The following is a 56688-nucleotide window of genomic DNA, read 5'->3' as shown; positions in this document are numbered from 1 at the left end:
GCACGTGCAGACCCGCGTCGCCCGGCCGCGCGGGGCACAGTTCCGGGCGGCCGGGGCGGGCGGACGCGTAGCGCTCGACGAGGAACGCGGGTTCTCCCCGGTGGAGGCCGATGTACGCCTCGTGGCGGGGGTCGGCGGCGATGCGCAGCAGCTCGCGCTCGACGTCGGGGAGCGTCACGTCCTCCCTGAGCCAGTGGGCCGCCGCGGGGTGGGTGACCCAGCCGTGCACCAGCGCGGCGTCGGCGAACGGGTCCACCGGGCGCAGGGCGCACGCGCCGGGCGGGGCTTCGGCACCGGCGGGCGGGGCCGCGCTCACGCGGGAGGCGGTTTCCCTCCGCCGGCCGGCCGGCGGAGGCGGGACGTCGTGCGGGGGAGTGGGGGAGTCGGACACGGTGGCTCCTGTCCGTGCGCGGAAGGCGTGGGGTCGGCCGGGTTCCGGCGTCAGGCGGTCCACGGGCGGACGCGGGCCCGCGTCCGCCCGCCCGGTCGGCGCGCGCTCCCGCGCGGGGCGCCGGGGGAGACGCGCGCGGGAGCGCGGCCGGTGGCCGAGGCGTCCGCCAGGGTGGTGGAGGACGGGCCCGGGTGACCGTCGACGCCGGCCCTGCGGCGTGTGGAGGCCCACGCGCCGGGATGTGCGTCGGGCCCGGCGGTGGCCGCCGGGTCGGCGGAGTGCTCGTCGGGAGAGCAGTTCACGTGCACGATCGGGTCCTCCCTGGTCGACGCGGTGCCCGCTTCCCCCGCCGGGCCGGGGCGAGGGCCCGAGGTCCTGTCGGCACGGGCGGCGGCAGCGGCCGGGACGGATGCGGGTGACGTCGGGCACCGCGTGATTACTTAGGTTAGCCTAACCTAAGGAGATCGGGAAGGTGGTCGCGCCCGGCTCAGCGCCGCGCGAGCGTCAGCAGGCAGAGCAGCGTCACGGACAGCGAGAGGCCGGCCGCGCAGGCGGCGGTGGCCCGGCGGACCACGCGTCGGCGCAGCTTGGCGAACCGGGCGGTGTACTCGCCGCGCAGCGCGTGGCACCGAGCGGCCACGGTCTCCAGGTACTGCCGTGACAGCCGCAGGTGTTCGGCGGTGTACAGGCGGACGACCTCCTCGCGCTGGGCGGTCGTCAGCCACGGCATCCGCGCGGCGAACGCCTCGGCCCGCGTACGGGCGCGGCCGACCTCCGCCTGCCACAGCAGGTAGCCCTCCAACTCGCGCAGCCCCGCCTCGGCGTCGACGGCGTGGCGGTCGGCACCGGCGGGGCTCACCGGGCGCCCCGGCCGCCGCGCGGCGGCGTCGGCTCGGCTCCCCCCGCGACGGAGGCGTCCGCGGCCAGGTTGCTGGTGCGGTCGATCTGCGCGACGTCGGGGTGGTGCAGGTCGAAGGCCGGGGACTCGGAGCGGACGCGGGGGAGGGTCACGAAGTTGTGCCGGGGCGGAGGGCAGGAGGTGGCCCACTCCAGCGAGCGGCCGTACCCCCAGGGGTCGTCAACGGTCACCTTGGGCGCGTACTTCGCCGTCCGCCACACGTTGTAGAGGAAGGGCAGCGTGGACAGGCCGAGCAGGAAGGCGCCGATGGTCGAGACGGTGTTCAGCGCGGTGATGCCGTCGGCGGCCAGGTAGTCGGCGTAGCGGCGCGGCATGCCCTCGGCACCGAGCCAGTGCTGGACGAGGAAGGTCAGGTGGAAACCGGCGAACAGCGTCCAGAAGTGGATCTTGCCCAGGCGCTCGTCGAGCAGGGTGCCGGTGAACTTCGGCCACCAGAAGTGGAAGCCGGCGAACATCGCGAAGACGACGGTGCCGAACAGCACGTAGTGGAAGTGGGCGACCACGAAGTAGCTGTCGCTGGTGTGCCAGTCCAGCGGGGGCGAGGCCAGGATGACGCCGGTGAGGCCGCCGAAGAGGAAGGTGACCAGGAACCCGGTCACCCACAGCATCGGCGTCTCGAAGGACAGCGAGCCCTTCCACATGGTGCCGATCCAGTTGAAGAACTTCACGCCCGTCGGCACGGCGATGAGGAAGGACATGAAGGCGAAGAAGGGCAGCAGCACGGCCCCGGTGGCGAACATGTGGTGGGCCCAGACGGTGACCGACAGACCCGTGATGGCGATGGTCGCGCCGATGAGCCCGACGTAGCCGAAGATCGGCTTGCGGGCGAAGACCGGGATGACCTCGGTGATGATGCCGAAGAACGGCAGGGCGACGATGTAGACCTCGGGGTGGCCGAAGAACCAGAACAGGTGCTGCCACAGCAGCGCGCCGCCGTTGGCCGGGTCGAAGACGTGCGCGCCGAACAGCCGGTCGGCCTCCAGGGCGAACAGGGCGGCCGCCAGCACCGGGAACGCCAGGAGCACCAGCACGCTGGTGAGCAGCACGTTCCAGGTGAAGATCGGCATGCGGAACATCGTCATGCCGGGGGCGCGCATGCAGATGATCGTGGTGATGAAGTTGACCGCGCCGAGGATGGTGCCGAAGCCGGAGAGCGCCAACCCCATGATCCACAGGTCGCCGCCCACCCCTGGTGAGTACGGCTCCGTGGACAGCGGGGTGTAGGCGAACCAGCCGAAGGACGCGGCCCCGTTCGGGGTGAGGAAGGCGCTGACGGCGATCAGGGCGCCGAAGAGGAACAGCCAGTACGAGAGCATGTTGAGCCGGGGGAACGCCACGTCGGGCGAGCCGATCTGCAACGGCATGATGGCGTTGGCGAACCCGGCGAACATCGGGGTGGCGAACATCAGCATCATGATCGTGCCGTGCATGGTGAAGGCCTGGTTGTACTGCTCGTTGGAGAGAAGCTGGGTCCCGGGCCGGGCCAACTCGGCGCGCATCGCCATCGCCAGCGCCCCGGCGAACAGGAAGAAGCCGAACGCGCTGACCATGTACAGGGCGCCGATCTTCTTGTGGTCGGTGGTGGTCAGCCAGTCGACCACCACCGCTCCCGGGCGCCGCTTGCGGACGACCGGCTCCCGCTCCCGCTCGTGTTCCGTGGCGTACGTCATCGCCTCGCGCTCCCTCACACAGCCGGTCCGGCGCCGCTGGTGCAGTCCCGTGCGCGGCGTTCGGTCAACCCCACGTGTCTAGTGCGGGCCGGGCGGGGAGCGGCGCATTGGGCCGTCCGTGGGCGGGTGGGGGAACACCGCGACGCGGGCACGCCGACGGCGGCGGGCACCCCGGTGCGACGGCGGGACGGGAGCGGGCCGGCGGCGCGCGCGGGACGGTGTGCTGCGGCAGCGTGCTGCGGCGAGGAGCCGGCGGCGAGCCGGCGGGGCGTCAGGCGAGGTCGGCGGGATCGTCCAGGGTGCGCAGCACCAGGCCCGTGGCGGGCTTCGGGCCGAACGAGGTGGACTTGCGGGGCATCGTGACGCCCTGCTGCGCCAGCTCCAGCACCGTGGACTCCGCCGCGGCCCGCATCAGCACCGCGCTGCCGCCCGTGCGCGCGGCCTTGGCCACGGCCGCCTCCGCCGAGTGCAGGTAGCCGATGTCCGACGGCCGGTCGGGCACCTCCCAGACCGCGTTGAGCAGCGCGGCGTGCAGCACCGTCGCGTCCAGCGTCCGCCAGGTCTGCGGGCGGTCGTGGCGCACGGTGGAGGAGAGCAGGTCGGGGGAGGGCCGGTCCAGGAGGTGGAAGGAGTCCGGGCCGCCGGCGAGCAGGAAGGCGTTGCCCGGGGTCTCCTCCAGCGCGGCCAGGGCGTCGGGCAGCGGGGCGGCCAGGGGGCGGACGCGGAAGGCGTCGCCGAGCCGGGCCAGCGCGGCGGCCGGGGTCAGGTGCGGCAGGAAGCGGTGGATGGCGCTCACGCGCAGCGGGTAGCGCATGGTGTCCACCAGCAGCACCAGGCCGTGGTTCCAGGCCGGGCGCTCGGGGTGGGCGGCGCGCAGCCGCAGGTAGGTGGCCCAGCGGTGGTGTCCGTCGCCGATCAGCGCGCGGCGGGACGACAGGTCGGCGTCGACCTCGGCCAGTTCGCCCGGCTCGGTCACCGACCAGAGCCGGTGGGCGAATCCGTCGGTGGTGGTGGTCGACAGCAGGGGCGCCCGCTTGACGGCCCGCTCGATCACGCCGGTGGCGCCGGTCGCGGTGCCGTCGCCGCGGTAGGACAGCAGCAGCGGCTCCAGGTTCGCGCCGGTCTCCCGCATCAGCGCCAGCCGGTCCTCGACCACCTGGGGCATCACGTCCTCGTGCGGCAGGACGACGCCCTCCTCGGGCGGGGAGAGCCGCAGCGCGCCGATCAGGCCGCGCTGCACCAGCTCGCCCCGGCGCTGCTCGTAGACGTACAGCGCCGGTTCCGCGTCCCGCACCAGGACGCCCTCGGCCTCCCAGGCGCGCAGCGTCTCGGCGGCCTTGCGGTGCCGGGCGGCCGGGTCGGCGGTCTGCGGCAGGATGAGCCGGACGATGTTGTACGGGTCGGCGGTCTCCAACTGCTCCACCTGGTCGGGGCGCACCACGACGTCGTAGGGGGGCGAGGTGACGGCGGCGAGACTGCCGACCCGCTCCGGCGCGTAGCGCAGGCCGCGGAAGGGGACGAGGCGCAGACCGTCAGCATCCATCTCAGCATGCTAAACCGCCCGACGGTCCTTACCAGAGCCCGGGTGGAAGATGACCGAAACGCTTCAAACGACCAAAAACTTACGCTCGCGCCCGGACACCCGGCGCGGGCGGACAGGAGGAGGGACCGCCATGCTGCGATCCTGCGCGGAGCCGCTGCACGCGGCCTACGACACGGCCCTGCTGGACCTGGACGGCGTCGTCTACCGGGGCGGCGCGGCCGTGCCGCACGCCGTGCCCGCGCTGGACGCCGCCCGGGCGGCCGGGATGCGCCTGGCCTACGTCACCAACAACGCGGCGCGCACCCCGGACACGGTGGCCGAGCACCTGACCTCGCTCGGTGTCGCCGCGCGCCCGGCGGACGTCGTCACCTCGGCCCAGGCGGTGGCCCGGCTCATCGCCGAGCGGCACGAGCCGGGCGCCCGGGTGCTGTGCGTGGGAGGCGAGGGCCTGCGCGTGGCGCTGGCCGAACGGGGTCTGACGGTCGTGGAGTCGGCCGACGACGACCCGGTGGCGGTGGTGCAGGGGTACGGCGGCCCGGAGCTGGCGTGGGCCCGGCTGGCCGAGGCGGCGTTCGCGGTGGGGCGCGGGGCCGCCTGGTACGCCTCCAACGCCGACCTGACGATCCCCAGCGGCCGGGGCATCGCACCGGGCAACGGCGCGGCGGTGGAGGTGGTGCGCATCGCCACCCGGTGGATGCGGGAGGCGCCCGAGCCGCGGGTGGCCGGGAAGCCGCGCCCGCCGATGCACCGGGAGACGATCCTGCGCACCGGCGCGCGGCGTCCCCTGGTGGTCGGTGACCGGCTGGACACGGACATCGAGGGCGCGCACGCGGGCGGCGTCGACGCGCTGCTGGTGTTCACCGGCGTGACGGACGCCAGGGGCCTGCTGCGCGCGCCCCGGGCGCACCGGCCCGCCTACCTGGCGCCCGACCTGCGCGGCCTGGCCGTGCCGCACCCCGCCCCGGTGCGCTCGGGCGCCGGGTTCGCCTGCGGTGGCTGGTCCGCCGCGGTAGCGGGCGGCGCCCTGGTGCTCGACGGCGCCGGGGAGCCGCTGGACGGCCTGCGTGCGCTGTGCGCGGCGGCGTGGGAGGCGGCGGGGGCGGACGCCTTCACCGGTGGGGTGGACCAGCCCCTGGCGGCCCTGGGCCTGTGACGCACCGCCGGCGGCCGCGGGCGCGCGGCGGCGCACCCGTGCCGTACCGCCGCGCCCGCGGCCGTGCCGTGCCGTGCCGTCCGGGCCCGGGGCGGGGGCGGCGCGGGGCGCCGCCACGGAGCGCCCGGCACCGGGTGCGGGGCGCCGCCGGGTGCGGGGCGCGGCGGCGGACGGCGAGCACCGCGCGCCCGGCGCCGGCGCCACCGGCGGGGCGGCCTAACCGGTGAGGGCTTCCGCGCGCAGGTCCTCCTCGGAGGCGCCCTGCCGCCAGTAGCCGGTGAAGGTGACCGCGCGCCGGTCCCAGCCGCGCCCGCGGACCAGGTGGCGGCGCAGCGCCCGCACGCCCCGGGCCTCGCCCGCCAGCCACGCGTACCCGGGCTCCGGTGGGAGCGCGGCCGCGCGCACGGCGTCCAGCAGCGGCGCGTTGCGTACGCGCGTGCCCCGGACCAGCCAGCGCACCCGCGCGTCGGCGACCGAGGGCAGCGGCAGCCGGTCCGCCCCGGAGGGCACCTCGACGAACGCGTGCGCCCGGTGCCCGGCGGGCAGGTCGCGCAGGATACCGGCCAGGGCGGGCAGCGCCGTCTCGTCGGCGGTCAGCAGCGTCCACCGCGCGGCGGGCGGCAGCCGGAAGGCGACGCTCTTGTTCTCCGCGGTGGTCGGGCCCAGCAGCAGCGCCCGGTCGCCGGGGGTGCAGTGGGCCGCCCAGCGGGAGGCGGGCCCGGCCGGTTCGTGCAGGGCGAAGTCGACGTCCAGTTCCCGGACGGCGTGCCGCTGCTCGCGGACGGTGTAGGAGCGCAGCACCGCCCGCTCGGCCGGGTCCATGGCCCGCCACCGGGCGAACCAGTCCGGGCCGTCCGGGACCAGCGGCTCGGCCTGGCCCGGATGCGGCAGGAACAGCGAGAAGCTCTGGTCCCGCCCGCCGGAGGCGAACTCCGCCAGCCGCTCGCCGCCGAGGGTGACGCGCAGCAGGGCGGGGCTCAGCCGCACGCTGCGCAGCACGTGCGCGGGGAAGAGACCGAAGGGCTCGGCGGCCGCCACCGCCGGCTCAGCCCTTCAGCTTCCGGGACTCGCCCATGGCCGTCGCCAGGGACTCCAGCAGCGGCGCGCTGCCGGCCCAACTGAAGCGGGGCACGGTGTCCCAGGGGGTGACCTGGCCGGCCCGGACGGCGGGCAGGGCGCGCCAGGCGGGCTTGGACGCCAGCGCCTCGGGCTGCAGGGCCACCGTGCGGCTGTCCAACAGGATCAGGTCGGCGGGGTACTTGTCCGCGTTCTCCCAGCTCAGCGACTCGAAGTAGCCACCGGCGTCCAGGTTTTCGGGGTGGACGAGGTCGACGCCGAGCTCCTTGAAGTACATCAGGTCGGTGTTGTTGTCGGGGTTGGAGACGTAGAAGTAGTCGGCGGCCCCCGAGGCGGCCATCACCTTCAGCCCGCGGTGGGCCTTCGCCGCCCGCCGCAGCGACTCCGCGGCCGCCTCGAAGCGCTTCTTGGCGTCCGTCACCCGCGTGGCCCGCAGGTCCGCACCGAGCGACTCGGCCAACTCGGCGTACCGCTTGATCGGTTCGGGCAGCGGGACGCGGGCCACGGTGATCGCGACGCTGGGCGCCAGTTCGAGGATCTTGTCCTTGCTCTCCTCCGGGACGTACCACAGGGCCCCGGGGTCGTACATGTGGGTGACCAGCAGGTCCGGGCGGAGCGCGGCGTACCTCTCCAGGCCGAACTCGCCGTAGGCGTTGCCGACGATCTCCACCTTCGCGACGTCGAGCTCACCGGCCAGCGGGTCGGGGGAGCCGTCCTCGCGCCGGGTCTCGCCGAAGACACCCACCAGCGGCCGGTCCAGCCCGAAGTCGTGCAGGGCGGCCGCGGTACCGGTGAACGCGACGATCCGCCGCGGGCGGGCGTCGGCGGTGACCTTCTCGCCACGGTCGTCGGTGAACGACCACGCGCCCCCGTCCCCCGTGCCGCCCTGGCCCCCGCCGCCCGCGCCCGGTGAGGAGCCGCAGGCGGCCAGCAGCGCACCCGCGCCGAGTGCGCCGCCCGCGGAGAGCAGGCCGCGGCGGGTCAGGTGGGTGGTGCGGGCAGTGGGCATGGTGGTGTCTTCTCTCCGGACGTGTCGAGGAACGGGCCTGAGCCCCCGGCGCCCCGACGCGGGTACCGTCGGTCGGCGGGGACGTGGGGTGCGGGGCACCCCGGCATCTGCGTTAGGTTAACCTAACCTAAGTCTCTGTCCAGTGGCCGGTGCCCGTCACCGTCCCGGCCCGACCCGGAGCCCGTACGTGACGCTCACCCAGCCCTCCGAGACCCGCCGCGGGCCGGTCGCCCGCCCGCGGGGGCCGCGCCGGACGCGGGGCGGACGCGGCGCCGCGCGCGCCGCCGGGCTGCTCGCCGCGCTGCTGCTCCTCGCCGTCGTCGTGGTGCTCAGCATCGCGGTCGGCGCCAAGCAGCTACCGCTGGGCACGGTGTGGCCCGGGCTGACCGACCCCGCGTCCGCCCAGTACACCGTCGTCCACGAGATGCGGCTGCCGCGCACCCTGCTGGGGCTGACCGCCGGGCTCGCGCTCGGGCTCGCCGGCGGTGTGATGCAGGCCCTCACCCGCAACCCGCTGGCCGACCCCGGGCTGCTGGGCATCAACGCCGGCGCGTCGGCCGCCGTGGTCTCGGCCATCGCCTTCCTCGGCGTGGGCGCCTACTCCGGCTACGTGTGGTTCGCCTTCGCCGGTGCCGCCGCCGTCTCCGTGCTGCTCTACACCGTCGGCGGTGGGCGCGGCGCGACCCCGGCCCGGCTCGCGCTCGCGGGCGCCGCGCTGAACGCCGCGCTGCTCTCCTACGTCAACGCCGTGATGCTGATCGACGCCGCCTCCCTGGACCGCATGCGCTTTTGGACCGTCGGCTCGCTGGCCAGCGCCCGCCTCGACGTCGTCGCCCAGCTCGCGCCGTTCGTCGCCGCCGGCACCGCGCTGGCGCTCGCGCTCGCCCGGCCGCTGAACGCCATGGCGCTGGGCGACGACTCCGCCACGGCGCTGGGCGCCCGCCCCGGCCGGGCCCGCGCGGGCGCCGTCGTCGCCGTGACGCTCCTGGTCGGCGCGGCCACCGCCGCCTGCGGACCGATCGTCTTCGTCGGGCTCATCGTGCCGCACCTGGTGCGCTCCCTGACCGGGCCCGACCTGCGCTGGCTGCTGCCCTACTGCGCCGTGCTCGCGCCGGTGCTGCTGCTGGGCGCCGACGTGCTGGGCCGGGTGCTGGGGCGGCCCGGCGAGCTCCAGGTGGGCATCGTCACCGCCGTGCTGGGCGGGCCGCTGTTCCTGCACTTCGTGCGGCGTCGGAGGGTGGCCCGGGCATGAGCGTCCTCCGTGTGGTCCGGTGGGGCCGGACGTCCCTGCGCTACCGGCCCCGTGCCCTGGCCGTGGGCGCCGCCTGCGCGCTGCTGGCCCTCGCCCTGGGCGTCCTGGCCGTCGGCAGCGGAGAGTACCCGCTCGCCCCCGCCGACGTGCTGCGCACGCTCGCCGGGCAGGGGCACCCGGCCGACGCGTTCATCGTGCGCGACGTGCGGCTGCCGCGCGTGATCACCGCGCTCGCGGTGGGCGCGGCGCTGGCGCTGGCCGGCGCGCTGTTCCAGTCGCTGACCCGCAACCCCCTGGGCAGCCCCGACATCCTCGGCTTCACCGCGGGCGCGGCCACCGGCGCGCTCGTCGTCATCGTCCTGGTCGGCGGCAGCTCCCTGGCGCTGGCCGGCGGCGCGGTGGCCGGGGGCCTGCTCACCGGCGTGCTGATCTACGCGCTCGCCTGGCGGCACGGCCTCCACGGCTACCGGCTGGTGCTCACCGGCATCGGCGTCCTGGCCATCCTCACCGGCGTCAACGGCTACCTGCTCACCCGGGCGCAGATCACCGAGGCCGGCCGCGCCGTGCTCTGGCTCACCGGCAGCCTGGACGGGCGCGGCTGGGACAGCGCCGGGCCGCTCCTGGTCGCCCTGGCCGCTCTGCTGCCGCCGGTGGTCGCCTCCGCCCGGGCGCTGCACCTGCTGGAGCTGGGCGACGACGCGGCCGCCGCGCTCGGCGTCCCCGTCGAGCGGCTGCGGCTCGCGCTGCTGGCCGCCGCGGTGCTGCTGGCCTCCTTCGCCGCGGCCGCCGCCGGGCCCGTCGCCTTCGTCGCGCTCACCGCCCCGCAGCTCGCGCGCCGCATGACCCGGGCGCCGGGCCCGAACCTCCTGCCCTCCGCCTGCCTGGGCGCCGCGCTGCTGGTGGGCGCCGACCTGCTCGCCCAGCGCGCCTTCCCCGGCCACCTGCTGCCCGTCGGCGTCGTCACCGGGCTCGTGGGCGGCGGGTACCTGGTCTGGCTGCTGGCCACCGAGCGGCGGGCGGGCCGGATATGAGCCGGACGCCCGCCGCGGAGCACCCCCACGGAAAGAGGAACGACATGGGCCGCACGGCGCCGCCGAGCCGACTGCGCGGCGAAGGGCTCACCCTCGCCTACGACCAGCGCACCATCGCCGAGGACCTGACCGTCGCCATCCCCGACGACTCCTTCACCGTCATCGTCGGCCCCAACGCCTGCGGCAAGTCCACGCTGCTGCGGGCGCTGGCCCGGATGCTGCGCCCGCGGGCGGGCCGCGTCCTGCTGGACGGCGCCGAGCTGCACAGCCGGCCCGCCAGGCAGGTGGCGCGGACGCTCGGCCTGCTGCCGCAGTCCTCGACCGCCCCCGACGGCATCACCGTCGCCGACCTCGTCGCGCGCGGCCGCTACCCGCACCAGGGCCTGCTGCGGCAGTGGTCCCGCCTGGACGAGCGGGCCGTGCGCGCGTCGATGGAGGCCACCGGCGTCGCCGCGCTCGCCGACCGCTACGTGGACGAGCTCTCCGGCGGCCAGCGCCAGCGCGTGTGGATCGCCATGGCCATCGCCCAGCAGACACCGCTGCTGCTGCTGGACGAGCCCACCACCTACCTGGACATCCAGCACCAGATCGACGTGCTGGACCTGTGCGCCCAGCTCCACGAGGAACAGGGCCGCACCCTCGTCGCCGTGCTGCACGACCTCAACCACGCCGCCCGCTACGCCACGCACCTGATCGCCCTGCGCGACGGCCGGGTCGTCGCGCAGGGACCGCCGGGCGAGATCGTCACCGCGGACCTGGTGCACGAGGTCTTCGGGCTGCGCTGCCAGGTCATCCCCGACCCCGAGACCGGGACGCCGCTGGTGGTACCCGCCGCCCGGCGGCGGGCGGCCGTGTAGCGTCGGGGCCATGCATCGCATGGACGACGCCAGGCCCGGCCCGGCGCCGGAGCAGGACCCGCAGGCCCCGACCGCCGCCACCGGCGCGGCGGCCCCGGGCACCCCCCAGGACGCGGGCACCCCCCAGGACGCGCACGCGGGCCAGGACGCGCACGCGCGCGCGGAGGCGCCCCGGGACGCGGGCGACGCCGCGGGCGGGCCCGGCCTCGCCGACCTCGCGCCCGCCGCGCCGCGCCCGCTGGGCGTGGGCGTCCGGCCCACCGGGCACCCGGAGGTCGACGCGGCCCTGCGGCGGCTGGCGGAGGCCGACCGGCTGGAGCCCTCGGCCCACCTGGCGGTGTACGAGGAGGCGCACCGCGGCCTGCGCACCACGCTGACCGCGCTCGACCAGCACAACCCCGGGAGCTGAACCGCAGGTGGCCGCCACCCGTCCCCGCCGTGCCCGACTCGACGCGGAGCTGGTGCGCCGCAGGCTGGCCCGTTCCCGCGAGCACGCGAGCCAGCTCATCGCCGCCGGCCGCGTCACCGTGGGCGGCACCCCCGCCGCCAAGCCCGCCACCCAGGTCGAGACCGGCGCGGCCATCGTCGTGCGCGCCGACGGCTCCGACCCGGACTACGCCTCGCGCGGCGGCCACAAGCTCGCCGGCGCCCTGGCCGCCTTCACCCCGCTCGGCCTCGCCGTGCGCGGCCGCACCGCCCTGGACGCGGGCGCCTCCACCGGCGGCTTCACCGACGTCCTCCTGCGCGCCGGAGCCGCCCGGGTGTTCGCCGTGGACGTCGGCTACGGGCAACTCGCGTGGAGCCTGCGCAGCGACGCGCGCGTCGTGGTCAAGGACCGCACCAACGTACGGGAGCTGACGCCGGCGGCGCTCGACGGGCAGCGCGTCGACCTGGTCGTCGGCGACCTGTCCTTCATCCCGCTCGGCCTGGTCCTGCCCGCGCTGGTCGGCTGCTCGGCCCCCGACGCCGACCTGGTGCTGATGGTCAAGCCGCAGTTCGAGGTGGGCCGCGAGCGGCTGGGCAGCGGCGGCGTCGTGCGCGAGGGCGCCCTGCGCGCCGAGGCCGTGCGCACGGTCGCCCTGCGCGCCGCCGAACTCGGCCTGGGTGTGCGCGGCGTCACCGCCAGCCCCCTCCCCGGGCCGTCCGGCAATGTCGAATACTTCTTGTGGCTGCGTGCCGGGGCGCCCGACCTCGACCCGGCCGACGTCGACCGAGCCGTGGCGGAGGGGCCCCAGTGACCAGTGACAGCGACCAGCGCACCGTCTTCCTGCTCGCCCACACCGGCCGTCCGGCCGCCGTGCGCAGCGCCGAACTGGTCGTCCAGGGCCTGCTGCGGCACGGCCTGGGCGTGCGGGTGCTGGAGGACGAGGCGCGCGACCTCCCGCTGCCCGGCGCGGTGGAGGTCGTGGACGCCGGCGCCGACCTGATGGCGGGGTGCGAACTGCTGGTCGTGCTCGGCGGGGACGGGACGCTGCTGCGCGGCGCCGAGTTCGCCCGCGCCTCCGGCGTGCCGATGCTCGGCGTCAACCTCGGCCGGGTCGGCTTTCTCGCCGAGGCCGAACGCGACGACCTCGAACGGGTGGTCAACCGCGTGGTGGCCCGGGACTACGAGGTCGAGGAGCGCATGACGATCGACGTCCTGGTGCGCAACGGCGGCACCGACGGCGACCCCGTGCACACCGACTGGGCGCTGAACGAGGCGTCGGTGGAGAAGGCCGCCCGCGAGCGCATCCTGGAGGTCGTCACCGAGGTCGACGGCCGCCCGGTGTCCCGCTTCGGCGGCGACGGCGTGGTCTGCGCGACGCCGACCGGCTCCACCGCCTACGCCTTCTCGGCCGGCGGCCCGGTGGTCTGGCCGGAGGTCGAGGCGCTGCTGATGGTCCCGATCAGCGCCCACGCGCTGTTCGCCAAGCCGCTGGTCACCTCGCCCGCGTCCGTCCTGGCCGTCGAGGTGCAGGCGCACACCCCCAACGGCGTCCTGTGGTGCGACGGCCGGCGCACCGTGGAGCTGCCGGCCGGCGCGCGGGTGGAGGTGCGCCGCGGCGCCGTCCCCGTCCGCCTCGCCCGCCTCCACCACGCCTCCTTCACCGACCGGCTCGTCGCCAAGTTCGCCCTCCCCGTGGCCGGCTGGCGCGGCCGCTGACGCCGGCCCGGCGACCCGGGCGCCCCACCGCGACCGCCGGGTGCGGCCGAGCGGCTATGGTCGTAGCCGTGTTGGAGGAGATGCGCATTCAGGCCCTGGGCGTGATCGACGACGCCGCGTTCGAACTGTCCCCCGGCTTCACCGCGGTGACCGGCGAGACGGGCGCGGGCAAGACGATGGTCGTCACCAGCCTCGGGCTGCTGCTCGGCGGCCGCGCGGACGCCGGGCTGGTGCGCACGGGCGCCAAGGCCGCCGTCGTCGAGGGCCGCGTGACGGTCCCCGCCGACGCCCCCGTCACCCGCCGGGCCGTGGAGGCCGGGGCGGAGCTGGACGAGGACGCGCTCATCATCACCCGCACCCTCTCCGCCGAGGGCCGCTCCCGGGCCCACGTCGGCGGCCGCTCCGTGCCCGTCGGCCTGCTCACCGAGCTGAGCGACGACCTGGTGGCCGTGCACGGCCAGACCGACCAGCAGGGGCTGCTGCGCCCGGCTCGCCAGCGGCAGGCGCTCGACCGCTACGCCGGCGAGGCCGTCGCCGGGCCGCTGGCCCAGTGGACGCGGGCGTACCGGCGGCTGCGCGCCGTCACGGGCGAGCTCGACGAGCTGACCACCCGGGCCCGCGAACGCGCCCAGGAGGCCGACCTGCTGCGGTTCGGCCTGGAGGAAGTGGCCGCCGCCGAGCCCCGCCCCGGCGAGGACGCGGAACTGGCCGCCGAGGCCGCCCGGCTGGGCCACGCCGAGGCGCTGGCGTCGGCCGCGGCCACCGCCCACGGGGCGCTGGCCGGGGACCCGGCCGACCCCGAGTCGGTGGACGCCGGAGCCCTCGTCTCCGGGGCCCACCGCGCGCTGGACGCCGTCCGCGCCCACGACCCCGCGCTCGCCCACCTCGCCGACCGGCTCGGGGAGGTGCAGATCGTCCTCGCCGACATCGCCGGGGAGCTCGCCGGCTACCCCGACGCCCTGGACGCCGACCCGCGGCGCCTGGCCGCCGTCGAGGAGCGCCGCGCCGCCCTCACCCAGCTCACCCGCAAGTACGGCGCCGACATCGCCGCCGTGCTGGCCTGGGCCGAGGAGGGCACCGCCCGCCTCGCGGAGCTGGAGGGCGACGACGACCGCATCGGCGAGCTGGCCGCCGAACGCGACGCCCTGCGCGCCGAACTGGCCGGGCTGGCGGCCTCCCTCACCGACGCCCGGACCGCGGCCGCCCGGCGCCTGGCCGACGCCGTCACCGCGGAGCTGGCCGAACTGGCCATGCCGCACGCCCGCGTCTCCTTCGCGCTGCGGCGCTCGGAGGACCCCGACGGGCTGGACGTCGGCGGGCGCACCGTCGCCTTCGGCCCGCACGGCACCGACGAGGTGGAGCTGCTGCTCGCTCCCCACCCCGGCGCGCCGCCCCGCCCCATCGCCAAGGGCGCCTCCGGCGGCGAGCTCTCCCGGGTCATGCTCGCCGTCGAGGTGGTCTTCGCCGGGGCCGACCCGGTGCCCACCTACCTGTTCGACGAGGTCGACGCGGGCGTGGGCGGCAAGGCCGCCGTGGAGGTCGGACGCCGCCTGGCCCGGCTGGCCCGCAGCGCGCAGGTCGTCGTCGTCACCCATCTCCCGCAGGTCGCCGCGTTCGCCGACCGGCACCTGGCCGTGCGCAAGACCAGCGACGGCACGGTCACCCGCAGCGGCGTGCAGGCGCTGGACGGCGAGGAGCGCGTCCGGGAGCTCTCCCGCATGCTGGCGGGCCAGGAGGACTCCGAACTCGCCCGCGCCCACGCCGAGGAACTGCTCGCCGCCGCCCGCGCCGACCGCTGACGGGCCGGCCGCCGAACGAAAGCCGGTAGCCACCGTGCCCCCTCCGCCGACGCCCCCCGCCCCGCCCCCCGCCGGCGCGCGGGAGCGGCCGCTGCACGTCGTGCAGGTGCTCAGCGACGCCGGCGCCGAACCCGGCGGCCACGTGCGCTCGCTGGCCGCCGGACTCGTCGCGCGCGGGGTCCGCGTCACCGTGTGCGCGCCGCCCGCCGCGGGCCCCGCGCGGGAGTTCGCGGGCGCCGGGGCCCACTTCGCCTCCCTGCCGGTCCGGCGCCGGGCCCGCGCGCTGGCGGTGCTGCGCTCGGTCAGCGCCCCGGCGGACGTGATGCACGCGCACGGGCTGGGCGCCGGACTGCTCGCCGCGCTCGCCCTGCGCGGCCGGGACGGGGTGGCGCTCGTCGTCACCTGGCACGCCCGCGCCCGGCTGGTCGGCGTCCCGGCTCCGGCCGTGCGGCTGCTGGAGCGCCGTGTCGTGCGGGCCGCGCGGGTGGTGCTCGGCGCCACCTCGGAACTGGTGGACCGGGCCCGCCGCCACGGTGCCCGGGACGCCCGGCTGGCGCCCGTCGCCCTCCCCGCGGCCGGAGACGGTCCCGTGGGCGCCCCGGGCGACGGCGAGGCCGCCACCGTCGCCCACGTGCTGAGCGTCTACGACGAACTGCGCGCGCCCTGACCGCGGCGGCCGGGGGCCGAAGCTCAGGCCGACGCGCGCACCACGAGCCGGGCCGGGGTGACGACCGGGGCCAGCGGGGCCTGAGCGCCGCCCTCCCCGGCGGCGCGCCCGTCCGGCTCCGTGCGTTCGTTCGGCTCCGTGCGTCCGTCCGCGTCGGCGGGCCGGCCGTCGTCCGCGTCGCCACCGCCGTCGTGGGCGGCCCCCGCCACACCGAGCCGGCGCAGCAGCAGCCGGGCCATGATCGACCCCATCTCCTCGACGTCCTGGCGCACCGTCGTCAGCGCGGGCTCCGCCCACGCCCCCGGCGGCAGGTCGTCGTACCCGACCACGGCGACGTCCTCGGGCACCCGTCGGCCGCGCTCCCGCAGCGTGCGCAGCGCGCCGGAGGCCATCAGGTCGCTGCCCGCGAAGACGGCGTCCAGGTCGGGGGAGCGGTCCAGCAGTTCGGCCATGGCCCGCTCGCCGCCCTCGGCGGTGAAGTCCCCGTTCGCGACGAGCGCCGGGTCGGCCTCGGCCACGCCCAGCGCGTCCCGGTACCCGGCGAGCCGGTCCAGCGCCGAGGTCATGTCCAGCGGTCCGGTGATGACCGCGACGCGGCGGCGGCCGCGGGCGAGCAGGTGCGCCACGGCCTGCCGGGCGCCGCCGCGGTTGTCGGTGTCCACGTACAGCAGCCCGGGGTCGTGCTCGGCGCCCGCCCACCCCGGGCGCCCGCCGAAGACGGTCGGCAGGCCGGAGGCGGCCGTCATCGAGGGCAGCGGGTCGTCGCCGTGCAGCGAGAACAGCAGCGCCCCGTCCACGTGCCCGCCCGACAGGTACCGGCCGATCCGCTCGTGGTCGGCCGGCCCCTCGGACAGCAACAGCAGCAACTGGGTGTCGTGCCGGGACAGCTCGCGGCTGATACCGCGCAGTTGGCGGGCGAAGAACGGGTCCGAGAACACCCGCGTCTCCGGCTCCGCGATCACCACGGCGACCGCGCCGGTGCGGCGCGTCACCAGCGAGCGGGCCGCCTGGTTGGGGACGTAGCCCAGGGCCGCGACGGAGGCGCGCACCCGCTCCCTGACCTCGGCCCGCACCCCGGCGCCGCCGTTGATCACCCGTGAGACGGTGGCCCGGGAGACCCCCGCGTGGGCGGCGACCGCCTCCAGCGTGGGCCGCGCCCCGGACGCGGTGGACGGCGCCGGGGCGCCCGGCGCGGACACCGTGCTCTGCTCCTCCTTCACCCGCCCGCCGCCCGTTCCGTCAGCCGCCGTACGCGCCGGACGCGGTCAGCCGCAGCGCGGTGTCGATCAGCGGCACGTGGCTGAAGGCCTGCGGGAAGTTGCCGACCTGCCGCTTGAGCTTGGGGTCCCACTCCTCCGCGAGCAGCCCCACGTCGTTGCGCAGGGACAGCAGCCGCTCGAACAGTTGCCGCGCCTCGTCGACCCGGCCGATCATCGCCAGGTCGTCGGCCAGCCAGAACGAGCAGGCCAGGAACGCGCCCTCGTCGCCCTCCAGGCCGTCCACCCCGGTCTCCACGCCCAGCGTCGGGTAGCGCACCACGAACCCGTCCTCGGTGGACAGCTCCCGCTGGATGGCCTCGATGGTGCCGATCACGCGCTTGTCGTCCGGCGGCAGGAAGCCCATCTGCGGAATGAGCAGCAGCGAGGCGTCCAGCTCCTTGGAGCCGTAGGACTGGGTGAAGGTGTTGCGCTCCTTGTCGTAGCCCCTCTCGCACACGGTGCGATGGATCTCGTCGCGCAGGTCGCGCCAGCGCTCCAGCGGCCCGTCCACCTCACCGGACTCGATGAGCTTGATGGTGCGGTCCACCGCCACCCAGGCCATCACCTTGGAGTGCACGAAGTGGCGGCGCGGCCCGCGCACCTCCCAGATGCCCTCGTCCGGCTCGTCCCAGTGGTCCTCCAGGTAGCGGATGAGCTTCAGTTGCAGCAGGCTCGCGTAGTCGTTGCGGGCCAGGCCCGTCATGTGCGCCAGGTGCAGGGCCTCGGTGACCTCGCCGTAGACGTCGAGCTGGAGCTGCCCGGCCGCGCCGTTGCCCACCCGCACCGGCTTGGAGCCCTCGTAGCCGTCCAGCCACGTCAGCTCCGTCTCGCCCAGCTCGCGCTCGCCGGCGATGCCGTACATGATCTGGAGGTTCTCCGGGTCGCCCGCCACGGCGCGCAGCAGCCACTCCCGCCAGGCCCGCGCCTCGTCGCGGTACCCGGTGCGCAGCAGCGAGGACAGGGTGATCGCCGCGTCGCGCAGCCAGGTGAAGCGGTAGTCCCAGTTGCGGACGCCGCCGATGTCCTCCGGCAGCGAGGTGGTCGGCGCCGCGACGATGCCGCCCGTGGGCGCGTAGGTGAGCGCCTTGAGCGTGATCAGCGAGCGGATCACGGCCTCCCGGTAGGGGCCGTGGTAGGTGCACTGCCCCACCCACTCGCGCCAGAACTCCTCGGTGTTCTCCAGCGCGGTGAACGGCTCGGGGTGCGGCGGGGGCTTGAGGTGCGAGGCCTGCCAACTGATGGTGAACGCCACCTTGTCACCGGGGGCGACGGTGAAGTCCGCGTACGTCGTGAGGTCCTTGCCGTAGGTCTCGACGTCGGTGTCCAGCCACACCGAGTCCGGCCCGGCGACGGCGACGGTGCGGTGGTCCACCTTGTGCACCCACGGCACCACCCAGCCGTAGGAGAACCGCATGCGCAGCGCGGAGGACATGGGCACCCGGCCGCTGACGCCCTCGACGACGCGCACGAGCTGCGGGGCGCCGTCGCGGGGCGGCATGAAGTCCGTCACCCGGACGGTGCCGCGGTCGGTGTCCCACTCGGACTCGAGGATCAGCGAGTCCCCGCGGTAGCGCCGGCGCGTGGCGGGCTGCGGTTCGGCCGAGCCCACCGGCGTCGGTCCGAGCCGCCAGAACCCGTTCTCCTCCGTGCCGAGCAGTCCGGCGAAGACGGCATGCGAATCGAAACGAGGCAGGCACAGCCAGTCGGCGGTGCCGTTGCGGCAGATCAGGGCAGCGGTCTGCATGTCCCCGATGAGTGCGTAGTCCTCGATGCGCCCGGCCACAGGCATCTCCAGTCGAACGGCGGTGACGCCCCCCGTGGGACGTACGAGATCTTGATTTCTGCCCTGCGAATATCCGAGCAGCATACGACGCCGGGCGGGGTGACCGCCCTGTCGTCACGATAGGCGGACTGCGGTCCTCAGGTCACATCGTCGGCCCACTTCGTCGGGTCACTTCGCCGGACCGCGCCCCGGCCGGCGGCCGCTCCGCCCCCGGGTCGGGCCCGGGGTGCGGGGGCGGGCGGTCCCGCCCGCCCCCGCACGGGGCCCGCTGCGGCCGGCCCCGCCGGACCGCCCGCGCCCGGCGGGGTCGCCGGACGGCTGATACCCTGGTAGCCCGTGGAGCGGAGGGTGCTGCGTCCCGCACGACAGGCCCCCGAACCCCAGGCAGCGGCACCCCGGCTTCGGCCCCGGCGGGCGCCGGTGCGCACCCCACCTCGCGACCACGGGAGCCCCCTCTTGGCCATGCCACCCAAGTCCATGACGACCAAGCACATCTTCGTCACCGGGGGTGTCGCGTCCTCGCTCGGCAAGGGCCTGACGGCGTCCAGCCTGGGCGCACTGCTCAAGGCCCGCGGCCTGCGCGTGACGATGCAGAAGCTGGACCCGTACCTCAACGTCGACCCCGGCACCATGAACCCGTTCCAGCACGGCGAGGTGTTCGTCACCAACGACGGCGCCGAGACGGACCTGGACATCGGCCACTACGAGCGCTTCCTGGACGTGGACCTGGACGGCTCGGCCAACGTCACCACCGGCCAGATCTACTCCTCGGTGATCGCCAAGGAGCGGCGCGGCGACTACCTCGGCGACACCGTCCAGGTGATCCCGCACATCACCAACGAGATCAAGCACCGCATCCGCCGCCTGGCCGGCGACGACGTGGACGTGGTGATCACCGAGGTCGGCGGCACCGTCGGCGACATCGAGTCGCTGCCGTTCCTGGAGGCCGTGCGCCAGGTGCGCCACGAGGTGGGCCGCGACAACGTCTTCGTCGTGCACATCTCCCTGCTCCCCTACATCGGCCCCTCCGGCGAGCTGAAGACCAAGCCGACCCAGCACTCGGTGGCCGCGCTGCGCAACATCGGCATCCAGCCCGACGCCATCGTGCTGCGCGCCGACCGGGAGGTCCCCACCGCCATCAAGCGCAAGATCTCGCTGATGTGCGACGTGGACGAGGCCGCGGTGGTGGCCGCCATCGACGCCAAGTCGATCTACGACATCCCCAAGGTGCTGCACGGCGAGGGGCTGGACGCCTACGTGGTGCGCCGCCTGGACCTGCCCTTCCGCGACGTGGACTGGACCCAGTGGGACGACCTGCTCGGCCGCGTCCACCAGCCCGACCACGAGGTGACCGTCGCGCTGGTCGGCAAGTACATCGACCTGCCCGACGCCTACCTGTCGGTGACCGAGGCCATCCGCGCGGGCGGCTTCGCCAACCGCACCCGGGCGAAGATCAAGTGGGTCACCTCCGACGAGTGCCGCGCGCCCGGGGCCGCCGAACGCCTCCTGGGCGACGTGGACGCCATCTGCATCCCCGGCGGCTTCGGCGAGCGCGGCGTGGAGGGCAAGGTCGAGGCCATCCGCTACGCCCGCGAGAACGGCGTGCCGCTGCTGGGCCTGTGCCTGGGCCTGCAGTGCGTCATCGTCGAGGCCGCCCGGAACCTGGCCGGCATCGAGGGCGCGAACTCCACCGAGTTCGACCCCGCCGCCGCGCACCCGGTGGTCTCCACGATGGCCGAGCAGCTCGACATCGTCGCCGGGGACGGCGACATGGGGGGCACCATGCGCCTGGGCATGTACCCGGCCAAGCTCGCCGAGGGCTCCATCGTGCGCGAGGTCTACGGCGGCGAGCCCTACGTCGAGGAGCGGCACCGGCACCGCTACGAGGTGAACAACGCCTACCGCGGTGAGCTGGAGAAGGCCCAACTGGTGTTCTCCGGCACCTCCCCGGACAACAAGCTCGTGGAGTACGTCGAGTACCCGCGCGAGGTGCACCCCTACCTGGTCGCCACCCAGGCCCACCCCGAGCTGCGGTCCCGGCCCACCCGCCCCCACCCGCTGTTCGCCGGGCTGGTCAAGGCCGCCGTCGAGCGCCGGCAGGGGGCCCGGCGGTGACGGAGCGGCTCGTCGACACCCCCCAGGAGTGGCGCGTCACCGACACCGCGACGCCCTTCACCGGCGCCAAGACCGGCGTGCGCACCGACCAGGTGGTCATGCCCGACGGCTCCACCTCCGGCCGCGACTACCAGACGCACCCCGGCTCGGTGGCCGTGCTGGCCCTGGACGACGACGACCGGGTGCTGGTGATCAAGCAGTACCGGCACCCGGTGCGGCACAAGCTGTGGGAGATCCCGGCCGGCCTGCTGGACGTGGCGGGGGAGAACCCGCTGCACGCCGCACAGCGCGAGCTGTACGAGGAGGCCCACGTCAGGGCCGGGGACTGGCGTGTCCTGACCGACGTGTACACCAGCCCCGGCGGCTCCGACGAGGCGGTGCGCGTCTTCCTCGCCCGGGACCTGTCGGCGGCCGAGGGCGCCCGCTTCGAGGTCTTCGACGAGGAGGCCGACATGGAGCTCGCCCGCGTCCCCCTGGCGGAGCTGGTGCGCGGCGTCCTCGCCGGGGACCTGCACAACACCTGCCTGGCGGTCGGCGCGCTCGCGCTCCACGCCGCCCGCACCTCCGGCGGCCTGAGCACGCTCCGCCCGGCGCTCGCGCCGTGGCCCGCGCGGCCCTACCCGCAGGGGTGAACCCCGGCCCCGGCGGCCGGTCCGCGCCCCACCGCCCCGCGTGCGCGCGGGGCGGTGGCGGCCGTCACCGGGCCGGACGCCCCGGACCCGCCGCCGATGCGGTGAAGCGGGCGGCCCCGGCGCCTGTCGCTGCCGCCGCGGGCGAGCGCCGCTGCACTACGCTCGGCGCGTGACGGATCAGGCGCTGCACCACGGAGCCGAGGCCGGGACACCGGCGTTCAGCGGACGCGAGCGCGAGCTCGCCGCCCTGCGCGAAGACGTCGGACGGGCCGGTCTCGACACGCTCGCCGGGCGCCCCGCGCCCCGTGCCCGCGTCCTGCTCATCGCCGGTGAGCCCGGCTCCGGGCGCACCGCGCTGGCCGAGGAGTTCGCCCGCCGCACCGCCGCCGACCACCCCGACGGCGTGCTCAGGGCCCGGCTGACCGACCCCGGCGGCCTGCCCGTCCCCGTGGAACGCGTCGCCCGCGACCTGCTGGACGCGCTGGCCGTGCCCGCCCCGCCGGGCGCCGGCGGCGACGAGCTCACCGAGGCCCTGCGAGCCGCCCTGCGCGGCCGCAGGGCCCTGCTGCTCCTGGACGACGTCGCCGCCGCCGAGCAGCTCACCGAGGTGCTCCCCGACGACCCCGGCTGCCTGGTCGTCGCGACGGCCGAGGGCCCGCTCAGCGGCGTCGCGGACGTGCGGCCCTGCACGCTCGGCGGCCTCGACCCCGCGGCCGCCGTCGCGCTCATCGCCCGCCGCGCCGGGTCCGACGTGCGCATCACCGTGGACCCGCGCGCCGCCGAGCTGCTCGCCGAGAGCTGCGCGGGCCACGCCGCCGCGCTCACCCTGGCCGGCGGCTGGCTGGCCGCCCACCCGCACGCCTCCGTGCTGGACGCGGCCCGCACCGTCGCCCGCACCGAGGGCGAGGGCACGCCGGTGGAGCGCACCTTCCGGCTGGTGCGCGCCTCCCTCGGCGCCTCCGCGGCCCGCCTGCTGCGCCTGCTGTGCCTGGCGCCGGACGGCTACGTGGACGCCCCGCTGGCCGCCGGGCTCGCCGGCTGCGGCGTCCATGCCGCCGGCGCCTGGCTGGCCGACTTCGCCCGCTACGGGCTCCTGCACCCGCTGCCGGGGGACGCCTACCGCGTCCCCGGCTGCCTGGACCCGCTGCTGCGCGCCGAGCTGGCGGCCGCCGAGCGCCCCGCCGAGCAGCAGCTCGCCCGCGCCCGGCTGCTGGAGCGCGCGGTGCGTCAGCTGCACGCCTGCTGGGCGGTGACCGAACCGGCCGGGTCGCCGCCGCGCCGGGAGCTGGCCGGGCAGCCCCGTCCGCTGCGCTTCGAGACGGCACGCGAGGCCGCGGCGTGGCTGGACTCGCGGCTGCCCGCGCTGCTGGCCGGGGCCCGCCTCGCCGTCGCCGACGGGGAGCTGGACACCCTCGCCCGGCGCTTCATCGCCGCGCTGGCCCGCGCGCTCAACGCCCACCGCCCGCCGGAGCGCACGGCGCCCGAGCAGTACCGCCTGCACGAGCTGGTGCTGGACGTGGCCGAGCGGCGCGCTCTGCACCGCGAGCGGGCGGCCGCCCTGCTCAACCTCGGCGACCTGGACGCCTGGACCGGGCGGCTGCCGGTCGCCCTGGACCGCTACCGGGCGGCACTGGCCGCCGTCCGCGCCGACGGCGGTGGCGACACCGAGGCGGCGGTGCGGGCCATGGACTCGCTCGGCGGCACCTACGCAAAGCTGACCGACTGGTCGCGCGCCGCCGACTGGTACGGGCGGGCGCTCGCCCTGTGCCAGAGCCTGGGCGACCAGGAGGGCGCCGCCCGGCTGCACGGCCGGCTGGGCGCGGCGCACCTGTACGCCGGGCAGTGGGGGGAGGCGCTGCGCTGCTGGCGGGCGGCGGCCGGGGCGTACCGGCGGCTGCGGAACGCGCACGGCCACGCGCGGGCGCTCGGCGAGGTGGCCCGCGTCCAGGAGTACGCCGGGCGTCCGCACGACGCGCTGCGCACCGGCTACCTGGCGCTGGAGCGGGCGCGCGAGGCCGGGGACGTCCGGCTGGAGGCGGCGCTGTGCCTGCGGTTGGCCGACGCCTGCGCCCGGCTGGGCGACACCGGTGGGTCCGCCGCCCACCGGGCGGCCGCCGGGCGGCTGCTCGCCCGCCCGGACGCTGCCGACGCCCCGGGGCCGGCCCCGGCGGCCGTGGGGCGGCCCCGGGGGGAGGCGCCGCCGGACCGGCCGGAGGCCCCCGAGACCGGCGGCGCGGAGCCGGGCGGGCCGGCCGCCGCCTTGGGGGGCGGCGTCGCGGCGGGGGAGGGGCCGGGCGGGGCGCGCACGCCCGTCGCGGCGGGCGCCGAAGCGCCGGTGACGGGCCCCCCGGAACCGGTCGACGGTGCCCCCACGTGACCAGATGCCTGCGAAATACATAGTGATCGCGGAAGAGATTCCTGCTTTGTAAGGCTGGACAGGGCGCGCTCCTTCATTAGACTGGCAGGGCCGTGGTCATCTGACTGCTACCCGGCCGCTTCCGCTTTGTCGCCCTTATGCTGATGTATGGGCTGATGAGGGAGCCGGATGGGCCCGGCGTCCGCCAGCACCCCCGAAGTCAAGGACCGTGATCGACGTGAAGGTCGGTATCCCCCGCGAGGTCAAGAACAACGAGTACCGCGTGGCCATCACGCCGGCCGGCGTGCTCGAACTCACCCGCAACGGCCACCAGGTCTACGTGGAGCAGAACGCCGGTGCCGGCTCCTCCATCGCCGACGAGGAGTACGTCGCCGCGGGCGCCACCATCCTCGACACCGCCGACGAGGTGTGGGCCACCGCCGACCTGCTGCTGAAGGTCAAGGAGCCGATCGCCGAGGAGTACCACCGGCTCCGCAAGGACCAGACGCTGTTCACCTACCTCCACCTCGCCGCCTCCCGCGAGTGCACCGACGCCCTGCTGGAGTCGGGCACCACGGCCATCGCCTACGAGACGGTCGAGACGGCGAACCGCGCGCTGCCCCTGCTGGCCCCGATGTCCGAGGTGGCCGGGCGCATCGCCCCGCAGGTCGGCGCCTACCACCTGATGCGCTCGGCCGGTGGCCGCGGGGTGCTGCCCGGCGGCGTCCCCGGCGTGCACGCGGCGCGCGCGGTGGTCATCGGCGGCGGCGTCTCCGGCTGGAACGCCACGCAGATCGCCGTCGGCCTCGGCTTCCACGTGACGCTGCTGGACAAGGACGTCAGCAAGCTGCGCGAGGCCGACAAGATCTTCGGCACCCGGGTCCGCCCGATCGCCTCCAACGCCCTGGAGCTGGAGAAGGCGGTGCTGGAGGCCGACCTGGTCATCGGCGCGGTGCTCATCCCCGGCGCCAAGGCCCCGAAGCTGGTCACCAACGAACTGGTGTCGCGGATGAAGCCGGGAAGTGTCCTTGTCGACATCGCGATCGACCAGGGCGGCTGCTTCGAGGACTCCCGTCCCACCACGCACGCCGAGCCCACCTTCGGGGTGCACGACTCGGTGTTCTACTGCGTCGCCAACATGCCCGGCGCGGTGCCCAACACCTCCACCTACGCGCTGACCAACGCCACGCTCCCCTACATCCTGGAGCTGGCCAACCGGGGCTGGGCGGACGCGCTGCGCCGGGACGCCGCGCTGGCCAAGGGCCTCAACACCCACGACGGCAAGGTCGTGTACGGCCCGGTCGCCGAGGCGCACGGCCTGGAGCGGGTCGAACTGGCCGACCTCATCGGCTGACCCGGTCTTCGCGCGCCCGCGCTCCCCGCGGTGCCGCGTCAAGGCCGGTGGTCCACATCACCGGCGCCACGGCCCCGGCCGGACCACGCAGTTCCCGTGGTCCGGCCGGGGCCGTTCCCGCTGCCGGCGCGCGACGGCGCCCGGACCGCCCGGGGCGACTCGCGGAGAACGTGACCGTTCAACCGATTCGCGTGCCCCGGGTGGCCTCCATGCGGACCCGTTACGCCCTTGACAAGCGGGTGTTCGGTTCCCGACACATCGCGCCGACTCCGTCGGTTTGTGTTGCTGCGGACTGCCGACTCGCCATAGAGTCACCAAACATCGGCATGGCGCCACACTGACCTGTCTAGAAATTTCCTGGTCGGCAAGGAGGTAAGACGACTTGTGAATAAGTCGACATTCACTCCCGGGGGTGGTCAACCAGGAACGCCCGCGCCGGGCCGGGATCTCGCCGGGCGGGGGGCTGTCGGCTCCGTCGCTGTCCGCACCTTCACCGCACACCAGGACTCCTCGACCATGACAGCCCACCAGAGCCAGCAGGCCCACCACGGCACGGACGGACCGCAGGGGGACGCCGGAAGCGGCCACCTCCCCGGGGGGTTCGCCGAGCACGCCGAGCTTCCGGAGGGTCACTTCTACGACCCCGACGCGGAGTTCGAGCCCGACCCGGAGTACGCCGCCACCCTCGCCCCCGACGCGGCCCGCCAGCGCCGCGAGCGCATCGGCCCCACCGGCCGTCCGCTGCCCTACTTCCCGATCCCGGGCCCGGTCAGCGAACACGGGCCCGCGAAGATCATCGCGATGTGCAACCAGAAGGGCGGCGTCGGCAAGACCACCTCGACCATCAACCTCGGCGCCGCGCTCGCGGAGTACGGACGCCGCGTGCTGCTGGTCGACTTCGACCCGCAGGGCGCCCTCTCGGTCGGTCTCGGCGTCAACCCGATGGAGCTCGACCTCACCGTCTACAACCTGCTCATGGAGCGGGGCATGTCCAGCGAGGAGGTGCTGCTGAAGACGGCCGTCGCGGGCATGGACCTGCTGCCCAGCAACATCGACCTCTCCGCCGCCGAGGTGCAGCTCGTCAGCGAGGTGGCGCGCGAGTCCACCCTCCAGCGCGCCCTGGAACCGCTGCTGCCGGACTACGACTTCGTCGTCATCGACTGCCAGCCCTCGCTCGGCCTGCTGACCGTCAACGCGCTGACCGCGGCGCACAAGGTCATCGTCCCGCTGGAGTGCGAGTTCTTCGCGCTGCGCGGCGTCGCGCTGCTGACGGAGACGATCGAGAAGGTGCAGGAGCGGCTCAACCCGCAGCTCGAACTCGACGGCATCCTGGCCACGATGTACGACTCGCGCACCGTGCACAGCCGCGAGGTGCTGGCCCGCGTCGTCGAGGCGTTCGACGACAACGTCTACCACACGGTCATCGGCCGCACCGTCCGCTTCCCCGAGACGACGGTCGCCGGCGAGCCCATCACCACCTACGCCTCCAACTCCGTCGGCGCCGCCGCCTACCGCCAGCTCGCCAGGGAGGTGCTCGCCCGGTGCCACGCCGAGTGAGTCTCCCGGCAGCCGACGAACTGTTCCGCACGACCGGCGGCCCCGGGGTCCAGCCCTCCTCGCCCCAGCCGAACCCGGCCGCCCCGCCGACCGAACACGGCCGGCAGCCGCCCGCCGCCCCGGCCGAGCAGCAGCCCGCCGCCGATGAACACAGCGGACGCGGCGCCCGCCCGGCCCGCCCGGCGGTGCCCGGGCAGCCCGGCGGTGCCGGAGCCGCGTCCCGCGGCGGCGCGCCGAACCGGGGCGGAGCCGTCCGGCAGAGTGCCGGAGGCGGGCAGTCGCGGCGCCGCAGCGCCCCGCGCCGGCCCAGCGGCCGGGAACGGCACGACGAGAAGATCACCGTCTACGTCTCCGCCGAGGAGCTGATGGACCTGGAGCACGCGCGCCTGGTGCTGCGCGGCGAGCACGGACTGGCCGTCGACCGCGGGCGCATCGTCCGCGAGGCGGTGGCCGTCGTCCTCGCCGACCTGGAGTCGCGCGGCGACGCCAGTATCCTGGTGCGCCGCCTGCGCGGTTGACGCCGGGCCCGCCGCCGGGCCCCGCGCCCGCCGCGCCGGTACGCCGGGCCGCGCGGAGCGGCTGGCGTCCCCGGCCCCGTCGCGGGCGATAGGGTGCGGTCGCGATGAGCCCGCCCGAACCGCCCGCCCCCGCAGCCCGACCCGCCCGACGGGCCCTGGGGCGCGGCGTGCCCGCGGCGCCCCGGCCGCCCGAGGAGGCGCTCCCGTACCGGTCGGCACCTGCGGCGGCTCCCGCGCCACCGGGTCCGCCGCCCGCGCCACCCGAACCGCCCCCGCCCGCCGCGCCGCCGGGACCGCGCGCGCCGGAGGGCGAGGCGCCCCGTGCGGACCGCGGCGAAGGCGACGAGGCGGAGGCCGACGGGCGGTTCACCGTCGTGCTGGACAACTTCGAAGGCCCCTTCGACCTGCTCCTCCAGCTCATCTCCAAACACAAGCTGGACGTGACCGAGGTGGCGCTCTCCCGGGTCACCGACGAGTTCATGGCGCACATCAGGGCCATGGGGCCGGACTGGGACCTGGACCAGACCACCGAGTTCCTGGTCGTCGCCGCCACCCTGCTCGACCTGAAGGCCGCCCGGCTGCTGCCGTCCGCCGAGGTCGAGGACGAGGCCGACCTCGCGCTGCTGGAGGCCCGTGACCTGCTGTTCGCCCGGCTCCTGCAGTACCGCGCCTACAAGCGGGTCGCCGACATCTTCGCGGACCGCCTGGCCGCCGAGGCCCGCCGGTACCCGCGGACGGTGGGCCTGGAGCCCCACCACGCCGAGCTGCTGCCGGACGTCGTGATCCGGGTTGGCCCGGAGGGCTTCGCCCGGCTCGCGGTGAAGGCGATGCAGCCCAAGCCGAAGCCGCGCGTGTACGTGGACCACATCCACGCGCCGCTGGTCAGCGTGCGCGAGCAGGCGGAGGTCGTCGTGGCGCTGCTGCGCGCCCGGGGCACGGCGAGCTTCGCGGAGCTGACCGAGGACGCCGGGGACACCCTCACCGTCGTCGCCCGCTTCCTGGCCCTGCTGGAGCTGTACCGGGAGCGGGCCGTCACCCTGGAGCAGAGCGAGGCGCTGGGTGCCCTCACCGTGCGCTGGAGCGGCGGCGACCGGGAGGCGCCGCACGTCACCGACGAGTTCGACCGCGAGCCCCGGCCCGAGGACGGGCCGGGGCGGCAGGAGGCAGGCCGACCATGAGCGAGCGAAGCGCCGCACCCGCCGCGGACGCCCCGGCCGGGGCGTCCCGGATCGCCGAGCTGGCACTCGGGCCCGCCCTGGAGGCGGTGCTCATGGTGGCCGACGAGCCCGTGGCCGAGGAGCACCTCGCCCGGGTGCTCCAGCGCCCCCGGCGGGCCGTGGCCGACGCGCTGCGGGCCCTGGCGGACGACTACGCGCGGCAGGGGCGCGGCTTCGAGCTGCGGTACGTCGCCGGGGGCTGGCGCTTCTCCACCCGGGCCGAGTACGCCGACGCCGTCGAGGGCTTCGTCCTGGACGGTCAGCACGCGCGGCTGACCCAGGCCGCGCTGGAGACGCTCGCCGTCGTCGCCTACCGCCAGCCGGTCAGCCGCTCGCGGGTCTCGGCGGTGCGCGGCGTGAACTGCGACGGCGTCATGCGCACCCTCCTCCAGCGGGGGCTGCTGGAGGAGGCGGGCACCGAACCCGAGACAGGTGCGATCCTGTACGTGACGACGCACTACTTCCTGGAGCGGATGGGCCTGCGCGGTCTGGACGAGTTGCCGGAGCTCGCGCCCTTCCTCCCCGAAGCGGACGCGGTCGAGGGCGACAGCCAGGAGGGCGTGCCGTCGTTCGAGGTAGATGCAGACGACGATGACAGCGGCGACGCTCGGACGTAAGACGGATCACATGCGAAGCAGCGGCAGGAACAGCAACCGGAACAACCGGGGCGCGGGCAGCGGCCGCGACGACCGGCGGCGGAGCGGCAGCGGCCGTCCGCGCCCGGAGGAGCGCCGCTACCCGACGGCGGGCTCGGGCGGCGGCGCGCCGGGCGGCAAGGGCGGCAAGAGCCCGGGCGGCCAGGGCGGCCAGGGCAGCCAGGGCAGCCGGGGCGGTCAGGGCGGTCAGGGGGGCAAGGGCGGCCCGGGCGGCGGCCCGAAGCCCGGCGGCCGGAGCCAGGGCGGCGGGGGCAAGCCCGGGAGCCGGGCCCAGGGTGGTGCCCGGCGTCCCCGGCGCAGCGCGCCCGCCCGCTCCCGCGAGTACGACGCGCAGGTCGAGGAGCGCAACCGCGCCCGGCACGACAAGCCGGACCTCAAGCTGCCCAAGACCTTCGACGGGGACGAGCCCGACGGCGAGCGGCTCCAGAAGGTGCTGGCCCGCGCGGGCATGGGCAGCCGCCGCGCCTGCGAGGAGCTGATCGACCAGGCGCGCGTGGAGGTCAACGGGCGCGTCGTGCTGGAGCAGGGCCTGCGGGTGGACCCGGAGAACGACGAGATCAAGGTGGACGGGCTCACCGTCGCCGCCCAGTCCTACCTGTTCTTCGCGCTGAACAAGCCCGCCGGCGTCGTCTCCTCCATGGAGGACCCCGAGGGCCGTCAGTGCCTGGGCGACTACGTGCAGAACCGCGAGACGCGGCTGTTCCACGTGGGCCGGCTGGACACCGAGACCGAGGGCCTGATCCTGCTCACCAACCACGGCGAGCTGGCGCACCGGCTGACCCACCCCCGCTACGGCGTGACCAAGACCTACCTCGCCGCGATCCAGGGCCCCATCCCGCGCGACCTGGGCAAGCGGCTCAAGGACGGCATCCCCCTGGAGGACGGCTACGCACGCGCCGACCACTTCAAGGTGGTGGAGAACACCGGGAAGAACTACCTGGTCGAAGTCGCGCTGCACGAGGGCCGCAAGCACATCGTGCGGCGCATGCTGGCCGAGGCGGGCTTCCCGGTGGACCGCCTGGTGCGCACCAAGTTCGGCCCGATCCCGCTGGGCGACCAGAAGTCGGGGTGGCTGCGCCGCATGACCAACACCGAGGTCGGCATGCTCATGCGTGAGGTCGGCCTCTGACATGCGGACCGCGCTCGTCATCGGCACCGGCCTGATCGGCACCTCCGCCGCGCTGGCGCTCACCGCCCGCGGCGTCACCGTGTACCTGCGCGACCGGGACACCGAGCAGGCCCGCACCGCGGCGGCGCTGGGCGCCGGCACCACCGAGCCGCCGCCGGGCCCGGTGGACCTGGCCGTCGTCGCCGTGCCGCCCGCCACCGTCGCCGCCGTGCTGGCCGAGACCCAGCGCGCCGGGGCGGCCCGCGGCTACCTGGACGTGGCCAGCGTCAAGGGCGGCCCGCGCCGCGAACTGGCGGAGCTGGACTGCGACCCGCGCACATACCTGGGCACGCACCCCATGGCGGGCCGCGAGCAGTCCGGGCCGCTGGCCGCCACCGAGGACCTCTTCGAAGGCCGCCCGTGGGTGCTCACCCCCACCGCCCAGACCGACACCGAGGTGCTGAACCTGGCACTGGAGCTGGTCGCGCTGTGCCGGGCGGTGCCCGTCGTCATGGACGCCGACGCCCACGACCGGGCCGTCGCGCTCGTCTCGCACACGCCCCAGCTCCTGTCCAGCCTGGTCGCCGCCCGGCTGGAGGCCGCGGACGAGACGGCGGTGCGGCTGTGCGGGCAGGGCATCCGCGACGTCACCCGCATCGCCGCGTCCGATCCGCGCATGTGGCTGGACATCCTCTCCGCCAACCCCGGCCCGGTCGCGGACGTGCTCGCGGCCGTCGCGAGCGACCTGACCGAGACCGTGCGGGCCCTGCGCGCGCTGGAGTCGGCCGACGACGCCAAGCGCGGCGCCGGGGCCGACGGCATCGAGGACGTGCTGCGCCGCGGCAACTCCGGGCGCTCCCGCATCCCGGGCAAGCACGGGCAGACCCCGGCGGCGTACGCCACCGTGGCCGTGCTCATCAGCGACCGGCCCGGCGAGCTGGCCCGGATCTTCGCCGACGCGGGGCAGGCGGGCGTCAACGTCGAGGACGTGCGCATCGAGCACGCCACCGGGCAGCAGGCCGGGCACGTGCAGCTCATGGTCGAGCAGACCGCCGCCCCACGGCTCACCGAGGTGCTGCGGGAGCGGGGCTGGGCGATCCGGCGGGCGTGAGCCGGCGGCGGCCGCCGCGTCCGGCGCCGGGAGCGGCCCCGGGCGCGGTGAGGCGGCCGTCCACTTCCCGGTAGCCTGGGGGCGGGGCAGGTCCCGCCCCGAGCACCCGCAGGCTCCAGAAAGGCCCTCTTCACCGTGGCTGCAACCGTTCAGGGCGCGACCCCCGTCCCCCCGGGCGCCCCGGCGCCCGTCGTCGTCGCGATCGACGGCCCCTCCGGCACGGGCAAGTCCAGCACCTCCAAGGCCGTCGCCGCCAAGCTCGGGCTCAGCTACCTGGACACCGGCGCCCAGTACCGGGCGATCACCTGGTGGATGCTCACCCACGGCGTCGACGTGCACGACCCCGCGGCGGTCGCGGCGGCGGCCGGCCGCCCCGCCATCGTCTCCGGCACCGACCCGTCCGCCCCGACGATCACCGTCGACGGCGTGGACGCCTCCGGGCCCATCCGCACCGCCGAGGTGACGGCGGCGGTCAGCGCGGTGAGCGCCGTGCCGCGGGTGCGCGAGGCCATCACCGCGCTCCAGCGCGGCATCGTCGCGGACGCGGCCGGCCGGCCGGGCGGCGTCGTCGTCGAGGGCCGGGACATCGGCACCACCGTGCTGCCCGACGCCGACCTCAAGGTGTTCCTCACCGCCTCGCCCGAGGCCCGCGCCGCCCGGCGCGGGGGCGAGCTGAAGGCCCGCGTGGGCGAGCAGGGCAGCGTGGACCTCGACGCCACCCGCGAGGCGCTGCTGCGCCGGGACGCGGCCGACTCCAGCCGCGCCACCTCGCCGCTGGCCAAGGCCGACGACGCGGTGGAGGTGGACACCACCGACCTCACCCTGGACCAGGTCGTCGAGTGCGTGGTCACCCTCATCGAGGACAAGCGGCGCACCGGCGCCGAAGAGGGGCAGCGCACGGCGTGAGCGAACACGGCAGGCCGCTGCCCAGCGCACGCGGCGCCCGGACCGGCCGGCGCATCGGCATCGGCCTCATCCACGGCCTGTGGCGGCCGCGCGTGCTCGGCACCTGGCGGATACCGGTGACCGGCCCCGTCATCCTGGCCGTCAACCACGCGCACAACGTCGACGGCCCGGTGCTGATGGGCACCTGCCCCCGCCCCGTGCACTTCCTGATCAAGCAGGAGGCGTTCGTCGGCCCGCTGGGCTGGTTCCTGCGCGGTATCGGGCAGGTGCCGGTGGACCGGTCCACGGCCGACCGCGCCGCCGTCACCGCCGCGCTGGGCGTGCTGGAGCGCGGCGGCGCGCTGGGCATCTTCCCCGAGGGCAGCCGGGGCGCCGGGGACTTCGCCGCGCTGCGCGCGGGGCTGGCCTACTTCGCCGTGCGGTCGGGCGCCCCGGTCGTGCCGGTGGCGGTGCTCGGCAGCTCCGGGCGGCGCGGCACGGCGATACCCGCCCTGCCGCCGCTGCGCAGCCGCATCGACGTCGTCTTCGGCGACCCGGTCTCCGTCGGCGGGGGCCGGCGGACCCGGACGGTCATGGACGAGGCCACCGAGCGGCTGACGGAGCGGCTGGGCGCGCATCTGACCGAGGCCAGGCGGCTGACCGGCCGCTGAGCCCCCCCTTTTCCGCCAGCGCCCGCGCTGGCCACGCCAGTACAGCTTTCCAGCAAGGACAGGACCTCATGGACGACCAGATCAGCTCCGGCGACGAGCACGGGCACGGTGAGCTCGGCGACGCCGAGTACGCGGAGTTCATGGAGCTTGCCGCCCAGGAGGGCTTCGCCGCCGAGGACGTCGAGGGCGCCCTCGAGGACGCCGGGCACGGACCGCTGCCGGTGCTCGCCGTCGTGGGCCGCCCCAACGTCGGCAAGTCCACCCTGGTGAACCGCATCATCGGCCGCCGCGAGGCCGTCGTGGAGGACCGCCCGGGCGTGACCCGGGACCGCGTCACCTACGAGGCCGAGTGGGCGGGCCGCCGCTTCAAGGTGGTGGACACCGGCGGCTGGGAGATCGACGTCCTCGGCATCGACGCCGCCGTCGCCGCGCAGGCGGAGTTCGCCATCGAGGCCGCCGACGCGGTGGTCTTCGTGGTGGACGCCGCGGTGGGCGCCACCGACACCGACGAAGCCGTGGTCAAGCTCCTGCGCCGGGCGGGCAAGCCCGTCGTGCTGTGCGCCAACAAGGTCGACGGCCCGTCCGGCGAGGCGGACGCGGCGATGCTGTGGTCGCTGGGCCTGGGCGAGCCGCACCCCGTCTCGGCGCTGCACGGACGCGGCACCGGCGACATGCTGGACGAGGTGCTGAAGGCGCTGCCCCAGGCTCCGGCCCAGACGTTCGGCACCCCCCTGGGCGGGCCGCGCCGCGTCGCCCTCATCGGCCGTCCCAACGTCGGCAAGTCCTCCCTGCTGAACAAGGTGGCGGGGGAGGAGCGCGTCGTCGTCGACCAACTGGCGGGCACCACCCGCGACCCGGTCGACGAGCTGATCGAACTCGGCGGCAAGACGTGGAAGTTCGTGGACACCGCCGGCATCCGCCGCCGTGTCCACCTCATCGAGGGCGCCGACTACTACGCCTCCCTGCGCACCGCGGCGGCGCTGGAGAAGGCCGAGGTCGCCGTCGTCCTGCTGGACGTGAGCGAGTCCATCAGCGTGCAGGACCTGCGCATCATCTCGATGGCCGTGGACGCCGGGCGCGGCCTGGTGCTGGCCTACAACAAGTGGGACACCCTGGACGACGAGCGCCGCTTCTACCTGGAGCGCGAGATCGAGCGGGATCTGGTGCAGGTGCGGTGGGCGCCGCGGGTCAACATCTCCGCACGCACCGGACGGCACGTCGAGAAGCTGGTCCCGGCCATCGAGACGGCGTTGGAGGGCTGGGAGACCCGGGTGCCCACCGGGCGCCTGAACGCCTTCCTGGGCGAGCTGGTGGCCGCCCACCCGCACCCGGTGCGCGGCGGCAAGCAGCCGCGCATCCTGTTCGGCACCCAGGCCGGCACCCGGCCGCCGCGGTTCGTGCTGTTCGCCTCCGGGTTCCTGGAGGCGGGCTACCGGCGCTTCATCGAGCGGCGGCTGCGCGAGGAGTTCGGCTTCGCCGGGACGCCGATCCACCTGTCGGTACGGGTGCGGGAGAAGCGCGGCAAGCGCTGAGACGACGGCCGCCGCACCGCGAGGGGGCCGGTGCGGCGGCCGTCGTCGGCGCGTGCGGCCGAAACCCCGCCCAGGCCGCCCCGTCGGCGGATGCCGGGGCCGCCGGCCGGTGCCGCGGGCGGCTACCGCCGGACGGCGGCGCGCGGCTACCGGCCCATGTCGCGCGGCGCGGGCGGCAGCGCGGCGGCGGCGTGCCGCACCGGCGCCCGGTGGCGCCCCTCCTCGTACCGCACCGGACTGAACCCCGTGCCGTACACCGCGCCGAAGCCGGTGAACCGCAGTTCCTCCTCGCCCGTGCGGTCGCCGGGCAGCGCGCGGAACAGGCGGCGGTACTCGGCGTACAGGGCGTCGAAGATCGGCGTGGCCGAGCGGGCCTGACGCTCCGCCAGGGGTTCGTGGGGCGGCCGCATGGCGGGGATCTGACCGTGGTCGCGGTAGGGGTAGCGGGCGCGGGGAGGTTCGTAGGAGTGCACGTCTGAGCCAACGAGCGGAACCCGTACAGGATGCGGGTCGGGTCGAACGTCAGCCTGCCGGTCCGGCGTTGGCCACCGGCCCTGCGGGCGCCGGTGAGAGCGCGCCGACGCGGCGGCGCGCGCCGACGGCGTCCCGAGGACGCCGGCCGGCACCCGCCGCCGCGGTGGAGGTCCCTGAGCGGGCGGTGGCCCTACGTGCCGGCCAGCGGCATCGTCGCGGCGACGAGGACGCCGTTGGCGGCGGCCTTGTCCAAGGCGTCGCGCAGGAGGTCCTCGCGCGGCTGCTGGCCGATGGAGCCGGCCGGGGCCGCGTAGACCACCACGGAGTTCGCCTTGTTGGCCGTGGCGCGCCACTCGTCGGTGACCGCGAGCGGCTGGTGGGCCTGCCACCACGAGGTGGGCTGCCGCCCCTCCTCCGGCGGCTGGAGCACGGCGTGCAGCTTGCCCATGGCCATCAGGACCGACCAGCCGGGCAGCGGGTCGGGCCGCTTGGCCATGTCCGTCACCGGCAGGAAACCGGCCTCGATGAGCAGGGGCAGGAACTCGTCGCCGCCGCCGGTGGAGCCGGGCCGGGCGATCGGGCCCGCGGGCTCCACCACGATGGCCGGGTGGAGCTGGTCGCCGATGAGGACCTGACCGCAGGTCACGCCCAGGACGGCCTGCCGGTCGTCGGCCACGGCCGGGGTGCCGGCCGGCTCGGCCGGGCTGCCCGCCTCCCCGGAGATGGTGCGGACGGCGCTTTGGATCTGCTCTTCGGAGACGCGGACGATCTGCGAGGGGATGCACCCCGCGTGGGCGAAGGCGAGCACGGCCGTCTCCTCGCCCACGAACAACACCGTGCTGGTGCGCTCGCTTCGGGTGCTGCCGGGCGTGCGGCAGGACGTGCAGTCGTAGCTCTCGGGCAGCGTCTCGCCGGCGAGCAGCTTGGCCGCTTCGTCTTCGCCGATCTCGGCGCGTACCTCGTCACTGACGTCGAGCATGGAGGACACAGGGGCTCCTGGCGTTCGGTACTGGTTCGTCTGCACAACGGAGAACCTGTGGTGACAGTCACGCATCCGGCGCCCTCGGGCCGATTCTGTGAACGCACATGGTGAGCAGGTCGTCGAAATCGGTCACAGTCAGTCAATTGATGGGCAAGCGGCGGAAGTTGTGACGGTGAGGTGAAGCACAACGTGCGCGGCGCGCAATCCGTCTTAGTGATGATTTATCCGGGCATAAGGTCCGTACACCTCTTCGCTGTTACCGGCGGTAAACGGCAACTGGCCTGCGACTTCGGCCCGTTGTTTGGTGGCGGCCCGGTGCCGTCCCTACATTCGAGCAGCGGTGCACCGAGCACCACCCGGGGCAGTCCGCCCTCCCGGCCCGCCGAGCGCGAACGCACCCGCGTTCCGCACGGCGTGCCGACGCCCGGCAGGGCGCACGTGCCGGCGGACGCCGCCGTCCCGGACCCGAGGGCGCGCAGGACCGGCGCCCGAAGGACCGGCACGGCTGGGGGACCCCGGGGCGTATGAGAGGGATTCGTCTTGTTCGATCGTCGTGGCAAAGCAGCACGTGCGGGCGCGATCTCGCTGACCGTCGCGGCCCCGCTGGCGCTGCTCTCCCTCGCGACCGGCACCGCCCAGGCGGCGGACGGCGGCGTGTGGGACCGGCTCGCCCAGTGCGAGAGCGGTGGCAACTGGCAGATCAACACGGGCAACGGCTACTACGGTGGCCTCCAGTTCTCCGCCTCGACCTGGGCGGCGTACGGCGGCACCGCCTACGCGGGGACGGCCAACCAGGCCACCCGCGCGCAGCAGATCGAGATCGCCAACAAGGTGCAGGACGCCCAGGGCTGGGGGGCGTGGCCCGCCTGCTCCGCCAAGCTGGGCCTCTACGGCACCGACCCGGGCCCGGCCCGGCCGTCCGGCTCCGGCGCGCCGGCCGCCCAGCCGGCGCCCGAGAGCACGCCGAAGAGCGCCCCCAAGAGCGCGCCGCGGAGCGCGCCCAGCGGGGAGTCCGCCACCCGGGAGCGGGCCGCGCAGCCCCGTGCGGGCCGTGACCACCCGCGCGCCAACTACACGGTGAAGGCGGGCGACACGCTCAGCCGGATCGCCCAGGCGCACGGCGTCGACTGGCGCGCCGTCTACGAGGTCAACGCCGGCGTCATCGGCGCCGACCCCAACCTCATCATGCCCGGCCAGCGCCTGAAGGTCTGACCGCCCGGAGGTCCGCGGGCGGCCGGTCGCGGGTCCCTCCGGGGCCCGTGCCGCCCGAAGGCCCGCGGGCCGCGGCCCGTCACGGCACGGCGAACGGCGCCCCGCCACGGTCCCACCGTGGCGGGGCGCCGCGCGTGGCGCCGCCCGCCGCGGCGGGCGCGCGCGAACCGGAAGCCCGCGGCGGCGGAAAGGCGGCGGTTGTGGGAAGAAGTACGTCACATCAGCCAACCCCGGGCACCGCATCCCGGTCTTACCCGGTGCACGGCGAACAGGTCACCGGTGCGGGGGGCCTGTCCGCGTCGAAACCAGGATCAGGGACGCATGCACATACGCACGGTCACGGCCACGGCCGCCGCCGCGCCCGCGCGGGCGGCACAGCGGGGGCGCCGCGGATGAACGCCACCACCGCGGGGCGCTCACCGCGGGGCGCGCGCCCGCGCGCCCACTGCACGGCCGACAGCGCGGGCGGACTCACCTTCGACGTCGCCCACGACGGCGCCCACGAGCGCTGGGACACCGGCCTGCTGCTGCGCCGCCGGCCCGCCGCCGGGCGCGAAGCGGTCGAGGAGGTCCGGCTGCCCCTGGTGCCGACGTCCCCCGGCCTGCTGCGGGCGGCGCTGCCGAGCACCATGACGCTGGCCGAGGGGCTGTGGCACGCCTACCTCGGCACCGGCGAACGCCGTCGCGGCCGCCTGCTGCCCGGCACCCACGACCTGCGGTCCCTGGTGGACCGGGTGCCGCGCCCGGACCGCACGTGGCTGGGCGTGCGCATCCCGTGCACCACGTCGCGCGGCACGCTTGCCGTGCGGGCCTGGCACCGCTGGCCGCACGCCGAGGCCACCGGCGTGGAGGTGGCCGACGGCGTGCTGACCCTGCGCGGCCACCTGTACGGGGCGGAGCTGGGCCCCGACGCCGTCGTCGAGGCGGTGCCGCCGGGGGCGAAGGAGCCCGTGGTGGCCGTGCCCGCGCGAGCGCGGGAGCCGGGGTTCACCGCCCGGCTGCCGCTCGCCGCCCTGCCCGGCCCCGGCCCGGCCGCCCGCGCGGCCCTCCTGCTGCGGCCCTCCCGCGCCGCCGCGCCGGTCCGGCTGGCGCGCATCCTGGACGACGTCGCGGACAAGCGGAACGCCGTGCGCCACCCGGCGGTCGCCCTGGCCGACGGCCGGCAGCGGGTGCGGCCGGGCTACTCGGCCGCGAACGAACTGCTGCTGCGGTTCGAGGCGGCGCCCGCCGCGTCCTGAACCCGCCCGCCGCCCGCCCGCCGCGTCGCGCCCCCGGGGCGCGGCCCGGGGGAGGTCCCGCGGACAGCGGGTGTCCGTGAGGGCTGCCACACTCGACGCCATGATGGAGACCTCGGCGCGCCTGCTGCGCCTGCTCTCGCTGCTCCAGGCCCGCCGCGAGTGGTCCGGTGCCGACCTCGCGGACCGGCTGGGCGTGAGCGCGCGCACGGTGCGGCGCGACGTCGAGCGGCTGCGCGGCCTGGACTACCCCGTGCACTCCGCGACGGGCACGGCGGGCGGCTACCGGCTCGGCGCCGGAGCGCGGCTGCCACCCCTGCTGCTGGACGACGACGAGGCCGTGGCGGTCGCCGTCGGGCTGCAGAGCGCGGTCGGCGCGGGCGGTGTGGAGGGGATCGAGGAGTCCTCCGCGCGCGCCCTGGCGAAGCTGGAGCAGGTGCTGCCGGACCGGCTGCGCCGCCGGGTGGCCGCGCTCGCCGCGTACACGGTGCCGATGCGGCACGCGCGGCGCGAACCGGGCGTGGACCCCGACATCATCAGCGAGCTGGCCCACGCCTGCCGCGACCACCAGCGGCTGCGGTTCACCTACCGCGCGCTGGGCGGCGACCCGACCAGCCGCACCGTCGAGCCGCTGCGCCTGGTGAGCAGCCAGCGGCGCTGGTACCTGGTGGCGTGGGACGCCGACCGCGCGGACTGGCGCACCTTCCGCGTCGACCGCCTCACGCTGACCCCGCCGCACGGGCCGCGCTTCACGCCCCGGCGGCCGCCCGCCGAGGACCTGGGCGCCTACGTCGCCGAAGGCGTCTCCACCCGCGCCTACCTCACCCGGGCCACGGTGCTGCTGCACCTGCCCGCCGAGGAGGCGGCGGCGCGGATCCCCCCGGCCGCGGGCACGCTGGAGGCGGTCGACGAGCACACCTGTCTGCTGCGGACCGGTGCCTACTCGCCGGCGACGATGGCGGTGCACCTGCTGCTGCTCGACGCGGACTTCGAGGTCCGCGAACCGGCGGAGCTGACCGCCCACATCGCGGCCGTGCGCGACCGCCTGACCCGCGTCCTGGAAAAGTCGCCGACCGCGTCCCGCGCCGCGCCGGAAAGCGCCGTGCCCACGCATTGCCGATTTCCGGAAGGCCGCCTTCCGGCGCCCATTTCCGAGCGCTCGGAAAGGATTTCCGCCCGGCCCGGAAAAAACCCGGAAGAGTGAGCCGTCCGGGCGAGCGGGCGCCGGTCGGACTGTGACACAAGCGTGACGGCGTGACGATCCGCCCGGGACTTCCGGGTGCCGCGCGCCCGCCGGTACGGTGGCGGCATGGGAGATTCACCGTTCGCAGCGACGGAACCGGACGACGACCCCGAGGCCTACGCCGGGATGCCCGCGCGGCAGGCGGAGGAGCGGGCCAGGGAGAAGGGGTGGAGCAGGGTGCGGGTGCTGCCGCCCGACGCCATGATCACGATGGAGTACCTGGCCGGACGGCTGAACCTCACCGTGGAGGACGACCGCGTCGTCCGTAGCTGGAAGGGCTGAGAGCCGGGGCCGGGTACCGGCCGGCCACGACCGGGGCGCGGGGCGCGTCAGCGTCCGAGCGGGGCGGGCCGGGTGCGGTCCGAACGCACGGGGCGCACGCGCTGCGGGTGGCCGGCGGGCGCGCCGCGCACCAGCGCCCGGCCGGGCTCGGCGCCGCCCTCCGCCGTGGCGGTCGGCCGTGCGGTGCCCGACGGCGGCGTGCCCGCGGCCGGGGAGGACGCGGCGGCCCCGGCGCCCGGCGGCGCCGCGCCCGCCGTCATCACCCGCCCGGCGGCCCGCAGCCGCGTCCAGTAGGCGAGCACGTGCCCCTCCACCCGGGCCGCCAGCGGCTCGCACCACGGCAGCGCCAGCAGGATCAGCAGCCCGGCCGCCCAGCCGAGCAGCACGTCGCTGAGCCAGTGCGTGCCGAGGTAGACGGTGGTGGCCCCGACCCCGAGCGCGAAGACGGCCGCCACGACCGACAGCCGGCGCCTGGCGGGCTGCGTGCTGGCCAGGTAGGCCAGGATGCCCCAGGTGACGACCGCGTTCGCGGTGTGCCCGGAGGGGAATATATCGCCGGTCAGGAACATCTCGTTGGCGCCGACGAGGTTGGCGTAGTGCGGCCCCTCCCGGCCCATGCCCAGCTTGGCCGCACCCACCGTCACGTTGAGCAGCAGCAGGGCCGCCCCCAGCATGAGCAGCGGGCGCAGCGTGCGCTGCCGCCACGACCGCCACCCCAGCCACGCCGCCACCAGCGCGGCCGTCGGGCCGCGCTGGCCCAGGACCACGAAGTAGTCCAGGAACGGGTGGAGCTCCGGCCACTGCTTGTACGGCCGGAACAGCATGAGCTGCCAGTCCAGCCGGACCAGGTAGGAGGTCCGCAGCACGGCCGCCACGACGGCCGCGTAGAACGCCAGCGTGGCGCCGAAGAGCACTCTGCGGGTGACGCTCATCCCCGGGGCCGGGTTCGGCGGCCGCGTGGGCTCCTGTCCCAGGCGGGCGAAGATTCGGTCGGTGCGCACTCAATCGACATTACAGCGGGTGACAAGGGAGGACGGCGCGGCGCCGGGGTTCGTAATGGCGATGTGATGTGGTGGGGACGAGGGGAATGCGCCCCCGCGCGGCCCGCCGGGCGGTTTCTCGGCGAAAGCGGGGGCGGCGGTAAATTGCGGCCGCTTTTCCCGGACCGGCGCCCCCCATTGCCCGCGCGTTCTTCCCCCGTCCACGCCCGATTAACCTTTCGTCCGGCGGCGGCCCGTCCACCGGACCGGGCGCCGGGGCCGACGGGCCACCGGGGGCCCGGCCGGACTCGCGTACCCTACGGACGCGACCAGCGGAGGAGGAACGCGCATGACAGGGACCAGCCGGGCCGGTCAGGGCCCCGGCCGCTGGGCCGTACTCGTCGTGCTGTGCGCCAGCCTGCTGCTCGTCGCCCTCGACGCCACGGTGCTGCACGTGGCCGTGCCCGCCGTCACCGCCGACCTGCGGCCCGGCCCCGTCGAGCTGCTGTGGATCGTCGACGCCTACCCGCTGGTGTGCGCCTCGCTGCTCATCCTCTTCGGGACGCTCGGGGACCGCGTGGGCCGGCGCCGGGTGCTGCTGAGCGGCTACGCGCTCTTCGGCCTGTCCTCGGCGCTGGCCGTCCTCGCCCACGACCCGGGGGTGCTGATCGCCGCCCGGGCGCTGCTCGGGGCGGGCGGTGCGATGATCATGCCCGCCACCCTCTCCCTGCTCCGGCACGTCTTCCCCGACCGGCGGGAGCGTGCGCTGGCCATCGGGATCTGGAGCGCCGTCGCGGCCGTCGGCGCCGCCGCCGGGCCGCTGGTGGGCGGGCTGCTGCTGGAGCACTTCTGGTGGGGCTCGGTGTTCCTGCTGAACGTCCCGCTGATGGTGCTGGCGATCCCGGTGGCCCTGCGCCTGGTCCCGGAGTCGACCGGGGCCGGCACCGGTCCCTGGGACGTGGTCGGCGCCGTGCTGGCCGCCACGGGCCTGTTCGCCGTGGTCCTGGCCGTCAAGCGGATGGGCGGCGGCGAGCTGACCCACCCGGCCACCGCCGTGCTCCTGGTGGCGGGCGGCGCCCTGCTGGCCTGGTTCGTGCGGCGGCAGCGCGGCCGGACGCGCCCGCTGATCGACTTCTCCGCCTTCGCCCGCCCGGCCTTCGGCACCTCCGTGGCCTGCATCGTGCTGACGGTGCTCGCGCTCGTGGGGCTCGCGCTGCTGGCCGCCCAGTACCTCCAGCTCGTCCTCGGGCTCTCGCCGCTGCAGACCGGGCTGCGGCTGCTGCCGCTGTCGGTGGCCGCCATCGCCGCCGGGCTGGCCGGTCCGCACCTGCTGCGGGCGCTGGGGCCGCGGCTGATGGTCGGCGGCGGGTTCGTGGCGACCGTGCTCGCCGTGCTGACGCTGACCACGCTCGGCGTCCAGGACGACCCGGGCGTGTGCACCGGGGCCTTCCTGGTCCTCGGCTTCGGCCTGGAGGCGGTGCTGTTCGGCTGCTACGAGTCGATGCTGAGCGACGCGCCCCCCGAGCAGGCGGGCGGGGCCGCGGCCATCGGGGAGACGGCCTACCAGCTCGGCGCGGGCCTGGGCATCGCCCTGCTGGGCAGCGTCATGAACGGCACCTACGGCTCGTCCGTCGCGGCGGCCGCCGGGATACCGGGCGACGCCGCCGACGCGGCCGGGCACTCGCTCGGTGAGGCGTACGTGGTGGCCGACGGGCTCGGCGGCGCCACCGGCGAGCTGCTGCGCGCCTCGGCCCGGGCGGCGTTCGTGCAGGGGATGCACGTCACGCTGCTGGTGAGCGCGGCGCTGCTGCTGACCGGGGCGCTCGCCGCCCTGCGGCTGCCGGGCTCGGCGCGGGCCGGGCAAGCGGGCGCCGTCGCGGCCGGGCCGGGCGGGGCCGCTGGCGGCCCGGACGAGGCGGCGACCGGGCGGGGCGAGGACGCGGGCGGCGCGATGGGCTCCGGACGCGTCCCGGGGCCGTCGGCACCCGGCGACGACACGTGCTTGCCCACCGGCGTTACTCGTCAGTAACCTCAGGGGCGCACCACTGCCGCCCGCACCGTGACGACTTCAGCGACCCGGAGGCCGAGCATGTCCAGCACCACCCCGCCCCCCTTCGACCCGGCCGACCCCCTCGGCCTCGACGACCTGCTCGACCCGGAGGAGCTGGCGGTGCGCGACACCGTCCGCCGCTGGGCCGCCGACCGCGTGCTGCCGCACGTCGCCCAGTGGTACGAGCGCGGTGAGCTGCCCGACGTGCGGGAGCTGGCCCGCGAGCTCGGCGAACTCGGCGCGCTCGGGATGTCCCTGCACGGGTACGGCTGCGCCGGGGCGAGCGCCGTGCAGTACGGCCTGGCCTGCCTGGAGCTGGAGGCCGCCGACTCCGGCATCCGCTCGCTGGTCTCGGTGCAGGGCTCGCTGGCGATGTACGCCATCCACCGCTACGGCTCTGAGGAGCACAAGCGGCGCTGGCTGCCCTCGATGGCCGCCGGTGAGACCATCGGCTGCTTCGGCCTGACCGAGCCCGACCACGGCTCGGACCCGGCCAACCTGCGCACCCACGCCCGGCGGGACGGCACCGACTGGGTGCTGAACGGGCGCAAGATGTGGATCACCAACGGCTCGGTGGCCGGCGTCGCCGTCGTCTGGGCGCAGACCGACGAGGGCCTGCGCGGCTTCCTGGTGCCCGCCGACGCCGCGGGCTTCTCGGCACCGGAGATCCGGCACAAGTGGTCGCTGCGCGCCTCGGTCACCAGCGAGCTCGTGCTGGAGGACGTGCGGCTGCCCCAGGACGCGGTCCTGCCCGGCGTCGTCGGCCTCAAGGGGCCGCTGAGCTGTCTGAACCACGCCCGCTACGGCATCGTGTGGGGCGCGATGGGCGCGGCCCGCGCCAGCTTCGACGCCGCCTTGGATTACGCCCGCGCCCGCGAGCAGTTCGGCCGGCCCATCGCCGGGTTCCAGCTCACCCAGGCCAAGTTCGCGGACATGGCCGTCGAGCTGCACAAGGGCGTGCTGCTGGCCCACCACCTCGGGCGCCGCATGGACGCCGGGCGGCTGCGCCCGGAGCAGGTGAGCTTCGGCAAGCTCAACAACGTGCGCGAGGCGATCGAGATCTGCCGCACCTCGCGAACGATCCTGGGCGCCAACGGGATCTCCCTGGAGTACCCGGTCATGCGGCACGCCACCAACCTGGAGTCGGTGCTCACCTACGAGGGCACCGTGGAGATGCACCAACTCGTGCTGGGCAAGGCCCTCACGGGCTGCGACGCGTTCCGCTAGGCACCGGGGCCGCCCGCTCGCCCGGCCCGGACGGCGGACGCGGCAGGCGGGAGGCGGGGGACGGCAAGGGGCGGAGTGCCGTGGCGTCCCGGGGCGCGGGAGCAAAGGCGCGGGAAGGGGCGGACGCGGAGGAGGCCGGGCGGGGAGGACGGCGGCCGCGGGGCGCGGTCGGCCGGTCGGTCGGCCGGTTCGCGTGCCGGGCGGGGGCGGCGGGGGAGGCCCGCACCCCGCACGGCACGTCAGCTCTGGTTGAAGAACCCGTCCCGGGTGGGACGGCGCTGCTCGCCGTTGACGATCTGGTACGTGTCCGGGGTCAGCAGGAACACCCGGGTCGCCACGCGTTCGATGGAGCCGCGCAGGCCGAACGTCAGCCCGGCCGCGAAGTCGATGACGCGCTTGGCGTCACCGGAGTCCATGGTCGTCAGGTTGACGATGACCGGCACGCCGTCGCGGAACAGCTCACCGATCGTGCGGGCGTCCCGGAACCCGTCCGGCGTGATGGTCGCGATGCGGGTGCCCGCGTCCTGGGCGGACTCCGCCGTCGCCTGGATGCGCGGGTCGGTGACCCACGCATCCCGTGCGGCGTCCCCCGGCTCCGGGCCTTCGGCGTAGTCGTCGTCGTAGTACCGCATCTCGCTGTCATCGACGAGGCCCAGCCAGGCACTCGCCTTGCGCACCGATCCCATGGACGCCTCCTCTCGCGTGCGGTCGAACCGTCCGCACGCCTATCGTCGTCCATGATGCGGAGGGTGCGCCAAGGGGATATACGTCGCGGACATGATTCGTGACAGTTCTGCTGCACACATCATGCCCCCCGGAACTGCGCCGATGCGGTATGCGGTGAGGAAAGACAGAAAGATCACTGCGGGCGACCGCGCGGGTGAGGTCCGTCGTCGACCGGGTGAGCGCGCCGGGGCGCACCGGTGACGCTCCGTCACCCTTCGGGGGACGACGCGCCGTGCCGCCGGGGCGGTGCGCGGGGCGTGGGGCGCGCGGCGTGCGCGCGCCCCGCCGGTGTCCTGACCCGCCGTCTGACCTGCTGCCCGGCCCGCCGGCTGACCCGGCGTCCTGTCCCGCGCCCCGGTCCGTCCGCGCGCCCGTCGCCCCGGCCCGTCGGCTGCCGGCCCCGGCGCCGGGCGCCGTCGGGCGTGCGGATAACACCCTCCTGGTCCGGTCTGTGGCAGGTTGGGCGCATGAACGCCGATACCTCCCCGAACCTCCCGGACCCCGCGAGCGCCGGCGGTCCGCTCGGCGCCGCGACCCCCCTGCACGCCGCGTCCCCCGCCCACGCCGTGGACGCCGCGAACCCCGTGGCGCCGGGCTCCTCGGCGGCGCAGCGGTGGCAGGAGTGGCACCAGCAGCGCCTGGAGACGGTGCTGGCCCCCTACGGCCCCCTCTCGGTCACCGGCACCCACTGGCTCGCCGACGCCGACGACCAGGGGCGGGTCGAGGGCCTGCCGGGCCAGTGGCATCCCACGCCGGACGGCACCGGCGTCGTCGTGCACGCCGACGTCCTCGACGAGCTCTCCGCGGGCGGCGAGATGCTCGTCGGCGAACGGCGTCTGGGCGGTGCGCCCGGCGCGGTGCAGCACACCCGGATCACCTGGGGCGACCGCCGCCTGGAGCTGCTGCGCCGCGAGGGCCGGTGGGCCGTGCGGGTCCACGACCCGGCCGCTCCGGCACGCCGCGCGTTCCCCGGCATCCGCACCACGCCCTACGACGAGCGCTGGGTGCTGCCCGGCACCTTCCACGCCTACGAGGGCGCGCGGCGCGTGCCGGTGCCCAACGCGGACGGCCACACCCGCGGGCTGGAGCTCGGCGGCGAGGTGCGCTTCACCGCCCCGGACGGCGGCGAGCACGACCTGCGCGTCTCGGTGGTGGGCAGCGGCGCCCTGTGGGCCGTCTTCGCGGACGCCACCAGCGGCCACGGCAGCCACCGGTTCCGCTTCCTGCGCACCGGCGCCCCGGCCTCCGACGGCACGGTCACGGTGGACTTCAACCGCACGACGCTGCCGCCGTGCGCCTTCGCCGACCACTTCCTCTGCCCGTTCCCGCCGCCGGGCAACACCCTGGAGCTGGCCGTGCGGGCCGGGGAGCGCGACCTCTCCACCGGCTGACGCCCACCGTCCGGTTCCTCCACCCGCCGCACGGGGCGGCGGCGTCGGACCCGGGGGCGGGAGGGGCGCGGCACGGGGCCGCGTCCGCCCTGGAGCGCCTGGTGGACGGGGCGGCGGGCGGCGCCGTGCCGCGCCCCGGCGGGCCGTCCGTGGGCGTGCGCCGCGCTCCGGGCGCCGCGCCGCCGGGACCTTCCGCCGGGCGCGCGCCGCTCGGGTCTTCCCCGCGGACGGCAGGAGGCCCCCGGCGCCGAGCGGCGAGCTCGGCGCCGGGGGCCTCCTGCCGACGTGTCGACGTGCCGTGGTGTCGACGTGCCGTGGTGTCCTCGTGCTCCCGGCCGTCGTGCCGCGCGGGCGCGGCGGCACGGTGACCGTCAGGCCGGGAGCCCGGCGGCCGGGACGCGGCGGTTCAGGACAGCTCGGCCGCGACCAGCTCGGCGATCTGCACGGCGTTGAGCGCGGCGCCCTTGCGCAGGTTGTCGTTGGACAGGAACAGCGCCAGGCCGTGCTCGACCGTCTCGTCGCGGCGGATGCGGCCCACGAAGCTCGGGTCCTGCCCGGCCGCCTGGAGCGGCGTCGGGATGTCCGAGAGCGCCACGCCCGGTGCTCCGGCCAGCAGCTCGCGGGCCCGCTCCGGGCTGATCGGCCGCTCGAAGCGCGCGTTGACCTGGAGGGAGTGGCCGGTGAACACCGGCACGCGCACGCAGGTGCCCGAGACCTTCAGCTCCGGGACGCCGAGGATCTTGCGGCTCTCGTTGCGGAGCTTCTGCTCCTCGTCCGTCTCCCCCAGGCCGTCGTCCACGATCGAGCCCGCGAGCGGCAGCACGTTGAAGGCGATCGGACGCTTGAACTTGTCCGGCGCCGGGAAGTCCACGGCGGAGCCGTCGAAGGCGAGCTGGGCGGCGTCGCCCTCGACCGCCTTGCGCGCCTGCCCGTCCAGCTCCGCGACGCCGGCCAGTCCGCTGCCGGAGACGGCCTGGTAGGTGGCCACCACCAGCGCCGTCAGCCCGGCCTCCGCGTGCAGCGGGCGCAGCACCGGCATGGCCGCCATGGTGGTGCAGTTCGGGTTGGCGATGATGCCCTTCGGGCGCTCGAGCGCGGCCTGCGGGTTCACCTCGGAGACCACCAGCGGAACCTGCGGGTCCAGCCGCCAGGCCGAGGAGTTGTCGATGACCACGGCGCCGGCGGCGGCGACCTTGGGCGCCAGCTCGCGGGAGGTGGCGCCGCCCGCGGAGAACAGCACCACGTCGAGCCCCGCGTAGTCGGCCGTGGTCGCGTCCTCGACCGTGACCTCGCCGTCCCGCCACGGCAGCGTGCGTCCCGCCGACCGTGCGGAGGCGAACAGGCGCAGCTCGTCCACGGGGAAGTCCCGCTGCGCCAGGATGTCGCGCATCACGCTGCCGACCTGGCCGGTCGCGCCGACGATGCCGATTCTCATGGGGCTCCTTCGCTTGAGTGACTGGTGTCCCGAGGTTGGCCCCTACCCTGATCCGGGCAAACTACGGGTGCCGTTTCGTTGACGTCCGTCACATCGGGTGATCGGCCGCCCGTCCCGCCGGCCGCGGCGTCCGCGTCCGCGCCCGGTCGGGGTGAAACGTCCTCTTCATCGTAAACAGTGGCCGGTGGGGAGGGCCGGGGTGAGCCACCGCCCGGAGGGGAAGGGTCTCAGCATGAGAGAACGCGACACGCCCCAGCCGTACGAGGACCCTCCGGCCCGGTCGGGCTTCGGTCTCGGCCTGCACCACGTGCAGCTCACCCTCCCGCCCGGTGACGAGGAGCTGTGCCGCACCTTCTACGTCGACGTGCTCGGCATGACGGAGGTGCGCAAGCCGCCGGAGCTGGCCGCTCGCGGCGGCCTGTGGGTGCGCGCCGACGGCCTGGAGATCCACCTCGGCGTCGAGGAGGACTTCCGCCCCGTGAGCAAGGGCCACCCCGGCATCCTCGTGGCCGACCTCGACGCGCTCGCCGAGCGGCTCACCGACAAGGGGGTGCGCGTGGTGTGGGACGCGGCCTTCCCCGGCTTCCGCCGCTTCTACGTTGACGACTGCCACGGCAACCGTCTGGAGTTCCTGAGCCCGGAGGCGTGAGATGACCGAACGCAAACCGCCAGGCGTCGACTTCGAGTCCTGGGTCGACCGGCAGATCCGCGAGGCGACCGAACGCGGCGCCTTCGCCGGGCTCACCGGCGCGGGCAAGCCCCTGCGCGGCCTGGAGCGGCCCTACGACGAGAACTGGTGGATCAAGGAGAAGATGCACCGCGAGGGCGTCTCCGTCCTGCCGCCGAGCCTGGCGCTGCGCAAAGAGGCCGAGGACGCCCGGAGCGCCGCCCTCGCCGCGCCCACGGAGCGGGCCGCGCGCGAGCTCCTCGCCGCCGTCAACGCCAAGATCGACGCCGCCCGCCGCCGCCCGCTGTCCGGGCCGCCGCTCAACCTGGCGCCCTTCGACGTGGAGGAGGTCCTCGCCGAGCGCCGCGCGGCCCGGTCGGAGGACGGAGAGCCCCCGCCTCGCTAGCCCCCGGCCCCGCCCGGGTGCCCCGCCCGGACGCCCCGGTCGCGGCCCGCGCGGCGTTTCGTGGCCGACGCGGTGTCCCCGGCGGGCGTGGGCTCGTGGCCCACCGGTGCCCGCGACCGGTGCGCGGCCGAGGCCCGGCGGGGTGACCGCCCGCCCGTGCCGGGGCGCGCCCTCCGGTTCCGCACGGTGAACCACGCCGCCGTCCGGCCCCCTTCCCGCCTCCTCTCGCCTCCGCCCCGTGCGCCGTCCGGCCCTCCCGCCGTGCCCTCGTCCGGTCGTCCAGACCCGGCCGCTCCCCTTCGGCGGCGGCGCGCACACCCTGTTCGAACGTGCATTCGAAAGCAGGGTTAAGCTGGGGAGGCAAGGACGACGGCGAAGGGGGTGCTGGTGTGGCGAGGAGATGCGGATGGGCGGCTTTACGCACCTGCACGCCGTCTCCGGCCTCTCCGCCCGGTACGGCGCCTCGCACCCCGAGCGGCTGGCCGAGCGGGCCGCCGAGCGGGGGATGGACGCGCTCGCCCTGACCGACCGGGACACGCTCGGCGGTGCGGTGCGGTTCGCGCAGGCGTGTGAGCGGGCGGGGGTGCGGGCGCTGTACGGCGTGGAGCTCGCCGTGGCCGAGGCGCGCGAGGACGCCCCGGGGAAGCGGCGCGCGCCCGTGCGCGGCGGCGCCTTCGTCGACGAGCCGGGGCAGCGCGTGGTGTTCCTGGCCCGGGACGGCGCGCACGGCTGGGCGGAGCTGTGCCGGCTGGTGACGGCCGCGCACCGGGATGTGACGGCGGGCGCCCACGTCGGTACGGCGACCCGCCCGGAGCTGACCCGGGCCGACGCGGCCGCCACCGGCGTCACCGTGCTGCTCGGACCGCGGTCCGACGTGGGCCGGGCGCTGGCCGCCGGGCGGCCGGACAAGGCGGCGCGGCTGCTGCGCCCGTGGCGCGAGGTGTTCGGCGCGGCGCTGCGCCTGGAGGTCGTCGGCTCCGCGCCCCGCCGCGAGGCCGCCCGGATGCTGGGGCTCGCCGCCGAGCAGGGCGTCGTCCCGGTGCTGACCAACGCCGTGCGCTACGCCGACCCGGGCCTGGGGCCCGTCGCCGACGTGCTGGACGCCGCCCGGCGGCTGGTGCCCGTCGACCCGGCCCGGGGCCTGGACGGCGGTGAGCGCTGGCTGAAGGGCCCGGACCGGATGGCCGCCGTCGCCCGGGAGATCGCCGAGGCGGCCGGGTTCCGCCGCGACCTCGCCCACCGGCTGCTGGACCGCACCGAGGAGACGGCGGCCCAGTGCCGGGTGGACGGCCGCGACGACCTGGGCATCGGCAGCGCGCACTTCCCCGAGCCCCACCTCGTCGGGGCGCACGCCCGCACCGCCGACCGGGTGCTGCGCTCGCGCTGCGCCGGGCAGATGGTGGTCCGCCGCTACGACCGCGACCGCACCCGCTGGGACCGGCTGGAGCGGGAGCTGGGCGTCATCGAGCGGCACGGCTTCGCGTCCTACTTCCTCACCGTCGCGCAGGTGGTGGACGACGTGCGGGCGCTCGGCGTCCGGGTGGCCGCGCGGGGCTCCGGCGCGGGCTCCTTCGTCAACCACCTGCTCGGCATCACCACCGCCGACCCGGTGGAGCACGGGCTGCTGATGGAGCGGTTCCTCTCCGAGCACCGCAAGGCGCTGCCGGACATCGACATCGACGTGGAGTCCGCCCGCCGCCTGGAGGTGTACCGGGCGGTCTTCGAGCGGTTCGGCGAGCAGCGGGTGGCCACCGTCGCCATGCCGGAGACCTACCGCGTGCGGCACGCCGTGCGGGACGTGGGCGCGGCGCTCGGCATGGACCCGGCGGAGGTGGACCGGCTGGCCAAGGCCTTCCCGCACATCCGCGCCCGGGACGCGCGCAGCGCGCTCGCCGAGCTGCCGGAGCTGCGCGCGCTGGACGCCGACCGGTACGGGCCGCGGCTGTGGGAGCTGGTGGAGGCGCTGGACGGCCTGGTGCGCGGCATGGCCATGCACCCGTGCGGCATGCTCCTCTCGCACGCCGGGCTGCGCGCCCGCACGCCGGTGGTCCCCACCAGCGGCGAGGGCTTCGCGATGTCCCAGTTCGACAAGGACGACGTGGAGAGGCTCGGCCTGCTCAAGCTGGACGTGCTGGGGGTGCGGATGCAGTCCTCGCTCGCGTACGCCGTCGGCGAGGTCGAGCGCACCACCGGCGAGCGCGTGGACCTGGACGCGCTGGACATCGCCGGCGCGGGCGACGCGAAGACCTACGAGCTGATCCGGTCCGCCGAGACCCTCGGCTGCTTCCAGATCGAGTCCCCGGGCCAGCGCGACCTGATCGGACGCCTGCAGCCCGCCACCTTCCACGACCTGGTGGTGGACATCAGCCTGTTCCGGCCGGGGCCGGTCGCCGCCGACATGGTGCACCCCTTCATCGAGGCCCGGCACGGCCGCCGTCCCGCCCGCTACCCGCACCCGGACCTGGAGCCGGCGCTGCGCGAGACCTACGGCGTCGTCGTCTTCCACGAGCAGATCATCGAGCTGCTGGACACCCTGACCGGCTGCGGCAGGTCCTTCGCCGACGAGACCCGCCGCGCGCTGGCCGACCCCGACCTCCAGCCGCGCATCAGGGCCTGGTTCGCCCGGCACGCGGCGCGGCGCGGCTACCCCGGGCCCGTCGTCGACCACGCCTGGGAGATCGTCGAGGCGTTCGGCGCCTACGGCTTCTGCAAGGCGCACGCCGTCGCGTTCGCCGTCCCCACCTACCAGTCGGCCTGGCTGAAGGCCCACCATCCGGCCGCCTTCTACGCCGGGGTGCTCACCCACGACCCGGGCATGTACCCCAAGCGGCTGCTGCTGGCCGACGCCCGGCGGCGCGGGGTGCCGATCCTGCCCCTGGACGTCAACCGGTCCGACGCCGCCTATCGCATCGAACTGGAGTCCGAATCCGGGCGCTGGGGGGTGCGGCTGGCGCTGGGCGAGGTACGCGGCATCAGCGAGGCGGACGCCGCGCGCATCGCCGCCGGGCGGCCCTACCGCTCGCTGCACGACCTGCTGGAGCGCGCCCGCCCGCCCCGCCCCGTGGCCGAGGGACTCGCCCGCGTCGGCGCGCTGGACGCCTTCGGCGGCAACCGGCGCGACATACTGCTGCACCTCGCCGAGCTGCACCGGGGCCGTCGCCCGGGGAGCGACGCGCCGCAACTCCCCTTCGACGGCGCCGCGCCCGCCCCGCGCCCCGGTGCCGCGCCCGCCCCCGGCTCCGGGGACCACCCGGCCGTGCCGCCCGCCGGCCTGCCCGATCTGGACGAGGGCGAACGGCTCGACGCGGAACTCGGCGTCCTGGGCCTGGACGCCTCCCGCCACCTGATGGGCGACCACCGCCGCTTCCTGGAGGAGCTCGGCGTCCGCCCCGCCCGGCGGCTGGCCGACGTCCCCCACGGGCAGACCGTGCTGGTCGCCGGCGCGAAGGTGGCCACGCAGACACCGCCCATCCGCTCCGGCAAGCGCGTCGTCTTCGTCACCCTGGACGACGGCACCGGACTGAGCGACCTGGCGTTCTTCGAGGACAGCCACGCCGCCTGCGCGCACACCGTCTTCCACTCCTGGCTGCTGCTGGTGCGCGGCGTGGTGCAGCGGCGCGGCCCGCGCAGCTTCAGCGTGGTCGGCTCGGCCGCCTGGGACCTGGCCGAACTGGCCGAGCTGCGCCGCACCGGCGGACTGGAGGCCGTCGCCGCCCGGCTCGCCGAGCAGCCGGGCACCGCCCCCGAGGGCGGCGCCGCCTCCCGGGGCGGCACCGGGCGCCGGGTGCGCATGTCCACCGGCTACGCGATGCACCCCTGGGCCGACCTCCGCCCGGCGGGCGAGCCCCCCGGCAGCGTCCGCAAGCTGTGGCACTCCAGCCCCGGAAGCGCGGGGTGAGCGGCGTGGACGGCACCGTGCACGTCCTCTACGTGCACTTCGGCACCGGGCTCACCGAGGAGCGCTACCCCCGGCTGCTGGAGCTGCTGGCCGACATCACCCCCGTGGTGCAGGCGCTGCCACCGGACGCCGCGCTCGCCGACGTCCGCGGCGCCCTGCGCTACTTCGGGCGGACGGCGCCGGAGCTGGCCGAACTGGTCAGGGTGCGCGCGCTGGCCCACTACGCCGTGCACTGCACCGTGGGCGCCGCGGCCAACCCGCTGCTGGCGCGCATGGCCGCCCAGGCGGGGCCGCCCGGCGAGGTGCGCGCCGTCCCCGGCGACGCGGCCGCCGTCACCGCGTTCCTGCACCCCAAGCCGGTGGCCGCCCTGCACGGCGTCGGCCCCGCGACCGCCCGCGCGCTGGGCGCCTACGGGCTGGACACCGTCGGCCGGGTCGCCGCCGCCCCACCCGCCACGCTGCAGCGCATCCTCGGTGCCGCCCCGGCCCGCCGCCTGCGCTCCCGCGCCCACGGCGAGGACCCCACCCCCGTCCTGCCCAGCGCCCCGGCCCGCTCGGCCGCCGCCGAACACCGCTTCGGCCGGGACGAGCTGGACGCCGACCGGCGCCGCCGCGCCCTGCTCACCCTCGCCGACGACCTCGGCTACCGGATGCGCCGCGACGCCCAGGTGGCCCGCGCGCTCACCCTCACCGTCCGGTACGCCGACCGCTCCACCACCACCCGCACCCGCGCGCTGCCCGAGCCCACCGCGCACACCCCGGCGCTGACCGCCCTGGCCTACGCCCTGCACGACGCGCTCGGCCTCCAGCGCGCCCGGGTCCGCGCGCTCACCCTGCGCGCGGAGGACCTCACGGCCGCCGACCTGGCCTCCCGGCAGCTCTCCCTCGACCCGCGCGAGGAGCGCGCCCGCCGGGCCGAGGCCGCGGCCGACCGGGCCCGGCGCCGCTTCGGCAGCGCCGCCGCGCACCCGGCGGGCACGCTCGACGACGTGGCCTGACGCGGGCGCCGTGGCCGGCCCGCGCGCCCGCGTCAGGCCACGTGGCGGGCCCGCGCGCGCCATCCGCCCGCGGCGCCCCGCCCGCCCCGCTCCCGGCGCCCCGGGCCGTCCGCGCGGCCCGGCCACCGCGCCGGTCGGAAAACCGGGGGAGGACACCGCCGTCCGCGTGCGAGGCTGAGCGCATGACGACTCGGCTCATCGCCTTGCTGCGCGGCGTCAACGTGGGCGGACACAACCGGGTGACGATGGCCCAGCAGCGCCAGGCGGCCGAAGCGCTCGGCTGCACCGGCGTGCGGGTCCACCTCCAGACGGGCAACATCGTGCTCTGCGCACCGGACGGGCACGCGCCGCAGCGCGTCGCCGCCGACCTGCGGGAACGCCTGCGGGCCGACTGCGGCGTCGACGTCCCCGTCCTCACGCGCACCCCGGCCGAGCTGGCCGCCGAGCTGGCCGCCAACCCCTACCCGGACGCCGTCGGCGAGCCGAAGACGCTGCACTGCGTGTTCCTCTCCGCGGCGCCCGAGGACACCGGCGCCCTGGACGCCATCGACCAGGCCGCCCACGCGCCCGACTCCTTCCGCCTGCTCGGCCGCGTCCTCTACCTGCACTGCCCCGGCGGCCTGGGGCGCTCCCGGCTCGCCCCGAAGGTGACCGCGCCCCGGCTGCCCGGCGTCACCGCCACGGCCCGCAACTGGAACACCGCCACCAAGCTCCTCCAGCTCGCCGAGGCGACCCGGTGACCGCCGCGACGACGGTGCGCCGCGCACGGCCGGAGGACGCGGCCGCCCTCGGCGCGCTGCAGGTGCGGGCCTGGCGCGCCGCCTACACCGGCATGCTGCCCCCGGCCCTGCTGGCCGCGCTGCACCCGCGGCGCGAGGCCGCGCGGTGGGCCGACCACCTCGCGCGGCAGCCGGACGGGCACCGCCTGTGGGTCGTCGAGGAGCGCCGGTCCACCGCCGTGCTCGGCTACTGCCGCACGGGCCCCGCCGACTTCGGGCAGGACGCGGACCTCGGCGCCGACGCGGCGGAGGTCCACGGCCTGTACGTCGACCCCGCGCGCCTGGGCACCGGCCTGGGCCGGCGGCTCTTCGCGCACGCCGTGGCCGACCTCACCGCGCGCGGCCACCGCCCGGTGTGCGTCTACGCGTACCGGCCCAACACCCGCGCCCTGCGCTTCTACCGGCGCGCCGGGTTCACCGCGGACGGCACGGCGCGGCTGGACGAGGCCGACGGCACCGGCGTCCGGGAGGTCCGGCTCGTCCGGTACGGCACCGGGCCCACGGCGCCGGCGCCCCCGCCCGGCGGCTGAGGCGGCGTCAATCCGCCGCGCGCACGAGGCACTCCACCGGCCCTGCGTGCCACCCCCGCCCGGGTGAGGTGCCGGAATGGCACCCGGCCCCGCCGCCGCGGCGGCCCCATGCTCGTGGACGACGCGCACCAGCGCGCGGCCGACGGTGCGCCGCACCGTCGGCCGCCGCCCGCGAAACCCCTCGAACCGGAGGAGAAATCCGTGCTGAAGTCCGCCAAGACGACCGTCGCCCTGACGGCCGGGGCCCTCGCCCTCGCCGTGCTCGGCGCCGCGCCCTCGCTGGCCGCCGACGAGGACCCGGCGATGGCCCCGAACGCCGCCGAGGCCCCCGCCGAGGCCAAGCCGTCGTCGGACGAGACCGCCGACCACACCGACGCCGCGGACGAGGCCGCCCACGTCGCCTACGGCCGGGTCGTGGCCAAGACCGCCCTCAACATCCGCTCCCGCCCCACCACCCACTCCGCGGTGCTCGGCAGCTACCGCAGCGGCGCGAAGATCGCCCTGGAGTGCAAGGTCCGCAACCAGAACGTCGGCGGCAACGACATCTGGTACAAGCTCTACGACCGCCAGGGCTGGGTGACCGCCCGCTACGTCAAGAACCTCGACCACGTCGCCTGGTGCCGCTGACGGCGATCGCGGACGACGGCGCGGGCGGCGGCCGCGGGCGCTCAGCCCGCCGGCCGCCGCCCGCCTTCGCCCACCAGCTCCTTCACGTACCGCCACTCCGTCGCGAAGGGCGCGTACCCGAACCACCGGTTGACCGCCAGCATGGGGCCGTTGTCCGCGTCGTTGCCTGTGAACGCCTCCCGGTACCCGGCGGCCCGGCCGCGGAGGAGCGAGTCGTGCTTGACGGCGCGGGCCAGCCCCCGCCCGCGCAGGGCGCGCCGGGTGCCGGTCATGCCGGAGGAGTACCGGTCGGCCCCGTCGGTGTGCGCGACGCTGTCGCCGCCACCGCGCCGTCCAGCTCCAGCACGCTGCTCAGCTCCGGATCGAACTCCGGGCGCTCCCAGTAAGTGGCGCGCCAGTTCTCGTAGGAGAGGTCGGTCAGCGGCACGTCGCCCGGCTCGTCCCGCGCGCACTCCACGTCCGCCTCGTACAGCGGGCGGGGGTCGTCGGCGTACGCCGCGGCCGTGCGCAGCCGGGCCCCGGCGGGCAGCGGCGGCGGGTCGGGCAGCGGCCCGGTCAGGTCCAGCCGCAGCGCGCGGGAGGCGCGGCGCCGGGCATAGCCGCGCCGCTCGGCCAGGCCCGGGGAGCGGCCGTCGTCCAGCGCCCACAGGTACACGTCCGAGCCGCCGACGGAGCGCAGGTGCGCCTCGGCGGCGTCCAGCAGCGCCGTGCCCACGCCCCGGCCCCGGTACTCCGGCAGCACCTGCGGGAGCGCGAACGCCTGCCCGGGCCGCTCGGTGGCGTCCAGCAGCCGGGCCTCGGTGACGCCGGCGACCCGGCCGTCGACCTCCGCCACGAACACCTGCGCGCTCAGCCGCCGCGCGGCCCGCGTGCTCTCCCAGAACAACGACTCCTCGCGCACCACCAGAAACGGCAGCACCGTCCGCCGCACGTGCAGCACTCGCGGGGCGTCCTCGGGCCGGAACTCGCGCACCTCGATCGTCATGTCGCGGGACGCTACGCTGACGCCGCCGCTCGCGCCCGCGATTTTCCCCGACCCCGGAGCACCCCGTGACCCTGCACCTGGCCATCGACCCCGACGCGGCCACCGCCCCCTACGAGCAACTGCGCGCCCACATCGCCGAGCAGGCCCGCTCCGGGCGGCTCCCCGCGGGGTACCGGCTGCCGACGGTGCGCGGGCTCGCGGGCGAGCTGGGGCTCGCGGTCAACACCGTCGCCAAGGCCTACCGCGCCCTGGAGGGCGACGGGGTGATCGAGACCCGGGGCCGGGCCGGGACGTTC

52 protein-coding genes (2 of these 52 cut by a window edge) are annotated in these 56688 nt (G+C 76.1%); 37 read left to right on the top strand and 15 right to left on the bottom strand.

Annotation, left to right across the window (positions count from 1 at the left end; all coding sequences use genetic code 11):
• The 4 genes from OSB71_RS16490 to OSB71_RS16475 form a co-directional block, all read right to left on the bottom strand.
• Positions 1-316 carry the 5' portion of a GNAT family N-acetyltransferase gene (locus tag OSB71_RS16490; protein ID WP_265948848.1) on the bottom strand. Its footprint begins 191 nt before the window's first position, so the window shows 316 of its 507 coding nt (coding positions 1-316); its start codon is at positions 314-316; the stop codon falls past the left edge of the window.
• 562 nt (positions 317-878) lie between these two features.
• Positions 879-1250, bottom strand: coding sequence for a hypothetical protein (locus OSB71_RS16485; protein WP_265948847.1), 372 nt, complete (start codon positions 1248-1250; stop codon positions 879-881).
• On the bottom strand, positions 1247-2980 hold the full coding sequence (ctaD, locus tag OSB71_RS16480) for an aa3-type cytochrome oxidase subunit I (RefSeq protein WP_265948845.1): 1734 nt from the start codon (positions 2978-2980) through the stop codon (positions 1247-1249). Before ctaD ends, OSB71_RS16485 begins: the two co-directional genes overlap by 4 nt.
• 271 nt (positions 2981-3251) lie before the next feature.
• Positions 3252-4523: a DUF1015 family protein gene (locus tag OSB71_RS16475; protein ID WP_265948844.1), complete on the bottom strand. Its 1272-nt coding sequence runs from the start codon at positions 4521-4523 to the stop codon at positions 3252-3254.
• A 49-nt stretch (positions 4524-4572) separates the two neighbouring features.
• Between OSB71_RS16475 and OSB71_RS16470 the strand changes: the two genes are divergently transcribed.
• Positions 4573-5676, top strand: coding sequence for an HAD-IIA family hydrolase (locus tag OSB71_RS16470; RefSeq protein ID WP_416237275.1), 1104 nt, complete (start codon positions 4573-4575; stop codon positions 5674-5676).
• 216 nt (positions 5677-5892) lie between these two features.
• Here OSB71_RS16470 and OSB71_RS16465 read toward each other — a convergent pair whose 3' ends face one another.
• Complete coding sequence (locus tag OSB71_RS16465) at positions 5893-6714, bottom strand: siderophore-interacting protein (protein ID WP_265948842.1); 822 nt, start codon at positions 6712-6714, stop codon at positions 5893-5895.
• A gap of 7 nt (positions 6715-6721) precedes the next feature.
• A complete protein-coding gene (locus tag OSB71_RS16460) occupies positions 6722-7762 on the bottom strand; it encodes an ABC transporter substrate-binding protein (RefSeq protein ID WP_265948841.1) in 1041 nt (346 codons plus the stop codon).
• A 187-nt stretch (positions 7763-7949) separates the two neighbouring features.
• On the opposite strand from OSB71_RS16460, the gene OSB71_RS16455 reads away from it, so the two are divergent.
• From OSB71_RS16455 to OSB71_RS16420, 8 genes are read left to right on the top strand one after another with little or no spacing between them, the layout of a single operon-like run.
• Positions 7950-9014, top strand: coding sequence for a FecCD family ABC transporter permease (locus tag OSB71_RS16455; RefSeq protein ID WP_416237274.1), 1065 nt, complete (start codon positions 7950-7952; stop codon positions 9012-9014).
• Positions 9011-10045: a FecCD family ABC transporter permease gene (locus OSB71_RS16450; RefSeq protein WP_265948840.1), complete on the top strand. Its 1035-nt coding sequence runs from the start codon at positions 9011-9013 to the stop codon at positions 10043-10045. The genes OSB71_RS16455 and OSB71_RS16450 overlap by 4 nt, the downstream gene beginning before the upstream one ends.
• 44 nt (positions 10046-10089) lie before the next feature.
• Positions 10090-10902 (top strand): ABC transporter ATP-binding protein, encoded by an 813-nt coding sequence (locus OSB71_RS16445; protein ID WP_265948838.1) that lies wholly within the window; start codon positions 10090-10092, stop codon positions 10900-10902.
• Positions 10903-10912: 10 nt separating this feature from the next.
• A complete protein-coding gene (locus OSB71_RS16440; protein WP_265948837.1) occupies positions 10913-11311 on the top strand; it encodes a hypothetical protein in 399 nt (132 codons plus the stop codon).
• A 7-nt stretch (positions 11312-11318) separates the two neighbouring features.
• Positions 11319-12140 carry a TlyA family RNA methyltransferase gene (locus tag OSB71_RS16435; protein ID WP_265948835.1) on the top strand — a complete coding sequence of 274 codons (822 nt, stop codon included), beginning with the start codon at positions 11319-11321 and terminating at the stop codon, positions 12138-12140.
• Entirely contained in the window at positions 12137-13045 is a 909-nt protein-coding gene (locus OSB71_RS16430) for an NAD kinase (RefSeq protein ID WP_265948834.1), read from the top strand. The genes OSB71_RS16435 and OSB71_RS16430 overlap by 4 nt, the downstream gene beginning before the upstream one ends.
• 56 nt (positions 13046-13101) lie before the next feature.
• Positions 13102-14844 (top strand): DNA repair protein RecN, encoded by a 1743-nt coding sequence (gene recN, locus OSB71_RS16425; RefSeq protein WP_265948832.1) that lies wholly within the window; start codon positions 13102-13104, stop codon positions 14842-14844.
• A 34-nt stretch (positions 14845-14878) separates the two neighbouring features.
• Positions 14879-15511: a glycosyltransferase gene (locus tag OSB71_RS16420; RefSeq protein WP_323055299.1), complete on the top strand. Its 633-nt coding sequence runs from the start codon at positions 14879-14881 to the stop codon at positions 15509-15511.
• Between the two features lie 23 nt (positions 15512-15534).
• Here the strand turns inward: OSB71_RS16420 and OSB71_RS16415 are convergent, their stop codons facing one another.
• Both OSB71_RS16415 and OSB71_RS16410 read right to left on the bottom strand, forming a co-directional pair.
• Positions 15535-16710: a LacI family DNA-binding transcriptional regulator gene (locus tag OSB71_RS16415; RefSeq protein ID WP_265948830.1), complete on the bottom strand. Its 1176-nt coding sequence runs from the start codon at positions 16708-16710 to the stop codon at positions 15535-15537.
• Between the two features lie 40 nt (positions 16711-16750).
• Positions 16751-18559 (bottom strand): glycoside hydrolase family 15 protein, encoded by a 1809-nt coding sequence (locus OSB71_RS16410; protein WP_265948829.1) that lies wholly within the window; start codon positions 18557-18559, stop codon positions 16751-16753.
• Between the two features lie 456 nt (positions 18560-19015).
• Between OSB71_RS16410 and pyrG the strand changes: the two genes are divergently transcribed.
• From pyrG to der, 13 genes are all read left to right on the top strand, one after another.
• Positions 19016-20668, top strand: a complete 1653-nt coding sequence (gene pyrG / locus OSB71_RS16405; protein ID WP_265948827.1) for a CTP synthase — start codon at positions 19016-19018, stop codon at positions 20666-20668.
• The gene (locus tag OSB71_RS16400) at positions 20665-21300 is read left to right on the top strand and encodes an NUDIX domain-containing protein (RefSeq protein ID WP_265948826.1); all 636 of its coding nucleotides are present in this window, start codon (positions 20665-20667) and stop codon (positions 21298-21300) included. Before pyrG ends, OSB71_RS16400 begins: the two co-directional genes overlap by 4 nt.
• Before the next feature lie 169 nt (positions 21301-21469).
• Complete coding sequence (locus OSB71_RS16395) at positions 21470-23677, top strand: tetratricopeptide repeat protein (RefSeq protein ID WP_265948824.1); 2208 nt, start codon at positions 21470-21472, stop codon at positions 23675-23677.
• A gap of 217 nt (positions 23678-23894) precedes the next feature.
• Positions 23895-25010: an alanine dehydrogenase gene (ald, locus tag OSB71_RS16390; protein WP_265948857.1), complete on the top strand. Its 1116-nt coding sequence runs from the start codon at positions 23895-23897 to the stop codon at positions 25008-25010.
• Positions 25011-25394: 384 nt separating this feature from the next.
• Positions 25395-26567, top strand: coding sequence for a ParA family protein (locus OSB71_RS16385; protein ID WP_265948822.1), 1173 nt, complete (start codon positions 25395-25397; stop codon positions 26565-26567).
• Entirely contained in the window at positions 26564-27085 is a 522-nt protein-coding gene (locus OSB71_RS16380) for a hypothetical protein (protein WP_265948821.1), read from the top strand. Before OSB71_RS16385 ends, OSB71_RS16380 begins: the two co-directional genes overlap by 4 nt.
• Before the next feature lie 104 nt (positions 27086-27189).
• Positions 27190-28263, top strand: coding sequence for a segregation and condensation protein A (locus OSB71_RS16375; protein WP_265948820.1), 1074 nt, complete (start codon positions 27190-27192; stop codon positions 28261-28263).
• Positions 28260-28919, top strand: a complete 660-nt coding sequence (scpB, locus tag OSB71_RS16370) for an SMC-Scp complex subunit ScpB (RefSeq protein ID WP_265948819.1) — start codon at positions 28260-28262, stop codon at positions 28917-28919. Before OSB71_RS16375 ends, scpB begins: the two co-directional genes overlap by 4 nt.
• A 10-nt stretch (positions 28920-28929) precedes the next feature.
• Positions 28930-30087: a pseudouridine synthase gene (locus OSB71_RS16365; RefSeq protein WP_265948818.1), complete on the top strand. Its 1158-nt coding sequence runs from the start codon at positions 28930-28932 to the stop codon at positions 30085-30087.
• 1 nt (position 30088) lies between these two features.
• On the top strand, positions 30089-31177 hold the full coding sequence (locus tag OSB71_RS16360; RefSeq protein WP_265948817.1) for a prephenate dehydrogenase: 1089 nt from the start codon (positions 30089-30091) through the stop codon (positions 31175-31177).
• Positions 31178-31312: 135 nt separating this feature from the next.
• Complete coding sequence (gene cmk, locus OSB71_RS16355) at positions 31313-32083, top strand: (d)CMP kinase (protein ID WP_265948815.1); 771 nt, start codon at positions 31313-31315, stop codon at positions 32081-32083.
• Positions 32080-32733 (top strand): lysophospholipid acyltransferase family protein, encoded by a 654-nt coding sequence (locus tag OSB71_RS16350; protein WP_265948814.1) that lies wholly within the window; start codon positions 32080-32082, stop codon positions 32731-32733. The genes cmk and OSB71_RS16350 overlap by 4 nt, the downstream gene beginning before the upstream one ends.
• 68 nt (positions 32734-32801) lie before the next feature.
• Complete coding sequence (gene der, locus OSB71_RS16345; protein WP_265948813.1) at positions 32802-34265, top strand: ribosome biogenesis GTPase Der; 1464 nt, start codon at positions 32802-32804, stop codon at positions 34263-34265.
• A 146-nt stretch (positions 34266-34411) separates the two neighbouring features.
• On the opposite strand, the gene OSB71_RS16340 is transcribed toward der, so the two are convergent.
• Both OSB71_RS16340 and OSB71_RS16335 read right to left on the bottom strand, forming a co-directional pair.
• Positions 34412-34738, bottom strand: a complete 327-nt coding sequence (locus OSB71_RS16340) for a hypothetical protein (RefSeq protein ID WP_265948812.1) — start codon at positions 34736-34738, stop codon at positions 34412-34414.
• Between the two features lie 191 nt (positions 34739-34929).
• On the bottom strand, positions 34930-35718 hold the full coding sequence (locus tag OSB71_RS16335; RefSeq protein WP_265948856.1) for a DUF8842 C-terminal domain-containing protein: 789 nt from the start codon (positions 35716-35718) through the stop codon (positions 34930-34932).
• A 543-nt stretch (positions 35719-36261) separates the two neighbouring features.
• On the opposite strand from OSB71_RS16335, the gene OSB71_RS16330 reads away from it, so the two are divergent.
• The 4 genes from OSB71_RS16330 to OSB71_RS16315 all read left to right on the top strand — a co-directional run bounded on the left by OSB71_RS16330 (position 36262) and on the right by OSB71_RS16315 (position 39693).
• Positions 36262-36933: a transglycosylase family protein gene (locus OSB71_RS16330; RefSeq protein ID WP_265948811.1), complete on the top strand. Its 672-nt coding sequence runs from the start codon at positions 36262-36264 to the stop codon at positions 36931-36933.
• Between the two features lie 392 nt (positions 36934-37325).
• Positions 37326-38171 (top strand): hypothetical protein, encoded by an 846-nt coding sequence (locus OSB71_RS16325; protein ID WP_265948810.1) that lies wholly within the window; start codon positions 37326-37328, stop codon positions 38169-38171.
• Positions 38172-38271: 100 nt separating this feature from the next.
• A complete protein-coding gene (locus tag OSB71_RS16320) occupies positions 38272-39372 on the top strand; it encodes a helix-turn-helix transcriptional regulator (protein ID WP_265948808.1) in 1101 nt (366 codons plus the stop codon).
• A gap of 105 nt (positions 39373-39477) precedes the next feature.
• Positions 39478-39693, top strand: coding sequence for an I78 family peptidase inhibitor (locus OSB71_RS16315; RefSeq protein WP_265948807.1), 216 nt, complete (start codon positions 39478-39480; stop codon positions 39691-39693).
• 47 nt (positions 39694-39740) lie between these two features.
• Here the strand turns inward: OSB71_RS16315 and OSB71_RS16310 are convergent, their stop codons facing one another.
• Positions 39741-40694, bottom strand: a complete 954-nt coding sequence (locus OSB71_RS16310; RefSeq protein WP_265948805.1) for a phosphatase PAP2 family protein — start codon at positions 40692-40694, stop codon at positions 39741-39743.
• A 328-nt stretch (positions 40695-41022) separates the two neighbouring features.
• Between OSB71_RS16310 and OSB71_RS16305 the strand changes: the two genes are divergently transcribed.
• Positions 41023-42702 (top strand): MFS transporter, encoded by a 1680-nt coding sequence (locus OSB71_RS16305; protein WP_265948804.1) that lies wholly within the window; start codon positions 41023-41025, stop codon positions 42700-42702.
• A 60-nt stretch (positions 42703-42762) separates the two neighbouring features.
• Positions 42763-43950 carry an acyl-CoA dehydrogenase family protein gene (locus tag OSB71_RS16300; protein ID WP_265948802.1) on the top strand — a complete coding sequence of 396 codons (1188 nt, stop codon included), beginning with the start codon at positions 42763-42765 and terminating at the stop codon, positions 43948-43950.
• 239 nt (positions 43951-44189) lie between these two features.
• Here OSB71_RS16300 and OSB71_RS16295 read toward each other — a convergent pair whose 3' ends face one another.
• Positions 44190-44636: a cell division protein SepF gene (locus tag OSB71_RS16295; protein ID WP_265948801.1), complete on the bottom strand. Its 447-nt coding sequence runs from the start codon at positions 44634-44636 to the stop codon at positions 44190-44192.
• Between the two features lie 507 nt (positions 44637-45143).
• On the opposite strand from OSB71_RS16295, the gene OSB71_RS16290 reads away from it, so the two are divergent.
• Entirely contained in the window at positions 45144-46067 is a 924-nt protein-coding gene (locus OSB71_RS16290) for a DUF1684 domain-containing protein (RefSeq protein WP_265948799.1), read from the top strand.
• A 406-nt stretch (positions 46068-46473) separates the two neighbouring features.
• Here OSB71_RS16290 and OSB71_RS16285 read toward each other — a convergent pair whose 3' ends face one another.
• Positions 46474-47502: an aspartate-semialdehyde dehydrogenase gene (locus OSB71_RS16285; RefSeq protein WP_265948798.1), complete on the bottom strand. Its 1029-nt coding sequence runs from the start codon at positions 47500-47502 to the stop codon at positions 46474-46476.
• 232 nt (positions 47503-47734) lie between these two features.
• Between OSB71_RS16285 and OSB71_RS16280 the strand changes: the two genes are divergently transcribed.
• The 7 genes from OSB71_RS16280 to OSB71_RS16250 all read left to right on the top strand — a co-directional run bounded on the left by OSB71_RS16280 (position 47735) and on the right by OSB71_RS16250 (position 55407).
• Positions 47735-48151, top strand: coding sequence for a VOC family protein (locus OSB71_RS16280; RefSeq protein ID WP_265948796.1), 417 nt, complete (start codon positions 47735-47737; stop codon positions 48149-48151).
• 1 nt (position 48152) lies between these two features.
• Positions 48153-48575: a DnaJ family domain-containing protein gene (locus tag OSB71_RS16275; RefSeq protein ID WP_265948794.1), complete on the top strand. Its 423-nt coding sequence runs from the start codon at positions 48153-48155 to the stop codon at positions 48573-48575.
• A 406-nt stretch (positions 48576-48981) separates the two neighbouring features.
• On the top strand, positions 48982-52473 hold the full coding sequence (locus tag OSB71_RS16270) for a DNA polymerase III subunit alpha (protein ID WP_265948793.1): 3492 nt from the start codon (positions 48982-48984) through the stop codon (positions 52471-52473).
• 5 nt (positions 52474-52478) lie between these two features.
• The gene (locus OSB71_RS16265; RefSeq protein WP_265948792.1) at positions 52479-53471 is read left to right on the top strand and encodes a DNA polymerase Y family protein; all 993 of its coding nucleotides are present in this window, start codon (positions 52479-52481) and stop codon (positions 53469-53471) included.
• A 182-nt stretch (positions 53472-53653) separates the two neighbouring features.
• Entirely contained in the window at positions 53654-54211 is a 558-nt protein-coding gene (locus OSB71_RS16260; protein ID WP_265948791.1) for a DUF1697 domain-containing protein, read from the top strand.
• The gene (locus tag OSB71_RS16255; protein WP_265948790.1) at positions 54208-54780 is read left to right on the top strand and encodes a GNAT family N-acetyltransferase; all 573 of its coding nucleotides are present in this window, start codon (positions 54208-54210) and stop codon (positions 54778-54780) included. The genes OSB71_RS16260 and OSB71_RS16255 overlap by 4 nt, the downstream gene beginning before the upstream one ends.
• A gap of 201 nt (positions 54781-54981) precedes the next feature.
• Complete coding sequence (locus tag OSB71_RS16250; protein ID WP_265948789.1) at positions 54982-55407, top strand: SH3 domain-containing protein; 426 nt, start codon at positions 54982-54984, stop codon at positions 55405-55407.
• 41 nt (positions 55408-55448) lie between these two features.
• On the opposite strand, the gene OSB71_RS24525 is transcribed toward OSB71_RS16250, so the two are convergent.
• Together OSB71_RS24525 and OSB71_RS16245 are read right to left on the bottom strand one after the other, a co-directional pair.
• Complete coding sequence (locus tag OSB71_RS24525; protein ID WP_323055298.1) at positions 55449-55679, bottom strand: GNAT family N-acetyltransferase; 231 nt, start codon at positions 55677-55679, stop codon at positions 55449-55451.
• Positions 55676-56392 (bottom strand): GNAT family N-acetyltransferase, encoded by a 717-nt coding sequence (locus tag OSB71_RS16245; protein ID WP_323055297.1) that lies wholly within the window; start codon positions 56390-56392, stop codon positions 55676-55678. The genes OSB71_RS24525 and OSB71_RS16245 overlap by 4 nt, the downstream gene beginning before the upstream one ends.
• Before the next feature lie 65 nt (positions 56393-56457).
• Between OSB71_RS16245 and OSB71_RS16240 the strand changes: the two genes are divergently transcribed.
• Positions 56458-56688, top strand: the 5' portion of a protein-coding gene (locus OSB71_RS16240) for a GntR family transcriptional regulator (protein WP_265948787.1). 147 nt of this gene lie beyond the right edge of the window; 231 of the gene's 378 nt are visible here — the first part of the coding sequence; it begins with the start codon at positions 56458-56460; the stop codon falls past the right edge of the window.

The organism is Streptomyces marinisediminis (genome assembly GCF_026262575.1).
Taxonomy (GTDB): Bacteria; Actinomycetota; Actinomycetes; order Streptomycetales; family Streptomycetaceae; genus Streptomyces; species Streptomyces marinisediminis.
Note: the sequence above shows the minus strand (reverse complement) of the source record. Positions and strands in the feature narration are given on the sequence as shown.

What these genes read in the sequence shown, in the direction of transcription:
- ctaD (WP_265948845.1), bottom strand. Translation starts at nt 2,980, where the DNA reads ATGACGTACGCCACGGAACACGAGCGGGAGCGGGAGCCGGTCGTCCGC.
- OSB71_RS16475 (WP_265948844.1), bottom strand. Translation starts at nt 4,523, where the DNA reads ATGGATGCTGACGGTCTGCGCCTCGTCCCCTTCCGCGGCCTGCGCTAC.
- OSB71_RS16470 (WP_416237275.1), top strand. Translation starts at nt 4,573, where the DNA reads ATGACCGAAACGCTTCAAACGACCAAAAACTTACGCTCGCGCCCGGAC.
- OSB71_RS16460 (WP_265948841.1), bottom strand. Translation starts at nt 7,762, where the DNA reads ATGCCCACTGCCCGCACCACCCACCTGACCCGCCGCGGCCTGCTCTCC.
- OSB71_RS16450 (WP_265948840.1), top strand. Translation starts at nt 9,011, where the DNA reads ATGAGCGTCCTCCGTGTGGTCCGGTGGGGCCGGACGTCCCTGCGCTAC.
- OSB71_RS16445 (WP_265948838.1), top strand. Translation starts at nt 10,090, where the DNA reads ATGGGCCGCACGGCGCCGCCGAGCCGACTGCGCGGCGAAGGGCTCACC.
- OSB71_RS16440 (WP_265948837.1), top strand. Translation starts at nt 10,913, where the DNA reads ATGCATCGCATGGACGACGCCAGGCCCGGCCCGGCGCCGGAGCAGGAC.
- recN (WP_265948832.1), top strand. Translation starts at nt 13,102, where the DNA reads ATGGTCGTAGCCGTGTTGGAGGAGATGCGCATTCAGGCCCTGGGCGTG.
- OSB71_RS16410 (WP_265948829.1), bottom strand. Translation starts at nt 18,559, where the DNA reads ATGCCTGTGGCCGGGCGCATCGAGGACTACGCACTCATCGGGGACATG.
- pyrG (WP_265948827.1), top strand. Translation starts at nt 19,016, where the DNA reads ATGCCACCCAAGTCCATGACGACCAAGCACATCTTCGTCACCGGGGGT.
- OSB71_RS16375 (WP_265948820.1), top strand. Translation starts at nt 27,190, where the DNA reads ATGAGCCCGCCCGAACCGCCCGCCCCCGCAGCCCGACCCGCCCGACGG.
- scpB (WP_265948819.1), top strand. Translation starts at nt 28,260, where the DNA reads ATGAGCGAGCGAAGCGCCGCACCCGCCGCGGACGCCCCGGCCGGGGCG.
- OSB71_RS16365 (WP_265948818.1), top strand. Translation starts at nt 28,930, where the DNA reads ATGCGAAGCAGCGGCAGGAACAGCAACCGGAACAACCGGGGCGCGGGC.
- OSB71_RS16360 (WP_265948817.1), top strand. Translation starts at nt 30,089, where the DNA reads ATGCGGACCGCGCTCGTCATCGGCACCGGCCTGATCGGCACCTCCGCC.
- der (WP_265948813.1), top strand. Translation starts at nt 32,802, where the DNA reads ATGGACGACCAGATCAGCTCCGGCGACGAGCACGGGCACGGTGAGCTC.
- OSB71_RS16335 (WP_265948856.1), bottom strand. Translation starts at nt 35,718, where the DNA reads ATGCTCGACGTCAGTGACGAGGTACGCGCCGAGATCGGCGAAGACGAA.
- OSB71_RS16325 (WP_265948810.1), top strand. Translation starts at nt 37,326, where the DNA reads ATGAACGCCACCACCGCGGGGCGCTCACCGCGGGGCGCGCGCCCGCGC.
- OSB71_RS16320 (WP_265948808.1), top strand. Translation starts at nt 38,272, where the DNA reads ATGATGGAGACCTCGGCGCGCCTGCTGCGCCTGCTCTCGCTGCTCCAG.
- OSB71_RS16315 (WP_265948807.1), top strand. Translation starts at nt 39,478, where the DNA reads ATGGGAGATTCACCGTTCGCAGCGACGGAACCGGACGACGACCCCGAG.
- OSB71_RS16305 (WP_265948804.1), top strand. Translation starts at nt 41,023, where the DNA reads ATGACAGGGACCAGCCGGGCCGGTCAGGGCCCCGGCCGCTGGGCCGTA.
- OSB71_RS16300 (WP_265948802.1), top strand. Translation starts at nt 42,763, where the DNA reads ATGTCCAGCACCACCCCGCCCCCCTTCGACCCGGCCGACCCCCTCGGC.
- OSB71_RS16295 (WP_265948801.1), bottom strand. Translation starts at nt 44,636, where the DNA reads ATGGGATCGGTGCGCAAGGCGAGTGCCTGGCTGGGCCTCGTCGATGAC.
- OSB71_RS16290 (WP_265948799.1), top strand. Translation starts at nt 45,144, where the DNA reads ATGAACGCCGATACCTCCCCGAACCTCCCGGACCCCGCGAGCGCCGGC.
- OSB71_RS16285 (WP_265948798.1), bottom strand. Translation starts at nt 47,502, where the DNA reads ATGAGAATCGGCATCGTCGGCGCGACCGGCCAGGTCGGCAGCGTGATG.
- OSB71_RS16280 (WP_265948796.1), top strand. Translation starts at nt 47,735, where the DNA reads ATGAGAGAACGCGACACGCCCCAGCCGTACGAGGACCCTCCGGCCCGG.
- OSB71_RS16275 (WP_265948794.1), top strand. Translation starts at nt 48,153, where the DNA reads ATGACCGAACGCAAACCGCCAGGCGTCGACTTCGAGTCCTGGGTCGAC.
- OSB71_RS16270 (WP_265948793.1), top strand. Translation starts at nt 48,982, where the DNA reads ATGGGCGGCTTTACGCACCTGCACGCCGTCTCCGGCCTCTCCGCCCGG.
- OSB71_RS16260 (WP_265948791.1), top strand. Translation starts at nt 53,654, where the DNA reads ATGACGACTCGGCTCATCGCCTTGCTGCGCGGCGTCAACGTGGGCGGA.
- OSB71_RS24525 (WP_323055298.1), bottom strand. Translation starts at nt 55,679, where the DNA reads ATGACCGGCACCCGGCGCGCCCTGCGCGGGCGGGGGCTGGCCCGCGCC.
- OSB71_RS16245 (WP_323055297.1), bottom strand. Translation starts at nt 56,392, where the DNA reads ATGACGATCGAGGTGCGCGAGTTCCGGCCCGAGGACGCCCCGCGAGTG.